The organism is Halomonas sp. DN3 (genome assembly GCF_024137905.1).
GTDB classification, from domain to species: domain Bacteria; phylum Pseudomonadota; class Gammaproteobacteria; order Pseudomonadales; family Halomonadaceae; genus Halomonas; species Halomonas litopenaei.
This window is the reverse complement of the sequence record NZ_CP099965.1, coordinates 977,775-1,035,445: the sequence shown is the minus strand read 5'-3', so window position 1 is coordinate 1,035,445 and position 57,671 is coordinate 977,775. Positions and strand designations below refer to the sequence as shown.

General features: G+C 65.2%; 47 protein-coding genes and 1 tRNA gene (1 of these 48 only partly in view). 16 read left to right on the top strand and 32 right to left on the bottom strand.

Annotation, left to right across the window (positions count from 1 at the left end):
- From NKF27_RS04670 to NKF27_RS04615, 12 genes are all read left to right on the top strand, one after another.
- A protein-coding gene (locus NKF27_RS04670) for a carboxymuconolactone decarboxylase family protein (RefSeq protein WP_253555520.1) crosses the window boundary here: on the top strand, nucleotides 1-258 show its final stretch. 297 nt of this gene lie to the left of the window's left edge; only the last 258 of its 555 coding nucleotides appear in the window; its start codon lies off the left edge, out of view; it ends in the stop codon at nucleotides 256-258.
- 130 nt (nucleotides 259-388) lie between these two features.
- Nucleotides 389-1,075 carry a haloacid dehalogenase type II gene (locus tag NKF27_RS04665; protein ID WP_253555519.1) on the top strand — a complete coding sequence of 229 codons (687 nt, stop codon included), beginning with the start codon at nucleotides 389-391 and terminating at the stop codon, nucleotides 1,073-1,075.
- Between the two features lie 139 nt (nucleotides 1,076-1,214).
- Nucleotides 1,215-1,291 (top strand) — tRNA-Arg (locus NKF27_RS04660).
- A gap of 474 nt (nucleotides 1,292-1,765) precedes the next feature.
- Nucleotides 1,766-3,319 (top strand): arylsulfatase, encoded by a 1,554-nt coding sequence (locus NKF27_RS04655; RefSeq protein ID WP_108131420.1) that lies wholly within the window; start codon nucleotides 1,766-1,768, stop codon nucleotides 3,317-3,319.
- Nucleotides 3,320-3,418: 99 nt separating this feature from the next.
- The gene (locus tag NKF27_RS04650; RefSeq protein ID WP_253555518.1) at nucleotides 3,419-4,423 is read left to right on the top strand and encodes an HAD family phosphatase; all 1,005 of its coding nucleotides are present in this window, start codon (nucleotides 3,419-3,421) and stop codon (nucleotides 4,421-4,423) included.
- On the top strand, nucleotides 4,420-5,418 hold the full coding sequence (locus NKF27_RS04645; RefSeq protein ID WP_253555517.1) for a MoxR family ATPase: 999 nt from the start codon (nucleotides 4,420-4,422) through the stop codon (nucleotides 5,416-5,418). The genes NKF27_RS04650 and NKF27_RS04645 overlap by 4 nt, the downstream gene beginning before the upstream one ends.
- A 108-nt stretch (nucleotides 5,419-5,526) precedes the next feature.
- Nucleotides 5,527-6,564: a DUF58 domain-containing protein gene (locus NKF27_RS04640; protein WP_253555516.1), complete on the top strand. Its 1,038-nt coding sequence runs from the start codon at nucleotides 5,527-5,529 to the stop codon at nucleotides 6,562-6,564.
- Nucleotides 6,557-7,084, top strand: a complete 528-nt coding sequence (locus NKF27_RS04635) for a DUF4381 domain-containing protein (protein WP_253555515.1) — start codon at nucleotides 6,557-6,559, stop codon at nucleotides 7,082-7,084. The genes NKF27_RS04640 and NKF27_RS04635 overlap by 8 nt, the downstream gene beginning before the upstream one ends.
- The gene (locus tag NKF27_RS04630; protein ID WP_253555514.1) at nucleotides 7,081-8,148 is read left to right on the top strand and encodes a VWA domain-containing protein; all 1,068 of its coding nucleotides are present in this window, start codon (nucleotides 7,081-7,083) and stop codon (nucleotides 8,146-8,148) included. Before NKF27_RS04635 ends, NKF27_RS04630 begins: the two co-directional genes overlap by 4 nt.
- Nucleotides 8,145-9,794 (top strand): VWA domain-containing protein, encoded by a 1,650-nt coding sequence (locus NKF27_RS04625; protein ID WP_253555513.1) that lies wholly within the window; start codon nucleotides 8,145-8,147, stop codon nucleotides 9,792-9,794. Before NKF27_RS04630 ends, NKF27_RS04625 begins: the two co-directional genes overlap by 4 nt.
- Nucleotides 9,791-11,404: a hypothetical protein gene (locus NKF27_RS04620; protein WP_253555512.1), complete on the top strand. Its 1,614-nt coding sequence runs from the start codon at nucleotides 9,791-9,793 to the stop codon at nucleotides 11,402-11,404. The genes NKF27_RS04625 and NKF27_RS04620 overlap by 4 nt, the downstream gene beginning before the upstream one ends.
- A 118-nt stretch (nucleotides 11,405-11,522) precedes the next feature.
- Nucleotides 11,523-13,877 (top strand): tetratricopeptide repeat protein, encoded by a 2,355-nt coding sequence (locus NKF27_RS04615; protein ID WP_253555510.1) that lies wholly within the window; start codon nucleotides 11,523-11,525, stop codon nucleotides 13,875-13,877.
- Between the two features lie 148 nt (nucleotides 13,878-14,025).
- On the opposite strand, the gene NKF27_RS04610 is transcribed toward NKF27_RS04615, so the two are convergent.
- Nucleotides 14,026-16,005, bottom strand: coding sequence for a diguanylate cyclase (locus NKF27_RS04610; protein ID WP_367399250.1), 1,980 nt, complete (start codon nucleotides 16,003-16,005; stop codon nucleotides 14,026-14,028).
- A 186-nt stretch (nucleotides 16,006-16,191) separates the two neighbouring features.
- On the opposite strand from NKF27_RS04610, the gene NKF27_RS04605 reads away from it, so the two are divergent.
- On the top strand, nucleotides 16,192-17,637 hold the full coding sequence (locus NKF27_RS04605) for a catalase (RefSeq protein ID WP_253555509.1): 1,446 nt from the start codon (nucleotides 16,192-16,194) through the stop codon (nucleotides 17,635-17,637).
- A gap of 213 nt (nucleotides 17,638-17,850) precedes the next feature.
- Here NKF27_RS04605 and NKF27_RS04600 read toward each other — a convergent pair whose 3' ends face one another.
- From NKF27_RS04600 to NKF27_RS04565, 8 genes are all read right to left on the bottom strand, one after another.
- A complete protein-coding gene (locus NKF27_RS04600; RefSeq protein WP_253555508.1) occupies nucleotides 17,851-19,020 on the bottom strand; it encodes a hypothetical protein in 1,170 nt (389 codons plus the stop codon).
- A 102-nt stretch (nucleotides 19,021-19,122) separates the two neighbouring features.
- Nucleotides 19,123-20,277, bottom strand: coding sequence for a porin (locus tag NKF27_RS04595; protein WP_253555507.1), 1,155 nt, complete (start codon nucleotides 20,275-20,277; stop codon nucleotides 19,123-19,125).
- A 518-nt stretch (nucleotides 20,278-20,795) separates the two neighbouring features.
- Nucleotides 20,796-22,340: a ProQ/FINO family protein gene (locus NKF27_RS04590; protein ID WP_253555506.1), complete on the bottom strand. Its 1,545-nt coding sequence runs from the start codon at nucleotides 22,338-22,340 to the stop codon at nucleotides 20,796-20,798.
- 206 nt (nucleotides 22,341-22,546) lie between these two features.
- Nucleotides 22,547-23,119: a dihydrofolate reductase gene (locus tag NKF27_RS04585; RefSeq protein ID WP_253555505.1), complete on the bottom strand. Its 573-nt coding sequence runs from the start codon at nucleotides 23,117-23,119 to the stop codon at nucleotides 22,547-22,549.
- Nucleotides 23,116-23,955, bottom strand: coding sequence for a thymidylate synthase (locus NKF27_RS04580; RefSeq protein ID WP_253555504.1), 840 nt, complete (start codon nucleotides 23,953-23,955; stop codon nucleotides 23,116-23,118). The genes NKF27_RS04585 and NKF27_RS04580 overlap by 4 nt, the downstream gene beginning before the upstream one ends.
- A gap of 208 nt (nucleotides 23,956-24,163) precedes the next feature.
- Nucleotides 24,164-24,967 carry a prolipoprotein diacylglyceryl transferase gene (gene lgt / locus NKF27_RS04575; protein ID WP_253555503.1) on the bottom strand — a complete coding sequence of 268 codons (804 nt, stop codon included), beginning with the start codon at nucleotides 24,965-24,967 and terminating at the stop codon, nucleotides 24,164-24,166.
- Between the two features lie 121 nt (nucleotides 24,968-25,088).
- The gene (locus tag NKF27_RS04570; protein ID WP_045994147.1) at nucleotides 25,089-25,877 is read right to left on the bottom strand and encodes a sulfite exporter TauE/SafE family protein; all 789 of its coding nucleotides are present in this window, start codon (nucleotides 25,875-25,877) and stop codon (nucleotides 25,089-25,091) included.
- The gene (locus NKF27_RS04565; RefSeq protein ID WP_253555502.1) at nucleotides 25,877-27,082 is read right to left on the bottom strand and encodes a response regulator; all 1,206 of its coding nucleotides are present in this window, start codon (nucleotides 27,080-27,082) and stop codon (nucleotides 25,877-25,879) included. Before NKF27_RS04565 ends, NKF27_RS04570 begins: the two co-directional genes overlap by 1 nt.
- 121 nt (nucleotides 27,083-27,203) lie before the next feature.
- Between NKF27_RS04565 and NKF27_RS04560 the strand changes: the two genes are divergently transcribed.
- On the top strand, nucleotides 27,204-27,998 hold the full coding sequence (locus tag NKF27_RS04560; RefSeq protein ID WP_253555501.1) for an NRDE family protein: 795 nt from the start codon (nucleotides 27,204-27,206) through the stop codon (nucleotides 27,996-27,998).
- 64 nt (nucleotides 27,999-28,062) lie between these two features.
- Here the strand turns inward: NKF27_RS04560 and ptsP are convergent, their stop codons facing one another.
- Nucleotides 28,063-30,324, bottom strand: coding sequence for a phosphoenolpyruvate--protein phosphotransferase (gene ptsP / locus NKF27_RS04555; protein ID WP_253555500.1), 2,262 nt, complete (start codon nucleotides 30,322-30,324; stop codon nucleotides 28,063-28,065).
- 122 nt (nucleotides 30,325-30,446) lie between these two features.
- Entirely contained in the window at nucleotides 30,447-30,938 is a 492-nt protein-coding gene (locus tag NKF27_RS04550) for an RNA pyrophosphohydrolase (RefSeq protein WP_045994143.1), read from the bottom strand.
- Between the two features lie 221 nt (nucleotides 30,939-31,159).
- On the opposite strand from NKF27_RS04550, the gene NKF27_RS04545 reads away from it, so the two are divergent.
- Nucleotides 31,160-31,816, top strand: coding sequence for an HAD family phosphatase (locus tag NKF27_RS04545; RefSeq protein WP_045994142.1), 657 nt, complete (start codon nucleotides 31,160-31,162; stop codon nucleotides 31,814-31,816).
- A 156-nt stretch (nucleotides 31,817-31,972) separates the two neighbouring features.
- Here NKF27_RS04545 and NKF27_RS04540 read toward each other — a convergent pair whose 3' ends face one another.
- The 10 genes from NKF27_RS04540 to yrfG all read right to left on the bottom strand — a co-directional run bounded on the left by NKF27_RS04540 (nucleotide 31,973) and on the right by yrfG (nucleotide 43,485).
- The gene (locus NKF27_RS04540) at nucleotides 31,973-32,947 is read right to left on the bottom strand and encodes a malate dehydrogenase (RefSeq protein WP_253555499.1); all 975 of its coding nucleotides are present in this window, start codon (nucleotides 32,945-32,947) and stop codon (nucleotides 31,973-31,975) included.
- A gap of 450 nt (nucleotides 32,948-33,397) precedes the next feature.
- Entirely contained in the window at nucleotides 33,398-33,880 is a 483-nt protein-coding gene (gene rsd, locus NKF27_RS04535) for a sigma D regulator (protein WP_253555498.1), read from the bottom strand.
- A 152-nt stretch (nucleotides 33,881-34,032) separates the two neighbouring features.
- Entirely contained in the window at nucleotides 34,033-34,557 is a 525-nt protein-coding gene (locus NKF27_RS04530; RefSeq protein ID WP_045994139.1) for a disulfide bond formation protein B, read from the bottom strand.
- Nucleotides 34,554-36,191, bottom strand: a complete 1,638-nt coding sequence (gene gshA / locus NKF27_RS04525; protein WP_253555497.1) for a glutamate--cysteine ligase — start codon at nucleotides 36,189-36,191, stop codon at nucleotides 34,554-34,556. Before gshA ends, NKF27_RS04530 begins: the two co-directional genes overlap by 4 nt.
- 170 nt (nucleotides 36,192-36,361) lie before the next feature.
- Nucleotides 36,362-38,731 (bottom strand): Tex family protein, encoded by a 2,370-nt coding sequence (locus NKF27_RS04520; protein WP_253555496.1) that lies wholly within the window; start codon nucleotides 38,729-38,731, stop codon nucleotides 36,362-36,364.
- Between the two features lie 107 nt (nucleotides 38,732-38,838).
- Nucleotides 38,839-39,336 (bottom strand): peptide-methionine (R)-S-oxide reductase MsrB, encoded by a 498-nt coding sequence (gene msrB, locus NKF27_RS04515; RefSeq protein WP_045994136.1) that lies wholly within the window; start codon nucleotides 39,334-39,336, stop codon nucleotides 38,839-38,841.
- Nucleotides 39,337-39,564: 228 nt separating this feature from the next.
- Complete coding sequence (locus NKF27_RS04510) at nucleotides 39,565-41,121, bottom strand: phosphoenolpyruvate carboxykinase (protein WP_253555494.1); 1,557 nt, start codon at nucleotides 41,119-41,121, stop codon at nucleotides 39,565-39,567.
- Between the two features lie 329 nt (nucleotides 41,122-41,450).
- A complete protein-coding gene (hslO, locus tag NKF27_RS04505) occupies nucleotides 41,451-42,329 on the bottom strand; it encodes an Hsp33 family molecular chaperone HslO (protein ID WP_253555493.1) in 879 nt (292 codons plus the stop codon).
- A 96-nt stretch (nucleotides 42,330-42,425) separates the two neighbouring features.
- Nucleotides 42,426-42,812 carry an RNA-binding S4 domain-containing protein gene (locus NKF27_RS04500; RefSeq protein ID WP_108131399.1) on the bottom strand — a complete coding sequence of 129 codons (387 nt, stop codon included), beginning with the start codon at nucleotides 42,810-42,812 and terminating at the stop codon, nucleotides 42,426-42,428.
- On the bottom strand, nucleotides 42,805-43,485 hold the full coding sequence (yrfG, locus tag NKF27_RS04495) for a GMP/IMP nucleotidase (protein ID WP_108131398.1): 681 nt from the start codon (nucleotides 43,483-43,485) through the stop codon (nucleotides 42,805-42,807). The genes NKF27_RS04500 and yrfG overlap by 8 nt, the downstream gene beginning before the upstream one ends.
- Nucleotides 43,486-43,742: 257 nt before the next feature.
- On the opposite strand from yrfG, the gene nudE reads away from it, so the two are divergent.
- A complete protein-coding gene (nudE, locus tag NKF27_RS04490; protein WP_045993076.1) occupies nucleotides 43,743-44,327 on the top strand; it encodes an ADP compounds hydrolase NudE in 585 nt (194 codons plus the stop codon).
- 122 nt (nucleotides 44,328-44,449) lie between these two features.
- Here the strand turns inward: nudE and NKF27_RS04485 are convergent, their stop codons facing one another.
- From NKF27_RS04485 to nrdR, 11 genes are all read right to left on the bottom strand, one after another.
- Nucleotides 44,450-45,541, bottom strand: a complete 1,092-nt coding sequence (locus tag NKF27_RS04485; RefSeq protein WP_045993077.1) for an oxidoreductase — start codon at nucleotides 45,539-45,541, stop codon at nucleotides 44,450-44,452.
- Nucleotides 45,542-45,787: 246 nt separating this feature from the next.
- Nucleotides 45,788-47,635 carry a dihydroxy-acid dehydratase gene (gene ilvD / locus NKF27_RS04480; RefSeq protein ID WP_045993078.1) on the bottom strand — a complete coding sequence of 616 codons (1,848 nt, stop codon included), beginning with the start codon at nucleotides 47,633-47,635 and terminating at the stop codon, nucleotides 45,788-45,790.
- 290 nt (nucleotides 47,636-47,925) lie between these two features.
- Nucleotides 47,926-50,373 carry an endopeptidase La gene (lon, locus tag NKF27_RS04475; RefSeq protein WP_045993079.1) on the bottom strand — a complete coding sequence of 816 codons (2,448 nt, stop codon included), beginning with the start codon at nucleotides 50,371-50,373 and terminating at the stop codon, nucleotides 47,926-47,928.
- Nucleotides 50,374-50,574: 201 nt separating this feature from the next.
- Nucleotides 50,575-51,831 (bottom strand): DUF945 family protein, encoded by a 1,257-nt coding sequence (locus NKF27_RS04470; RefSeq protein WP_108448154.1) that lies wholly within the window; start codon nucleotides 51,829-51,831, stop codon nucleotides 50,575-50,577.
- Nucleotides 51,832-51,890: 59 nt separating this feature from the next.
- Complete coding sequence (locus NKF27_RS04465; RefSeq protein WP_045993081.1) at nucleotides 51,891-52,364, bottom strand: phosphatidylglycerophosphatase A; 474 nt, start codon at nucleotides 52,362-52,364, stop codon at nucleotides 51,891-51,893.
- Complete coding sequence (gene thiL, locus NKF27_RS04460) at nucleotides 52,361-53,320, bottom strand: thiamine-phosphate kinase (RefSeq protein ID WP_045993082.1); 960 nt, start codon at nucleotides 53,318-53,320, stop codon at nucleotides 52,361-52,363. The genes NKF27_RS04465 and thiL overlap by 4 nt, the downstream gene beginning before the upstream one ends.
- 12 nt (nucleotides 53,321-53,332) lie before the next feature.
- Entirely contained in the window at nucleotides 53,333-53,833 is a 501-nt protein-coding gene (gene nusB / locus NKF27_RS04455; RefSeq protein ID WP_045993083.1) for a transcription antitermination factor NusB, read from the bottom strand.
- Nucleotides 53,830-54,327, bottom strand: coding sequence for a 6,7-dimethyl-8-ribityllumazine synthase (gene ribE, locus NKF27_RS04450; RefSeq protein WP_045993084.1), 498 nt, complete (start codon nucleotides 54,325-54,327; stop codon nucleotides 53,830-53,832). Before ribE ends, nusB begins: the two co-directional genes overlap by 4 nt.
- Before the next feature lie 121 nt (nucleotides 54,328-54,448).
- Nucleotides 54,449-55,594, bottom strand: coding sequence for a bifunctional 3,4-dihydroxy-2-butanone-4-phosphate synthase/GTP cyclohydrolase II (ribBA, locus tag NKF27_RS04445; RefSeq protein WP_253029119.1), 1,146 nt, complete (start codon nucleotides 55,592-55,594; stop codon nucleotides 54,449-54,451).
- A gap of 255 nt (nucleotides 55,595-55,849) precedes the next feature.
- Nucleotides 55,850-57,010, bottom strand: a complete 1,161-nt coding sequence (gene ribD, locus NKF27_RS04440; RefSeq protein ID WP_253555492.1) for a bifunctional diaminohydroxyphosphoribosylaminopyrimidine deaminase/5-amino-6-(5-phosphoribosylamino)uracil reductase RibD — start codon at nucleotides 57,008-57,010, stop codon at nucleotides 55,850-55,852.
- Nucleotides 57,007-57,492, bottom strand: a complete 486-nt coding sequence (nrdR, locus tag NKF27_RS04435; protein ID WP_045993087.1) for a transcriptional regulator NrdR — start codon at nucleotides 57,490-57,492, stop codon at nucleotides 57,007-57,009. The genes ribD and nrdR overlap by 4 nt, the downstream gene beginning before the upstream one ends.
- Between the last annotated feature and the right edge of the window lie 179 nt (nucleotides 57,493-57,671).

Genomic DNA, 57,671 nt, shown 5'->3' with positions numbered 1-57,671 from the left:
GCCCTGCGCAACGAAGACCCGCTGCCCAACGAGCGCCTCGAAGCGTTGCGTACCTTCACCCTGTCGGTCGTGCGCGAACGTGGCAACGTCGATGACGACGCCGTGCAGGCCTTCCTCGACGCCGGCTACACTAAGCGCCAGGTGCTCGAAGTGATCCTGGCCCTGTCCCAGAAGGTCATGAGCAACTACACCAATCACCTGGCCAACACCCCGGTGGACGAACCCTTCGCCAAGTTCGACTGGAAGAAGGCCGAGTAACGACCACCCTATCGACAGGACGCCTCTGTGGCGTCCTGTCGAGGTGACTGGTCGTGGTGACTGGTCGTGGTGACTGGCCCAGGCCACCGAAGGCCCCGTCGATCGCGACGGACTCAATCAAGGAGGCGCCATGACTGCCCCAGAACGCCCCGAAGTGCTGGTCTTCGACGTCAACGAGACGTTGCTCGACCTGACCCACCTTGAGCCGCTGTTCGATCGGCTGTTCGGCGACCCGGCGATGCTGCGCGAATGGTTCGCCCAACTGATCCTCTACTCCCAGTCGATGACCCTGTCGGGACTCTATACGCCCTTCGGTCAGCTCGGCGCAGGCGCCCTGCGCATGACCGCCGAGATTCACGGGGTCACCCTCGAGCAGAACGATCTCGACGAACTGGGTGAGCGCATCGGCTCCATGCCGGCGCACCCCGACGTGGCCCCGGCACTCGAGCGGCTTCGCCAGGCCGGCTTTCGCCTGGTCACCCTGACCAACTCGGCACCGGGCGCTGGCCCCACGCCGCTGGAAAAGGCAGGACTGGCCGAGTATTTCGAACGCTCATTCAGCGTCGACCAGGTCAAAAAGTTCAAGCCCGCGCCGGACACCTACGCCCAGGTCGCCGAGGCCATGCAGACACCGCCATCTAGACTGTGCCTGATTGCCTGTCACCTGTGGGATACCATCGGCGCCCAGGCCGCCGGCTGGCAGGGTGCACTGGTGCTCCGACCTTACAACGCCATGTTGCCGGCGGACGGCGTCCCGGTACCGGACTACAGTGTCGACGATATCGGCAAGTTGGCGGATCGGTTGATTGGTTCCTGATCAAGCAGCTCCGCTACTTGATTCGGCGGCCAGTCCCGCAGGCCGGGCCTGGTACTGCCTCCCGAAGACACCTTGCGAAATCACATTCTTTGCTCTACCATGCGCAGCCTCTCGACGCCGCATCCCCTGCGGCATCTGCGCGCCCGTAGCTCAGCTGGATAGAGTACCTGACTACGAATCAGGTGGTCGGAGGTTCGAATCCTCCCGGGCGCGCCATCGATTGTCTTTCCTGAATCTTGCCTGCCTGTCTTTTCTTTCTGGCCTTTCTGTCTGGCTTTTCTGTCTAGCCTTTCTGCCTGACCTTTCTAACTGACCTTTCGTTCGACGCCCTTCCAATTTCTGTACCGACGTCGACCGCGTCATCAAAACACTTTTTTACAAAAATACGACAATCCAGCAACTCCTTGTATTTGGCGCGAAACGTCCGCCAACATCGGACTTTCTCGCCGCAATGAGACGCTTTCTCTCCTTACCCTGATTATCCTCCCCCGCCTTACCTCTTCTGTTGCACTGAATCGTCAACGACTCCTCCTATACTCGAGCGATCGGGCTCCCTCGGAGCCTCTCATCGCGTCAAATCACTGGTCACCGCAGCACGTGACCGGGTCAGGGAGACAGAAGGTGTTCGCATTCAATCCTTATCGCAACAGAGCGCAACGCTGGAGCGGTTATCTAGCGGCCAGCCTTATCATGACGATGTCCACGTCGGTGCTTGCCCAGGAGAATGACTCCCAGCAGCAGGACAACGGAAACTCGTCCAAACCCAACATCCTGGTGCTGTGGGGCGACGATATCGGGCAGTCCAATATTTCGGCCTTCACCCACGGTCTGGTGGGCTACCAGACCCCCAATATCGACCGCATCGCCGACGAAGGCATGATGTTCACCGACTACTATGGTGAACAGTCCTGCACCGCCGGCCGCTCGTCCTTCATCACCGGCCAGAGCGTGTTTCGCACAGGGTTGTCCAAGGTGGGCCTGCCGGGCGCCGCTCAGGGCATCAGCGAGAAGGACCCGACCATCGCCGCCCTGCTCAAGGCCGAAGGCTACGCCACCGGCCAGTTCGGCAAGAACCACCTGGGCGATCGCGACGAACACCTGCCGACCAATCACGGTTTCGACGAATTCTTCGGTAACCTCTATCACCTCAACGCCGAGGAAGAACCCGAGCACCCGGACTACCCCGCCGATATGGAAATGCCGGACGGGCGTACCTTCCGCGAGGCCTTCGGCCCCCGTGGGGTGATCAAGTCCAGCGCCGACGGGCAGATCGAGGACACCGGACCGCTGACAAGCCAGCGAATGGAGACCATCGACGAGGAATCCTCCGCCGCGGCGCTGGACTTCATCGAGCGCAAGACCGCCGAGGGCACCCCCTGGTTCGTCTGGTGGAACGCCACCCGCATGCACTTCCGTACCCACGTCAAGGACGAGCTGCGCGGTATCTCCGGTCAGAACGAATACGCCGATGGTATGGTCGAGCACGACATGCACGTGGGCCAGTTCCTCGACAAGCTTGACGAGCTGGGCATCGCCGACAACACCATCGTGTTCTACTCCACCGACAACGGGCCGCACATGAATACCTGGCCCGACGCTGGCATGACGCCATTCCGCGGTGAAAAGAACACCAACTGGGAAGGCGGCTGGCGGGTACCCGCCATGGTCCGCTGGCCAGGTCAGATCGAGGAAGGCTCCATCTCCAACGAGGTCATGCACCACATGGACTGGATGCCGACCTTCATGGCAGCCGTCGGCAACGATTCCATCAAGCAGGACCTGCTGGAGGGTGGCGTTCAGGCCATCGGTCGCGAGTACAACGTACATCTGGACGGCTACAACTTCCTGCCCCTGCTCACCGGGGAAAGTGAGGAAGGCCCCCGTCATGAGGTGTTCTACTTCTCCGATGACGGTGACCTGACCGCGCTGCGCTACGATGACTGGAAGCTGGTGTTCATGGAGCAGCGCATCGAGGGTACCTTCGAAGTGTGGGCTAACCCCTTCACCCCGCTGCGTGTCCCGTTGATGTTCAACCTGCGCCGCGATCCCTACGAGCGTGCTCAGCTGACCTCCAACACCTACTATGACTGGTTGCTGGATCACTCCTTCCTGGCCCTGCCCGCCCAGTCCTATGTGGCAAACTTCCTGGAGACCTTCAAGGAGTTTCCGCCACGCATGAAGGCAGCAAGTTTCAGTCTGGATCAGGTAATGGAAGCCCTGGAACAGCCCGCCAGCGTTCACTGACGCCGGCTTGAACGCCACGAGCCGCTCCCCCGGGGGCGGCTCGTCGGTGAAAAAAGACGGGTCGAAGAGCCCCTTCCATTCTCTCAAGGAACCGAGTGCATGAATCCCCCTAATCCGAGCATCCTTCAACGACAGTCACTGGCAACGCTGCTGCCCGCGGTACTGTTGTCTCTGCTTCCTGCGATGACACTGGCCGACCCGCTGCCTTCCTGGAATGCCGGTCACAGCAAGAGCACCATCGTCGACTTTGTCGAGACCACCAGCGATCCCGACAGCGAAGACTTCGTGCCACAGGAGCGACGCATCGCGGTGTTCGACAACGATGGCACCCTGTGGAGTGAACAGCCCGCCTACACCCAGTTGCTCTACGCCCTGGACCGCGCCAGCGAGGCCGACCCCGAGGCGCTCGACACGCCGCTCAAGAAGGCCGCCGCCGAAGGTGACATCGACACCCTGCTGGAGGCCGGCGAGGAAGGCATCCAGGCGCTGCTGTCGCTGTCCCACCAGGACCTGTCGCTGAGTGACTTCCAGCAGGACGTGAGCGACTGGCTGGCCAACGCCACCCACCCCGCGACCGGCCGCTTCTACACCGACATGGTCTACCAGCCGATGCTCGAACTGCTCGGCTATCTGCGCGACCACGGCTTCTCGACCTACATCGTCTCCGGTGGCGGGCTCGAGTTCATGCGCGTCTTCGCCAGCGACGTCTATGGCGTGCCGCCCCAGAACATCATCGGCAGTACCGGCGAGATGGAACTGGTCGATCTCGAAGACGATCCGCAGCTCTACAAGCGCGGCGGCGACATCTGGCTCGATGACGGCCCCGGCAAGGTGATATCGATCAACCGCCATCTGGGCCAGCGCCCGATTCTCGCCGTGGGCAACTCAGACGGCGACGTGCCGATGCTGATCTGGACCACCGAGGGCGAAGGCCCGCGCCTTGGCGTGCTGGTTCACCACACCGATGGCGAGCGCGAGGTCGCCTACGACAGCGACAGCCATATCGGACGCCTGGCCGATGGCCTGGAACAGGCTGAAGCGCGCGACTGGCAGTTGATCGACATGGCCCGCGACTGGCAACGCCTCTACCCGGAGAAACCATGAGCCTCAACGACGACATCAAGGGACTCGAGGCCGCCATCGGCGAGTCGATCATCGGCCAGCGTGACGTCATTCGGCGGCTGGTGATCGGCCTGCTGGCCGGCGGCAACCTGCTGATCGAAGGCCTGCCGGGACTGGCCAAGACCCGCGCGGTCAAGGCCATGGCGCGCCACCTGGAGGCCGACTTCAGTCGTATCCAGTTCACGCCCGACCTGCTGCCTTCCGACGTGACCGGCAGCGAGGTCTACCATCAGGGCGAGGAAGGCGCGGTATTCCGCTTTCACCCGGGCCCGCTGTTCGCCAATCTGGTGCTGGCCGACGAGATCAACCGCGCCCCGGCCAAGGTGCAGTCGGCCCTGCTCGAGGCCATGGAGGAGCGCCAGGTCACGGTGGGCGGCACGACCCACAAGATGCCGGAGCTGTTCATGGTGCTGGCCACCCAGAACCCGATCGAGCAGGAAGGCACCTACCCGCTGCCCGAGGCGCAGATGGACCGCTTCATGATGCATGTGCGGGTCGACTACCCCAGCCGCGAGGAAGAGGTCCAGGTGATTCGCCTGGTGCGTCAGGAAGAGCAGGCCAACAATCGCGAGGCAAGCCCGGCCGCCGGCGACGCTCCTGCTCAGGTCCCCGTGGCCCTGGCCCAGGAGGCGATCTTCGCCGCCCGCCGCGAGATCGCCGCCCTGCACGTGGCCGAGTCGATGGAGCAGTACATGGCCACGCTGGTGGACGCCACCCGTCACCCGGCGGACTTCAGCGACGACCTGGCCCGCTACATCGAACTCGGCGCCAGCCCGCGCGCCTCGCTGGCGCTCGACCGTTGCGCCCGCGCCCACGCCTGGCTCGAAGGCCGCGACTACGTGGATCCGGTGGACGTCCAGCAGGTGGCACCGGAGGTGCTGCGCCACCGCATCGGGCTGAGCTTCGAGGCCCAGGGCCAGGGCTTCAGCGCCGACGACGCGGTCGCCACCCTGCTTGGCTGCGTGGCGCTCCCCTGAGGTCTGGTCTCGTGCAAACCCGGTCCGTACACGCCTTCTAGCCGCCAGACTTCGCCACGGCTTTTGCCTCGCCCCGGCAAGGGACGGATCCCTGGACAAGAGGTATCGATGCGCCTGCCATTCGCCAGACACCCGGCTTCCCGGACGGAGCCCGGCTCCACGGAGCGAACCGCGCTGGATCCGCGCGTGCACCTGGACCTGGCCCACCTGACGGCGCTGGAACCCCAGGGCCGCCGCCTGCGACTGCTGCCGCGCCAGCCGGCTCGCAGCGTGCTCAATGGCCGCCATGGCTCGCACCTCCGGGGGCGCGGCCTGGACTTCCTTGAACTACGCGACTATCAGCCATCGGACGACGTGCGCAACATCGACTGGCGGGTCACCGCGCGCACCGGCACTCCCCATGTACGGGTGTTCACCGAAGAGCGCGATCGCCCCGCCCTGTTGGTGGTCGACCAGCGCATGTCGATGTTCTTCGGCAGCCGCCACGCCATGAAGTCGGTCACCGCCGCCGAAGCCGCCGCGTTGCTGGGCTTCGCGGTGCTGGAGCAGGGCGACCGGGTCGGCGGCATCGTGGTCAGCGACGAGGCCGTCGAAGAGTTCCGGCCGCGTCGCTCCCGGGCCCAGCTGATGCGCTACCTGAGCGCCCTGGCCCAGGCCAACCAGGCCTTGCATCCACAGCGCAAGGCACCCGCGCCGACCTCGCTGGATCGGGTACTGACGTCGGTGGCACGCCTGGCCAGCCGTGACCACCTGATCATCCTGCTCAGCGATTTCGATGTTCCGGGCCCGCGCACCGAAGCGCTGCTCGGCGCCATCCGCCGCCACAATGACCTGATGCTGGTGGCGGTCAGCGACCCATTGTCCGAGCGCTTGCCTGACGACCTCGCCTGCGTGGCCACCGACGGTCAGCGCCACGCCCGCTTTGATACCTCCGACGCCGATCAGCGCCGGGCGTTGGAAAGCGTGGCCAGGGAGCGCCGCCAGCAGCTCGAGCGCTGGTCACGTCAGCTTGGCGTGGGCCTGGCGTCACTGTCTGCTGGCTCCCCCACCCTGCCCCAGCTGCGTACCTTGCTTGGGCTGCCGTCCGAGGGTGCTGCTGGTTCAGACGCAGGCAATGACCGGGCGACAGGGGGCCGCGATGAGTAGCGCTGCGAGCAACGACGATATCGTGATGTTGCCCGACCTGATCGATCAGCTGTCCGAGGCACCGGTTCCCCCCGCGATCCCCTGGACGCCCCAGACCTGGGGCTGGTCACTGCTGGCCGTCGTGATAGTGGCGCTACTGGCGCTCTGGGGCATTCGTCGGTATCTGCGCTGGCGCGCCGACGCCTATCGCCGCGCGGCCCTGGTCGAGCTCGACCAGCGCCTGGATGACGAAGGAGCGATCGCCCTGGCGGAGATCCTCAGGCGGACCGCCCTCTCTGCCTATCCGCGAGAGCGTGTCGCCGGCCTGACCGGCCAGCGCTGGTGGCGTTTTCTCGATGCAAGCCTGGGCGACAGACGCCCCCCGCATTTCGACGGCCCACTGGGCCAGGAGCTGTCCACGGCGCCCTATCGGGCCACCCCGGCAGACGGCACCACGCCCCCATCGGCGGAACTTGTGGCACTGAGCCGGCGCTGGATCCGCCACCACCGTCGCGATATTCCCCAGGAGTCGGCGTCATGATCGAACTGGCGACGCCCTGGGCGCTGGCCCTGCTGCCGCTGCCTTTACTGGCCTACTGGCTGCTGCCGGCCCATCGCCAACAGCTGGCCGCGCTACGCCTGCCGTTCTTTCAGCGACTGGTGGAGGCCGCCGGGGTCTCGGTTCCGCGCGGCCGCCAGCGCTCGCCGCTGGCTCGCCTGTCACAGGCACTGGTGTGGGGACTGATCGTGCTGGCCCTGGCCCGTCCGGAGAAACTCAGCGAACCCATCGTCTGGCAGAGCGCCGCCCGCGACCTGATCCTGGCGGTGGACATCTCCGGCAGCATGGATGAGTCCGACCTGATCGATGCCGAGGGTGAGCCCCGCCAGCGCCTGGCGGCGGTCAAGGAGGTCATCGCCGACTTCGTCGCCGATCGCGAGGGCGAGCGTCTGGCGCTGATCGTGTTTGGCTCGCGGGCCTACGTCCAGGCGCCGCTGACCGAGGACCTCAAGACGCTGACCACGCTGCTCGACCAGACCGAGGTCGGCATGGCCGGCCCGCATACCGCGCTTGGTGACGCCATGGGTCTGGCCATCCGCCAGTTCGAGGCAAGCGACGTGGAACAGCGGCTGTTGATCCTGCTGTCCGACGGCGCCGACACCGGCAGCCGCATGAGCCCCATCAACGCCGCCTCCATCGCCGCCGAGCGCGACGTGCGGGTGATCACCATCGCCATGGGTGATCCTCAGGGCAGCGGCGAAAACCGCGTCGATAGCGAAACCCTCGAGGCCATCGCCGAGACCACCGACGGCGCCTTCTTCACCGCCACCGACCAGCAGGCGCTTGCCGCCATCTACGCGCGGATCGATGAACTGGCACCGCGTGAGGTCGCCACCCACAGCTACCGCGAGCATCGCTCGCTGAGTCACTGGCCACTCGCGTTGGCGGTGGCGCTGGTGCTGCTGACGCTGGCGTTCGATCGCCGGCAGATGGTCCGCTCGCGGACGGCTATCGCTCCCCCTGGCGGGAAGGCAGATGCCCGGACCGACGTCGCCGAGAAGCGTAGCGCCAGTCGCGCTGACAACGCACAGGAGGGCGCGCCATGAGCGAGTGGCTCGACGGACTCTCCGCGCTGCACCTGCTGCGCCCACTGTGGTGCCTGCTGCTGCCGCTGGTGGTGGTGCTGTGGTGGTGGCGTCGACGGATCCCCTCGGCGGACATCGGCGGCGACCATTTTGCCCCCCACCTGGCATCTGCCCTGCGTGCCGATGGGCACGACCGCCGCCGACTGCGGCCGCTGGATACCCTGGCGCCGCTCGCCATCCTGCTGATTCTGGGCGTTGCCGGTCCCGCCTGGACGCGCATGCCCAACCCGCTGATCGCCCAGAGTGCCCCCCTGGTGGTGGTGCTGGAGGTCAGCGCCAGCATGGACCAGAGCGACGTGCCACCAAGCCGCCTGGAGCGCGCCAAGCACAAGATCCAGACCCTGCTCGAGCGTCGCGACGGCGCCCGCACCGCCTTGATCGCCTACGCCGGCAGCGCCCACCAGGTGGTGCCGCTGACCGACGACCCGGCGCTGGTCACGCCCTACCTCGAGGGGCTTTCCAGCGACGTCATGCCGGAAGACGGCGACGCCGCCGGGCAAGCGCTGGCGCTTGCCGCCAGCGTGCTCGACGGGGCTCGACGCGACAACGCAGGGCTTCCCGGCGCGGTACTGCTGGTGAGCGACGGCGTCACCGCCCAGGGTTCCGTCACGGCCAGCCTTGGCGAGGATGACACCCTGCTGGTGCTGGACGTGAACGCTCCCGGCAGCTCCGGAACAAGCGCGGCGTCGGTGGCAGGCGCGACCCGTGTGGGGCTGAGCGTTGACGATGCCGACGTGGACGAAATCACCCGCCGCCTGGCCGCCACCTACCAGCAGGCGCTTCGCGATGATGACCGCCTGGCCTGGGAGGATCGCGGCGTATGGCTGGCCTGGCCGGCGGCGCTGCTCGCTCTGCTGGGCTTTCGCCGCGGCTGGCAACTGGGCCTGTCCGGCCTGGCACTGTTGCCGGTGCTGTGGGCCGGGCCCGTCACGCCGGCCCTGGCCCAGGAGGCGTCCCGGGCCACCGAGTCCATCGACACCAGCCTGACGGGAAGACTGACCCAGGGCCTCGCGGACGCCTTTCTGACGCCGGATCAGCAGGGTCGCTGGTGGGGTGAACGCAACGACTACGGGCGGGCGGCCCGCCACTTCGAGGATCCGGCCTGGCTCGGCTATGCGCTCTATCGCGATGGCCAGTACCAGGCGGCGGTCGAGGTGCTCGACCGGCTCGACAGCGCCGATGCCGCCTTCACCCAGGGGCTGGCGCTGATCAAGAATCGTCAGTACCGCCCCGCCATCGACGCCTTCGAGACGGTGCTCGAGCGCGACCCCGACTATCCCGAAGGTCAACGCAACCTGGAACTGGCCAGGGACATCCTCGCCTACGTCGAGGACGCCCGTGAGCAGTCCGATACCGGCGAGGAGCTCGGCATCGGCGCCGACGACGTGGTATTCGACAATGAAGAGGCCCGGGGTGAGGACACCGAGCAGCCGGTGGATGAGCCCGGTCAGCAGATCACCGCCGAGCAATGGATCGAGACCTTGGACACCGATACCAGCGACTTCCTGCGCCAGCGCTTCGCCATTGAGGCGCAGGCTCCCGCTAGCTCCGTGAGTGGGACCGATAGTGATCGTGATAGCGACAATGACAGGGAGACGGCGCCATGAACCCACGTCGAGTCAGCCGCGCCTCGCGCCCTGGCAAGAGTGCGCCGCGTCTTGCGGGGCTCATGCTGCTGTCGTTGCTGCTGTCGTCGCTGGCGCTGATGTCGACGCTTTGCTCGGCCGCAGCGACAGCGGCGGATACCCGCTCGTCCCCGGTCCGGCTCACGGTCGAACTCGAGCCACAGGAGCTGGCGCCCGGCGACAGCGCCGAGCTGCGTGTCCAGGTGCTGGTACCCACCTGGATGCCTGAGCCTGTCACCTTTCCGAGCCTGGACCAGCCGGGGCTCAGGGTGACCCTGGGCGATCGCGCCACCACCCCGATCAGCCAGCGCGTCGATGGAAAGACCTGGTCCGGCGTCTCGCGCCGCTATCGCCTGACGCCACTGTCCGCCGGACGCTTCGAGCTGGGCAGCGGCAGCCTCGAGGTCACCTATGCCTCTCCCGAGGACAATTCCCCGACCCAACAACGCCTCACCCTGCCACCGGTGACCCTGACGGCCCGGCTGCCCGAGGCCGCCGAGGGACTCGCCCCCTATCTGTCAGCCCGCGACATCGAGCTGACCCAGACGCTCGAGATCGTGCGAGCGGGCAAGAGCGGAGAGAACGGTGAGCAGGCGCAGGGCCAGAAGGGAGACGATGGTGATGCTGACGACACAGAAAACGCGGGCGACGACCGACAGTCACCGGAGCAAGACGATGCCGACGGCGACAGCGGCCCCATCGAGCTCGAGGCCGGCGACAGCGTCACCCGCACGGTCACCGCGCGACTGAGCGGCGGCAGCGCCCTGCTGCTGCCCGACCTGCTGTCTGCAACGGCCAAGGAGGCAGGCGACGAGACAGCGATGGCCCCGCTCGGGGTCTATCCCGAGACACCACGCCTTGAAGAGTCCAGCGATGGCGGCACCCGTACCGACCGCGTGACCTATGTGGCCGAAACCGGTGGCAAGAGTTCTCTGCCCGGTGTCTCGCTGCGCTGGTACGATCCCGAGAGCGACAGCCTGGCGCAGGCAGAGCTTGCGCCGATCGAGGTCAGCGTCTCGGCGCCCCGCGCCGCTCGCAGCGCAGAGGACTGGTCGCGCCTCGTTCTCGGCGTCTTGCCCTGGCTGCTGGGACTGGTGCTGCTGGTGTCGCTCACCGCCTGGCTGTGGCGGCGCCTTGCCATCGGTGCCAAGGTACGTGCGCATTGGCAATATCACCAGCAACAACAGCGCCAGCGTCGCGAGGCCAGCGGCGTGGCCGGGCTTCATCGCCTGAAGCGATCCCTCGATGCCCGCGACCTGGTCGCGGTGCGCCGACACTGGGAGGCCCTGGAACCCCATCTGGACAGCAATAGCGAGGCGCGCGCCCGCTTTGCCAACCGACTCGACGCCCTGTGTCGCGCCCGCCTCGGTCCCGATCGCGAGATCGCCAAGCCAGCGGCAGGTTTTCGCGATACTGGTGGCGATGGCGGCGGCGATGGCATAGACAATAAAGAATCCCTCTGGCAACGCCTGGCACAGGCCCTGCCAAGTGCACGAGAGCTTGCATCATCGCGCCCTGCAAACCGACAGCTTGCCCACGACCGCCTGACGGCGTTGAACCCGACTGCACAAGTGACCCGACGTAATGCGTGAACCTGGCCGTTTATCCTTTCTTCGATGCCTGCGTGCTCGACTTGCGACGCTCCTTCCGAGCGTCGAGTCCACAGGGCCCGCACCAGCGCTTTCGTCGACGCTGACACCAGCGCTTTCGATGGTATCGGCACCAGCGCTTGCCATGGCCCTGATGGCGGGGTTGCTGGCCGCACCGGAGAGCATTGCCCAGACGCCTCAGGGAACGCCCCAGGGAACGCCCCCGACGACGGCCACCGAAGCCAAGGGCTACGCCCCCGAAGGAAGCTGCGCCTCCTGTCACGAGGCCGAGACCCAGGCATGGCAGGATTCCGACCACGCCTGGGCGCTGCGCGACGCCACCCCCGACAACGTACTGGGCGACTTCGACGAAGCCAGCTTCGAGGATGGCGAGGTCAAGGCACGCTTTCACCGCCGAGGCGATACCGTCCTGGCGACCCTGGAAGGCCCCCAGGACCCCGCCGAGACCTTCGAGATCCGCCACACCTTCGGCGTACGCCCGCTGCAGCAGTATCTGGTGGAGCAGCCAGGGGGACGACTGCAGAGTTTGACCATCGCCTGGGACTCGCGCCCCGCCGACGAAGGTGGACAGCGCTGGTTCTCGCTCTACCCGGGCCAGGCGTTTACCCCCGATGACCCCCTGCACTGGCGCGGGCGCTACCAGAACTGGAACGCCATGTGCGCCGACTGCCACTCGACCAACCTCGAGAAGCACTACGATCTTGAAAGCGACAGCTTCGCCACCACTTGGCACGAGCAGAGTGTCGGCTGCCAGAGTTGCCACGGCCCCGCCCAGGATCACCTGGACTGGGCGGCCCAGTGGCAGGCCGACGAAGACGCTCCCGAATCCTCTCCCGCCTCAAGCGGCGATATGGGCCTTGCCCTGGATCTCGCCGACATGGACGCCCCCGAGCTGGTCGAGCAGTGCGCTCGCTGCCACAGTCGTCGCCAGATGCTGGGCGCGGGCCCGGTGCATGGTGCTCCGCTGACCGATGCCGCCCTGCCGAGCCTGTTGGGCGAGGGCATGTACCACGCCGACGGCCAGATACAGGGCGAGGTCTACGTCTATGGCTCGTTCACCCAGAGCCGCATGTACCAGCAGGGTGTCGGCTGCGTGGACTGTCATGACCCGCATACCAGCGAGGTAAAGATCGAGGGCAACGGCCTGTGCCTGCAGTGCCACAACCCGGCGCCTCCGCCGCGTTTCCCGACCATGCAGCGCAACAACTACGACAGTCCCGAGCACCATCACCATACCCCCGGCAGCGAAGGCGCCCAGTGCGTGAGCTGCCATATGCCCGAGACCACCTACATGGTGGTGGACCCGCGTCGCGACCACAGCTTCCGGGTGCCCCGCCCGGATCTCGCCGAGGCCACCGGTAGCCCCGACGCCTGCACCGGCTGCCACCAGGACCTGTCGCCCGCCGACGCCGCGGCGCAGATTCGTGAGTGGTTCGGTGACGACAGCCGCAGCGCCAGTCGTTCCCACTACGGTGTGGCGCTTCAGTCTGCCCGCCTGGGCCGCCCTGAAGCGCCGGACTATCTGAAGGCGCTGATCGAGGATGACGATACTCCGGACATCGTGCGCGCCACCGCGGTGGACGAGCTCACCCCCTTTGCCGGCGACGCCCTGCCGACGCTTGAGCAGGCGCTGCAAGACGAGTCCCCACTGGTCCGTGCCGCCGCAGCGCCAGTATTCGCCCAGGCCCCCGAAGGCGCCAGGGTCGAGCTGCTGCTGCCATTGATCGATGACGAACGCCTGGCGGTCCGCGACGAGGCGGTCAAGGCGCTGGCCGGCACCTCGTTGATGGTCATGCCACAAGAGCGTCGTGCAGCCTTTCTCGAGGCACGTCGCGACTACGAGCGGCGCCTGGAGCAGAACGCCGACCTGCCCGGCAACCGCCTCAACCTGGCGGTACTGCTGGCGCGCACCGGACGCGAGGACGAAGCCGAGCAACAGTATCGTGCGGCGCTGGCGATGGACCCCTACTTCCTGCCCGCCCGCGCCAACCTGGTCACCCAGCTCAGCGCCGAAGGCCGCCAACAGGACGCCCGAGAACTGCTGAAGGACGGCATCGCCCTCGATGGCATGCCCGCGCCGGATCGAGGCCACCTGGCCTACCTGCTGGCACTGTCGCTGGCAGAGGATGGAGGGATACAAGAAGAGGGTGGGATGGAAGAGGCCCTGTCCTGGCTTGAGAAGGCCGCCGAATGGCGCCCGGACCACGCCCGCACCCACTACAACCGCGGACTGATGCTGGACCGCCTGGGACGCAAGGACGAGGCCCTGGCGGCACTCGAACAGGGACGCCGGCAGGCACCCGGAGATCCCGACCTGCTCTACGCCCTGGTCTACGTCAACGCCACCAGCGGGCGCATCCCCCAGGCGCTGTCGGCCCTGGCCGAGCTGCGCCGACTGCGCCCCGACGACCCGCGTCTGGGGCAGCTGGAGCGCCAGCTACGCGGCAATCAATAGCATCCCTGAAGATGCCCTGCCCCCTTCGGCCTGGAGGAAAAGTGCCTGGGCACGTCAACCGACGACGCCCAGGCGCTGATACCACAGACAGAGAGTCGTCGGGTGGATGGCGGTGGGGACGTCGGTGGCGTCGTCGGTGCGGCCGGCCTTACGCCTCGCTCTCGTCCACCACCAGGCGATTGCGCCCCTGGCGCTTGGCCGCGTAGCTGGCCGCATCGGCACGTTCGATGGGGGCGTGGATATCGGCATCGCCTTCACGAAACTCGGTGATGCCGAGGCTCGTGGTGACATGGTATTCACGCCCCTCGTGGACCACACAGGTGTCGTTGATCACCGTCAAGATGGCCTCGCCGATGCGTTGCGCCTGGGCCAGTGTGCAACTTGGCAGCAGCACCGCGAATTCATCGCCGCCCTGGCGTGCCACGTGATCGCTGCTGCGAACACAGCGGCCGACTTCCCGAGCGATGCGACGCAGCATCTCGTCACCGAGCGGATGGCCACCCTCATCGTTGATCGGCTTGAAGCGATCCAGGTCGAACAGCATCAGAACGGAGGGCTTGGCCAACTTGCGCCAGTCCGCCATGGCCTCCTCGAGGCGACGCTCGAAGCCTCGACGGTTCAAGAGGCCGGTAAGGGGATCGTGTTCGGCCTCCCACTGACGTATCGCCTCCTGCTGACGACGGGCGGTGATGTCCTTCACGGTACCAACGAAGCCGATCACCTCGGTATCGATGGCGACCTGGCTGGCGTGAACCTCCAGCCACAGAAGCTCGCCATCGGCCCGCCAGTAGCGGTATTGACGCAGAAAGTCCTTCCCTGAGGCCATGCTGTAGCGCCACAGCTCGATCGCCGCATCGCGATCCTCGGCATGGATCGCCTGGACCCAGCCATAGCGGTCCTGCCCTTTCATGGTACGACCGGTCAACTGGGCCAGCGCTTCGTTCATGTAGGTGATGCGCCCCTGGGTGTCGGTCACGAACATGCCCACCGGCGAGGACGCCAGCACGCTGTCGAGGAACGCCTGACGTCCGCGCAAATCATTCAGCGCCCGTTCTCGCTCGACCTCCACGGCATTGAATGCCTCGGCGACCTGGGTCAATTCCTTCATCTCGGTACCCAGCGAGACGCGACCACGCAGCCCCTTGCCTACCTGGGCGATCTGCGACTGCAACTGGTAAAGCGGCCGCAGCAGCAGCCACACCATCCAGCCAAGAAGCGGCAGCAGCAATAGCGCGATACCCACCCCGACCCAACTGAGGCGTTTCAGCAAGCCCCACAAGGGCGCCAATACCTGGCCTTCCGGCAAGAACACGCCGACGATCCAGTCCGCCGGCCACACCTGCCGGTAAGCCTGAAAGGTCATTTCGCCATTTACCGTAGGTCCAAAACGCTCGCCCTCCCAGCCATCGAGGGCCAGGTCCAGGGCCGGGTTGTGGGAAAGGTCTCCCAGCGTCCCCATCACGCGCCGGCGGTCAGGGTGGTAGAGCACCTGCCCTGAAGCGCTGAACACCGCTGCGTAGCCTTCGACACCCAGCCGGACCCGGCTCAAGCGTCGGAAGATACCGCCCGAGTGAACTTCGACTACGCCTCCCAGAGCCCCCATGAAACGACCGTCGTCGCCCTTCAGCGGCACCAGCAACAGCACCAGCGGAAGCCCGGTAATACGTCCATAGATGGGGTCACTCACGTAGGGCCGCCCGACCTCGCGCAAAAAACTGAAGTACTCACGATCGCTGATATCGAGCCCTTCGCGCCCAGGTGTCACCGGCCAATCGGTGACCACCCTGCCGTCGCCGTCGAATACCACCAGGCCGTCGAACAGCTCGAGCAGTACGCTGTTGTCCTTCAACACCCCACCGCCGGGGTCGAGCAACGCGCCACTCGAGTGTCTGGACGCCACCCGCTCAAGCATCGCCAGGCGGGTCTCGATCTCTTCGGTCACCTCATCGGCGATCAGATGCGTCTCGTAACGCAGGTGAGAAAAGTTCACCTCACGCACCAGGTCCTTGCCGGTGTACCAGCCCCATGCCAGCAGGATCGTCACCACGACAACCCAGGTCATCGCCAGGCCAGTCATCATTCTCAGTTGCAGCGAGAGCGAAGCGACAAATTTGCACAGCTTGGGCACGAAGGCTTTCCTTCAGGGTCGAACCGCCGGCGGCGGTGGTGCGAACTACGTTACATGCATCGTGAATAGCATAAATAGTAACGCTAAACATCCATTTCCTATAAACGAAATAGAAAGGTTCGATTGTTCTTCGTCGACAGCGGTCTATACCTTATACCGGACCAGACCAAGAGCAGGAGACGCCACATGACCCGCAAGACAATGACCACCAGCGCCGGTGCCCCCATCGGTGACAACCAGAACAGCCTGAGTGCGGGCCCCCGTGGACCTCTGCTGCTCGAGGACTACCAGCTTCTCGAGAAACTCGCTCACCAGAACCGCGAGCGCATCCCCGAGCGCACCGTTCACGCCAAGGGCTGGGGAGCCCACGGCACCCTGACCATCACCCAGGACATCACCCGCTACTCCAGGGCCAAGGTCTTCACCCCGGGCAGCCAGACGCCGATGCTGGCCCGCTTCTCCACCGTGGCCGGCGAACAGGGTGCGGCTGACGCCGAGCGTGACGTGCGCGGCTTCGCCCTGAAGTTCTACACCGAGGAAGGCAACTGGGATGTGGTCGGCAACAATACGCCGGTATTCTTTATCCGTGATCCGTCCAAGTTCCCGGACTTCATCCACACCCAGAAGCGCCACCCGCGCACCAACATGCGCTCGGCCACCGCGGCCTGGGACTTCTGGTCGCTGTCACCAGAGTCACTGCATCAGGTAACCATGCTGATGTCGGACCGTGGCCTGCCCACCGACGTTCGTCACATCAATGGCTACGGCTCCCACACCTACTCATTGATCAACGCCGACAACCAGCGGGTATGGTGCAAGTTCCACTTCCGCACCGCCCAGGGTCACAAGCACTTTACCGATGCCGAGGCCGAACAGGTGGTGGGCAAGAGCCGCGAGACCACCCAGGAAGACCTCTACAACGCCCTGGAAAACGGCGACTACCCGCGCTGGAACTTCTTTATCCAGGTGATGACCGAGGAGCAGGCCAGGCAGGCGCCGTTCAATCCCTTCGACCTGACCAAGGTCTGGCCCCATGGCGACTACCCGCTGATCGAGGTCGGCTACTTCGAGCTCAACCGCAACGCCGACAACTACTTTGCCGAAATCGAGCAGGCTGCCTTCTCACCGTCCAACAAGGTGCCGGGCATCGGCTTCTCGCCGGACAAGATGCTGCAGGCACGGGTGTTCTCTTACGCCGACGCCCACCGCTACCGCCTCGGCACCCACTACGAGGCGCTGCCGGTCAACCAGCCGAAGTGTCCGGTCCACCACTACCACAAGGACGGCCCGATGCGCTTCTTCGCCAACGGAGAGCAAAACGGCGACGCCTACTACGAGCCCAACTCCTTCGATGGACCGACCGAGGACCCGAGCGTAGTGGAACCGCCGCTGCCGCTGGAAGGCGACGCCTGGCGCTACGACCACCGCGAAGGCAATGACGACTACTCGCAGCCTCGCGCCCTGTTCGAATTGATGAGCCCGGAGCAGCGGGAGCGACTGTTCGGCAATATCGCCCGGCATATGCAGGGTGTCCCGGACTTTATCAAGGAGCGTCAGCTCGGCCACTTCGAGAAGTGCCACCCGGAGTATGCTGCCGGTGTCCGTGAGGCCATCGCCAGAATCGGCGACTGAGCCTGAGCCAGATGGCAAGAAGTGCCACCCGCTGACTAATCCCGTCACAGCACGTCCCCATGCCCCCGCCTAAAGGCGGGGGTATTTTTTTGTGTCCACTGTGGTGGCATCGTTCGGCTTGTCGGGCGACCGCACCCAACGTCTTGCACAAAAAACGGGCCCCGAAGGGCCCGTCCTGTTGTCACCACTCGCGACGATACGTCGCTCGCGATATCAGTTGTCGAGCACGACCTTGAGCTCGTAGTTGTTGGGGCCGTCCTGGGCGTTGCCGAACTTCTGACCGGTGACCCGAATGCGGTACATGCCCGGATCCAGCTGGGTGGTCAGATCGACGTTGCCGTTGAAGCCCTGACCTTCACCCTCGGCGACGATACGCCCAGAGGAGTCGGCCACCTCCATGGTCAGGCGATAGGTGTCTTCATCGCCCGGCGGGAAGGTCGAGGTGGTGATACGCACGCTGCTCGGCTCGGCCACGTTGAAGCTCAGCACCTCACCACGGGCACGGATCTTGACGTCGGTCTTGACGCTCTGCACCTGCTGCTCGTCCGGGTTGTCGCTGCGGGCTGCGCTACCGCTGACGCTGGCCGCCGCACCTGCGCCGGCGGCTGCACCTGCTGTGGCAGCGGCTGCCGAGGAGGAACCCGCCACCCCGGCCGTGGACGCCGTGGTAGCAGCCGAGGCGCCTGCGCTGGAGGCCACTTCGCCTGCTGCCGCTGCGGAGGAGGCAGACGCAGACGTCGCTGCTGCGCTGGAGGACTGGGCTGCGGCAGACTGAGTCGCGGCGGCCCCGGAGGCACCGGATTGACTACCCAGGGTAACCACGGCGTCACGACTGGTGACAAAGGCGCTCTGGCTCCCGTCACGATCCGAGCCCACGAACTGCAAGCCGGTGCCATCATCCACCTCGATACGATTACCACGATCATCGAGACCCACCACGGCGATGCTGTAGCCGTCGCCGGCGCGACCGCGTCGACCAAAGCGGGTGCCCTTGACCTGCAACTCGTACTTGCCAGGTGTCAGGCGACTCTCCAACTGGAGACCACCATCCTGGCCGTAGCCCTCGCCCCGAGCGATCACGTTGCCGGCATCGTCCATCAGCACCGCATCGATCTGGTAGCTGTCTTCATAGCCTGCGCTGACACGGCTCTCGAAACGATAGACCCCTTCTTCCTCTACCTCGAAGTCATGGGCATGGGGGGACCCGAACATGAAGCTCTGGCTGCGGGCGTCACTCTCCGGCTTGAAGAAGCCGGTCAGATCGAGCTGGCGGTTCTCCTCACGGAAGCGCTCGGTCATGGCACTGTCAGAAGCCTGTACGGTGGTACCTGCAAGGGCAACACCAAGCGCCAGCAGCGCCGCGGGTAGGGTGACGTCTTTCATGGATCCTCACATGCTTGCCGATTGAGAGCAGAAAAAAAGCCGATCCCGGAGGATCGGCTTTCGTTTATAGCGTTCCAACGCTAGGGGGTCAAACCTGTCGGATTAGAACAGGTAGGTCAGACCCACGGCGTAGCCGTCACCCTGGTCGTTGTCACGGTCACGCACGGCGCCTTCCACGTAGGTGTACATGGCGTCGGAGATGTTGTAGGTCACGCCGGCAACAAACTCGTTGTGGTTGTCGTCGTCGTTCTCGTCATCGTTGGCGCTGTCGAAGTCGCTGAAGCCGCTGCCACCGAAGTCGATGTACTGGTAGGAGCCGTAGACGTCACCCATGCCGTTCAGGTAGCCGTAACGGGCACCGATGGCGTAGTAGTCAGCGTCTTTCAGCAGGTCGTTGTCGGACTCGAAGCGCTCGTACTTGACGGCGACGCGCAGGCTGTCCCACTGGTACTGCATGGTGACACCGTACTGGTCGCCCAGGTCGCTATCGATGTCCAGCGTTTCTTCGGTAGAAACGACGTTGTTGTTACCATCAACATCGGTAGAGATGTAGGTGAATGACTGATCTTCGATGTCGTAGATGCCCAGATCGTCGTAGACACCGGCGATGGAGAAGCCGCCGTAGGTGTACTTCAGACCACCGAAGATGGAAGCCTCACCGGAATCGGTCAGGTTCTCGGACTCGCCGTCACCCTTGTACTGGGTACCCAGAGCGAACTGGAAGCCGCCCCAGACCGGAGAGGTATAGGTGATCTTGTCGCCTTCGGGATCACCGACGATAACGTCAGCGTCGCCAGCTTCGTCACCCGGAGCACCCTTGAAGGTGTTGGAGTCGGAAACGTCGAAGTATTCGTTGTTGGAGATCGGATCCTGGATCCAGTCGTCCAGCAGGGAATCGTAGGAACCGACGCGGGCGTCACCGAAGTTGCCCTTCAGGCCGATGTAGGCGGTGTCGCCTGCATCACGACCGGCGACCTTCATTTCGTCGGCCTTGAAGTCGTCGATTTCGATCTTGGCGTAGCCGATCAGACCGTTGTAGATGACGTGCTCGGCGGCGAAGCCGAAGGTAGAACCGTTGTCGGCGATCTCGTCACGAGTTTCGCCATCGTCATCCTTGACTCCGGCGTAGACCAGCTGGACGTTGCCGTAGATGTCGAGTTTGGTGCCGTCCTGGTTGTAGACGGTGGCGGCCTGGGCACTGACGGCGGTAAAGGCGGCAGCACCGGCGATGGCAGTCGCTAACAGTGTCTTTTTCATTGCTGAGTTCCTTTTGACTAGCTTGCTGTTTCGATCGTTGCTGCGCTTGGCAGCCTTGGCTTGCCGGTCGTTGCCGGCTCGTTTTTCTGGCCTTGTGGTTCCTGGCAGGGAACCGAGGCAGCGAGCCTGACAGCGGCGAAGCCTTGTTATAGTCCAATGCTCGCAAGGGCAACCATATACCGGGATTCTCAGGAGCGCAACAAGAAAAAAACACTGTTTTCGTTCCCGCTGCCCCTCGATTCGACACCGATCCCTGCGAAGGCGCCGCCAGCGCTGGAACCGGAAAACCGACTTAACGAACATTGTTCGCTAACCTCGTACCGATTCTGCATAGAATGCTGCGCCGGGCATAGCGACTACATCATGCCCCGCTGATGTGACGCTTTCAAGTCAGCTGGGTTGAACACTGTCGACAGTCGTCAACGGCGGCGGCCGCCCATAAGGACCATACAATTGATGACCGCATATGAGGACCAGGCATAGAGCGCCCAGACAACGACCACACCCAAGGAGCGCGGTCAGTGACTACCATTGTGACGAGCCATCAGGGCGTCGAGCTTGCGCTGAAGCCGCGACTCCTCGCTGTCGTGGCCATGAGGCTGGTACCTGGACTCGTTCTGCGGCTGGTGGAGATGCGGGGCGCGCCCCTGTGACATCGCCGTGCGGCTGCTCTGTTCACTCTCGGCGTCCCGATGGGGCTGCGGGTCGGTATTTGATGCCCCCTGGGGTTGTTTGCCCTTGCCTGCGCCAGCGCGCCGCCGGCCCTGGCCGCTGCGCCGCTGCGACACCTTGCCGCGCCCTTGCTGCTCCGCCTGCAGGCGGTCCAGCTTGCGCTTGGCGTGTTCGGCGGCCTGGGCATCGACCGCCCCGACCAGCGCGCCCTGGAGGTCGATGCGCTCGGCGCCTTCCCTGACCGACTTGAGATACCGCGGCAGGTTGACGTAGCAGGCCAGGGCCCGCCGCACCAGCTTCTCGGGCCAGGGCTCACTGGCCGCCAGGTCCTCGTGGATGCCCACCTTCAAGGGACGGGTGTGGCCCTTGAAGAAGGTCTTGTCATAGCGCCGGTACCACTCACCCAACAGCGCCTGGGGAGACGGCGCCTTGTCGATGGCCAGATCCCCCTGGCGGCCAGCCTCGTTGGAGGCTGTCGCTGCGGATTTATCGTCCTGGGGGTCAGCGACCCTGGAAGGCGCATCTTGGCTTTGCTGGATGGGCTGCGCCCGAGAGCCGTCGGATGACACCGCCGCGTCACTGGACGGGTCCGGGGACGCCTCGCTCGCCATAGTTGCCGGAGCGACTTCGCCGGCCGGCTCGCCATCTCGCTCAGCATCCTGGTCAGCGGCTTGCTCAGGGGCTTGGTCAGGGGCTTGCTCTGGGGCTTGGACAGGAGCTTGCTCACCGCTGTGCTCAGCGGAGGTCTTGTCGGCTTGCTCGATTTGTTCGGTTTGCTCAACGGCTGTGGAAGCCGCTGTCTGGTCAGACGCCTGGTCGGCTGCTTGTTCAGTCGTCCGATCGTCTGTCTCGCCGGCTGACTGATCACCACTGGTATGACGCGGGCGATGTTGCATCAGAGCGGCCAGGCCCTGGGCACGTCGCTTGGGGCGAATAAAGGCGGGGGATTGAGGCTCGGCCTCGGGATGCTCGACGCGCTCACGCAGCCTGGCGTTGTGGGCCTCGAGTTCACGATTCTGTTCGTCGAGTTCGCGATTTTCCTCGGTCAGTTCGCTGTTTTCTTCAAACAGCGCCTGGCGCTCGGCGCGCAGTGCCTCAAGCTGCGTCTCGAGCTGCCCGCTGAGTTCAACGGCGCTGCCAAGCTGCGACTCGAGCTCACGCTGACGCTCTCGGGCGGCGGTCAATTCGGCGTTCAGCTCAGCGCTCAACCGCTCTCGTTCGGACGCCAGCCGTTCGCACTCATCCATCAAGCGCTGGCGCTCGTCGGCCATACGCTGGTGCTCGCTGGACAGCTGCCGTTCGCGCCGACGCCCCTCACGCAGTCCGTCCAATAGCGTCGCCGTGCGTTGCTCGAGCGCCTCCAACGGGTGTTCTGCGTGTGTCTCGATCACGTCGACTCCTCCAGGCTCAGCAAAATGCCGCGTTGCAGGGGTGACTCCGGTCACGCCCCGCTGTTGTCAGGGTTGTCGCCACAGTCTGTGCCAGGGCTTGCGATGTCGCAATTGTCGCCGCTCGGCGACGCTCGTTGTGTCACCAGCAAGACGCCAATTTCGTCCCGTGGCGACTACCGCAAATCCGCAACCACGCAATAGGCGCTTCAGCTCTCGGCTGAACGCTCGTAGCGAACGAAGCGGTAGGCGGGCTGGCCTTCGCTCGGCGAGCCGGCTTCGCTGGCGACTTCCTGCCAATCGCCCTCAAGCGCTGGGAAGTGGGCGTCACCTTCGATATCGACATCCACCTCGGTGAGATAGAGCCGCGATGCGATCGGCATGGCCTGGGCGTAGATCTGAGCCCCGCCCATGACCATGATCTCTTCGGCGGCCTCGATGGTGGCCTGACGGTCGGCCAGTTCGATGGCGCTTGCCAGGTCGTGACAGACCCTGACGCCGTCGTGATGAAAGGAGGTGTCACGGGTGACCACGATATTCAGCCTATTGGGCAGCGGACGGCCGATCGACTCGAAGGTCTTACGTCCCATCACCAGGGGCTTGGCCTGGGTCATGCGCTTGAAGAACTTGAGGTCCTCCGGCAGGTACCAGGGCAGCTGGTTGTCGACCCCGATGACCCGGTTACGCGACATGGCGGCGATCATCGCCACCGGCACGAAGGTGTCGAGCCTCGCCAGATCCTGGCCTTCGCTCGAGTGGTGGGCATTGTCGGCGCTGCTCATACCGCTACCTCGGCCTTGATATGGGGATGGGGTTCATAGTCGTGGATGCTGATGTGCTCGAAACGGAAGTCGAACAGGTTATCCACCGACGGCTCCAGCTCCAGGCGAGGCGCCCGGGTGGGCGTTCGACTCAGCTGCAGCTCGGCCTGCTCGAGATGGTTCAGATAAAGGTGGGCATCCCCCAGGGTGTGAACGAAATCACCGGGGGCAAGACCCGCCACCTGGGCGATCATCCGAGTGAGCAGCGCGTAGCTTGCGATATTGAACGGGACGCCAAGGAAGATGTCGGCACTGCGCTGATAGAGCTGGCAGGACAGCTTGCCGTCGGCCACGTAGAACTGGAACAGGCAATGACAGGGAGGCAGTGCCATCTCGTCTACCAGCGCCGGGTTCCAGGCGGACACGATCAGCCGCCGTGAGCGCGGGTTGGTGGCAAGCTGGTCGAGCAGTGCCTCGATCTGATCGACGCTGCCACCGCGAGGATCCGGCCAGCTACGCCACTGATAGCCATAGACAGGGCCGAGGTCGCCGTTCTCGTCGGCCCACTCGTCCCAGATACGCACGCCGTTTTCCTTGAGGTAGGCGATATTGGTATCGCCCTTCAGAAACCACAGAAGCTCATGGATGATCGAACGCAGATGCAGCTTCTTGGTGGTCACCAGCGGAAAGCCGCGGGACAGATCAAAGCGCATCTGATGACCAAAGATCGAGCGTGTGCCCACGCCGGTGCGGTCGTCACGCTCGATACCTTCGTCCAGCACCTTGCGCATCAAATCCAGATACGGCTGCTCCAGGGCGGGAAGGTCGGTGGCTTCGGCAGCGCTATCAACAGGCATCGGGATTCACTCGCTTGGTCGTGACGGATTCGGGACGGTTTCTCGAAACCAGAAAAACCGGCAATTGTACTGCTCGGCATGCTTCGATGCCAGACGCGGCCAGCTTGGCGCGGCCACCGGGGCCCGGTCTGCGTGACGCAGCCTCTCGGGCGTGACCAACCGGGCCCGGCCAAGGCGGCTGCATCATGCATCGGCGGATCGTCAGCGCCTAGCCGGCCGCCGGCGCCTTACTGGCATCCACCGGCTGACGGCGAGACCAGGCCACCAGCAGCACGCCAAACAGGATCATCGGCAGGCTAAGCAGCATGCCCATGGTGACCCAGCCCAGGGCAATGAAGCCAAGCTGCGGGTCCGGCTGACGCACGAACTCCACGGCGAAACGGCTCAAGCCGTAGATCAACAGGAACAGACCAGAGACCAGGCCGCGACGTCGCGGGGTGCTCGACACCCACCACAGCACCACGAACAGTACCAGGCCTTCGAGCAGCGCCTCGTACAGCGAGGAAGGATGACGCGGTTCGGGGCCGTAGCCAGGGAACGGCATGCCCCAGGGAAGGTCAGTGACGCGGCCTGGCAGCTCGTGATTGATGAAGTTGCCGATGCGCCCAGCCCCCAGGCCGATCGGCACCAGCGGCGCGACGAAGTCGGTCAGGGTGAAGAACGCCAGGTTCTTGCGCCGGGCGAACAGCAAGGCCGCCAGCAACACCCCGAGCAGGCCGCCATGGAAGCTCATGCCGCCGTCCCACACCTTGACGATCCACAGCGGGTCCGCGAGCCACTGATCCAGCCCGTAGAACAGCGCGTAGCCAAGGCGTCCACCGAGCACCACGCCGAGGGCGGCGTAGAACAGCAGATCGCCCACGTCGTCCCGGGTCAGGCCGATGCGGTGGGCGCGTCGACAGCCCAACCACCAGGCAGCGACAAAGCCCACCACGTACATCAGTCCATACCAGTGGACCTGGAGCGGGCCCAGCGAGATGGCAACGGGATCGATCTGGGGATAAGACAGCATAGTCGGTAGATTTCCTGAAAGTGACCGAGGTGACCAGAGAGTAACGTAGCGCTATACAAGCGGATGACCGCCAGAAAAACGCCACAGCGGCAATAGGACAGCAAGCGGCGGCGACGGTTCGCTACAGCAGGAAGCCGAGCCCCACCACCGTCAGCAACAGCGCGAACGACAGCTTGAGCACCCGAGCAGGCAACCGATGCGCCAGTCGCACACCAAGCCGCGCACAGGGAACGCTGGTCAGGGCAATCCCCAACAGCGCCGGCAGCATGACAAAACCGAAGGCGCCATCGGGCAGCCGCGGATCACCAAGGCCCACGGCGATGAAGGTCACGGCGCCGACCAGGGCGATGGGCAGTCCGCAGGCCGCCGAGGTACCGACCGCCTGGGTCATGCTGGCACCGCAGCGAATCAGCCAGGGAACGCTCAGTGTCCCCCCACCGATACCGAACAGGGCAGAGACACCTCCGATGACACCGCCGGCGACGACCATGCTGCCACGCCCGGGGGCCTGACGCCCCGCCTTGGGCGAGCGCCCCAGCACCAGCTTGGCGGCGACCAGCAGCAGAAAGACGCCGAACAGCGTGCCGAGCAGGCCGCCCGACAGGGCGCCGGCAACGAACACCCCTAGCACGGCGCCCATCACCAGCCCCGGCAGCAGCGCTACCAACCAGTCGCGCCGAATGCTGCCCCGGCGAAAGTGGCCCCAGGCGGACGAGGCGCCGGTGATCACGATGGTCGCAAGCGAGGTCCCCACCGCCAGGTGCATGGCCACCTCGCCGGACACCTGTTGCAGCGCGAATACCGTCATCAGGCTGGGCACGATGATCAGCCCGCCACCCACGCCGTAGAGACCGGCCAGGAAGCCCGCCGCGGTACCGAGCGCCAGATAGGAGACCAGGGACGCCAGCATCAGACCGACCTCGTCGGCAGCGGCAACCAGTGATCGAGCAGTTCGAGCAGCGCCTGGGGACGATAGGGCTTGGCCAGCCAGGCGTCCATGCCGGCCTGCTGAAAGCGCGCCTGGTCCTGGTCGCTGGCATTGGCGGTCAGGGCGATCACCACCGCACGCGGGCGGCCCGAATCCGCCGCCTCCATCGCGCGTAGACGACGGCAGGTCTCGACGCCGTCGATATCCGGCAGCACGATATCCATCAGCACCAGATCGACGGCAACCGCCGCCAGCCGCTCCAGCGCTTCCTCTCCGCGGGTCGCGGTCACCACCTCGACGCCTCGGCGCTCGAGAACCTCCCGCGCCAGCATCAGGTTGACCGGACCATCGTCGACGATCAGCACCTTGGGTGTCGCTTCGTCGGCCGATGCCTCGGAAGGCTCTGCCACAGGCGCCGTGTCGGCGCCGTCCTCGAGGTTGTCGAGCAACAACCGTATATCGCTCAGTCGGCGTAACGCCTCGGGCTCGGCGCCGTCTCCGGCCCGGTTGATCAGCTGATCGAGCTCGGCGATCAAGGGCGCCAATGCCTTGCCAACGTGGCTCAGGTAGCTCGACTTCAGACGCGACTCTTCTCTGGCGCGGGACAGCGCCGCGGCCAGGCGCCGGCTTTCGTGCTCCCAGTCGCTGGGCTCGCCCAGCGAATCCGGCGTGTTCTCTGCTCGGCTATCTACTCGGCTATCTACTCCGATATCTGCTCTGACTTCCCCCTGGCTTTCGAGCCAAACCGCATCACTGCTCTCGACGCCAGGCGGACTGCCACGCCGTCTTTGGCCTGCCTTCGGTCGAGCGTCCATGGCCTCGAGCAGCCACCTGACTCGCTCCATCAGCGAGTCTTCCGGCGAGGGGGCTTCGTGCCGGCCATCGAGTTGTGGCGACAACTGGCTCTCGACCCGTTCGAGCAGGCTGTCGAAGTCACGCTGAGCGCGGGATAGGCGATGCTTGAGCAGCACCAGGAAGACGAGGATGTTGAGCGTGGTGCCCACCAGCAGACCCATGACGATCCACAGGGTGGTGCTCCAGCCGGCGGCGGCGGGCATCAGCCAGTGCAGCGAGGCGCCCAGCACCAGACACAGCGCCAGCAGCACCCCCTGGGCGGCTACCACCGGCCACAGGATGGGAATCACCAGCCTGCGCCAAAAGCGATCCCTGCTATCGTCGCCTTCCATCTTCCATCCTGTTGAATGAAGAAGCCAAGAGTGTACGTTGCCGGCCGCAGCCTGTCATGGTGGCACAGTTGCAGGCTCGCCCCGGATTCCCCTGGGCAGAAAATCCGGCTACGCTGCGCCCATGTGCCTGATTGCCTTTCACTTCGACCCGGACAGTGCGCGGCCGATCACCTTGATCGCCAACCGCGACGAGGTCCACTCGCGCCCCACCGCGCCCCTGGCCGCCTGGCCGGATGCCCCGGGACTGGTCGCCGGTCGCGACCTGGAGGCCGGCGGGACCTGGCTCGGCGTCCATCGTCGCGGCCGCTTCGCCGCCATCACCAATGTTCGCGACCCGGAACTGATACCACCGCAACCGAGCGAAAGCCGCGGCCTGCTGGTGCGCCGTGGCCTTGAAACCGATGACCTCGAGGCCTGGCTCGAATGTCAGAGTGCGGGCGAGGCATTGCGCTACGGCGGCTTCAATCTGCTGATCGGCGACGGCAAGCGGCTGTGGCACCTCGAGCGGCATCGCCACGGCTGCGCGCTGCAGGCGGTCGAGGCCGGAGTACACGGCCTGTCCAACGCCTCTCTGGATACCCCCTGGCCCAAGCTGGTCCAGGTGCGCAACGCCCTGGCCGAAGACATCGCCGAGGCCAGACACGCCTCCCTGGCAAACGCCCGCCAGGGCTTCCTCGACCGCCACCCGGCGCCGGACGCTAGCCTGCCGGACACCGGCGTGGGGCTGGAGCTCGAACGCTTCCTGTCACCGGCCTTTATCGTCGGCGACGACTACGGCACCCGCGCCACCAGCGAGTTGACGCTGCACCGCGACGTGAACGGCGAGCGTTTCGACATCTCGGAACGGCGCTTTGGCCCGGGCGGGCGGCCTCAGGGCGAGACCCGGCTGGCGCTGACCATCGAACGAGACGGCTGAAGCGTCGCTAGCCACGCTGCGAGATGCCAAGGCGCGCGGCCATCCTTGACGGCCGCTGCCTCGCTCAATCCCTGGGCGGCAGCAGATGGGCCAGCTGCCAGGCCTGCATGCGGTTCGCCAGGTGGGCGCGCACCTCGGCTGGCGTATCCAGCGCAAGGGTCTGCTCCACCAGCTCGGCTGCCGCCTCCCGCGATACCCGGCGAATGGCCGCCCGCACACGCGGCAGGTTGGGGCCATTCATCGACAGCACCCGGAAGCCCATGCCCATCAGCAGCAGCGCACCAGCCGGGTCGCCGGCGAGTTCGCCACACACCGAGGTCGGCACATTCAGCTCGCTGCTCTCGGCGGCCAGGCGATGCAGCGCCGACAGCACCGCCGGGTGACAGGAATCGTAGAGGTCGGCGACCCGCGGGTTGTTGCGATCCACCGCCAGCAGGTACTGGGTCAGGTCGTTGCTGCCCACGGAGAAAAAGTCGACCCGCGCCGCCAGTGCCCTGAGCTGGTAGAGCGTCGCCGGCACCTCGAGCATCACCCCGAGGCGCGGCCGGCGCACGTCCACCTCCTCTTCGCCCAGCTCGATGATCGCTCGCTCGATCAGCTTCAGGGTGTCATCGACTTCATCGACGTTGGTCACCATGGGCAGCAGCAGCTCGAGGTTGTCGAGCCCCTGGGAGGCCCGGAGCATGGCGCGCAGCTGTACCATCAGCACTTCGGGGTGATCCAGGGTGACGCGAATACCGCGCCAGCCGAGGAAGGGGTTGGCCTCCTCGATGGGGAAGTACGGCAGGTCCTTGTCGCCACCGATATCCAGGGTCCGCATCACCACCGGAAGCGGGGCAAAGCTCTCGAGCTGCTCCCTGTACAGCCGGGTCTGCTCCTGCTCGCCGGGGAAACGTTCGGTGATCATGAACGGCACTTCGGTGCGATACAGCCCTACCCCGCCGATACGCGTCTTGAGCGATGCGACCGTATCGACGGTCAGTCCGGTATTGACCATCAGCGTCATGGCGTGACCGTCCGGGGTCACGCTGGGCAGGTCCTGCTCGTGTTCGAGCAGCGCCGCCAGGGCCTTCTCCTCGTCGATCTGGCTCTGGTAATGGGCCACCAGCTCCGGGCCAGGACGCACGAACACGCGCCCTCGGTGACCATCCAGCACCAGCGGGGCGCCGTCGAGGCGTGGCAACGGCAGGTCGATCATCCCCGACACCAGCGGAATGCCCATGGCCCGGGCGATGATGGCCACGTGGGAGTTGCTCGACCCTCGTACCGAGATCAGTCCGCCAAGACGATCCCGTGGCACCTCGCCAAGCAGCGCGACGCTGATCTCGTCGCCGATCAGGATGGCCCCCTGGGGGTAGTGTTCGGGCAGCCGCGGCGACTCTTCCTGCAGATGGGCCAGCACTCGGCGTCCGAGATCGCGCACGTCGGCGGCACGCTCTCTCAGGTAATCGTCGTCCACCCGCTCCAGATACTGCACATGGCGGCGCACCACGTCGGCCAGGGCGCCGGGCGCCCACTGGCCCTCGCGGATGCGCTTTTCGACTTCCTGGGACAGCGCCGCCTCGCCGAGCATCTGCTGATAGACGTCGAACAGCGCCAGCTCCTGGGCCGAGATACGATTGGCCAGCCGCTCGCCGGCGGCACGAATCTCTTCGCGCACCCGAGCGATGGCGTCCTTGAGCCGTGCGATCTCGAACTCGACGTCGGTGGGCACCAGATCCGGCACGCTGTCGAGATCGGCCGGCGGTGACAGCACCACCGCCTCGCCGATGGCCATGCCGGGTGAGGCGGCGACCCCGATGAAGGTCGCCTGGACACCGGGAAAGGCCGGGCAGGTCAGCCCACCTGTAGCCAGCGCATGGGCCAGCACGCCGGCAAGCTGGGCGCCCATGGTGACCAGGAAGGCCTCGTCGGATTCATCGTAGCGACGACGCTCTGCCTGTTGCACCACCAGTACACCGAGCATGCGGCGCTGATGGATGATGGGCACACCGAGAAAGCTCGAGTAGCGCTCTTCACCGGTGGCCTCGAAGTAACGGAAACTGGGGTGAGCCTGGGCGTCCTCCAGGTTGAGCGGTTCCTCGCGGCGGGCCACGGTGCCAACCAGCCCCTCCCCTACCGGCAGCGCCACCTGGCCCACCGCCTGGGTTCTCAGGCCAATGGTCTCCATCAGCACCAGCGCATCGCGTTCGCCGTCAAACAGGTAGAACGAACAGACATCGGTCTGCATCGCCTTGCGTGTCCGGCGCACCAGGGTCGCCAGCGCCGCGTCCAGGCTGCGCGCGCTGTTGACCTCCTGAATGATTCGTTGCAGGACCTTGAGCATGGAAAGGTCTCACCCCTGTTCTTGTACTGGTCCGGCCATGGGGCGACCGAACGATAAGTGGGAGGCAGCAACGCCACCGGCCTCTCGCCGACGTGGCTGATGTGCTGCCGCGGGCGCTGGATTCATCCCTTCTCCAGCGCCAGGCTCTGGGCGCGAGGCAATAGCTCACGTAGTGCTCGGCGGTAGACCTCCCTCTTGAACGGTACCACCTGCCCCAGCGGATACCAGTAACTGACCCAACGCCAGCCATCGAACTCGGGCTTGGGGGTGCCATCCACACAGATGCGGCTTTCCTGGCAGCGGATCCGCAGCAGGAACCACTTCTGTTTCTGTCCTATGCACACTGGGCGCGAATGTGTGCGAACCATGCGTCGCGGCAGGCGGTAGCGTAGCCACCCCCTGGTGCAGGCCAGCACCTCCACATCCTCGGCGGTCAGGCCGATTTCTTCGTGGAGCTCTCTGAACAAAGCCTGCTGGGGCGTCTCATCTGACTTGATGCCTCCCTGGGGAAATTGCCACGCGTTCTGCCCTACCCGACGCGCCCATAGCAGCTGCCCCTGGTCGTTGACGATGATGATGCCAACGTTGGGGCGAAAGCCGTCTGCGTCGATCACGGGCTTCACCTTTCCAATCGGTATTGACTGCATTCTTCCACAATGGCTCGAAGCGCATCAATACGACATCTCGAACCCCTGCCGAGGTTCTGACATAATCGCCCCCTTTGTGGCCTTCCCGGGCCAGGGGCTCATGGGCATGACGTACGCCTGTTGCTGGCCACTCCGACACAGATCGCCGGGCCGGGAGGTCGCCTCACCCAAGCGCCGGGAGACACACCTTGAGTCTGGCCATCTTCGATTTGGACAATACCCTGCTGTCGATCGACAGCGACCATGCCTGGGGCGAATTCCTGCTCGAGCAGGGCGCCGTGGACGCGGTGGCCTATCGCGAGGCCAATGACCGTTTCAAGGCCGACTACGACGCCGGTCGTCTCGACATGATGGCCTTCCTGGAGGTGGCCCTGAAGCCACTGGCGGACAATTCCATGGAACAGCTCGCCGCCTGGCACCAGCAGTTCATGGCCAGCAAGATCGAGCCCGCCATCCTGCCCCAGGCCGAGGAACTGATCGCCCGCCACCGCGCGCGAGGCGATACCCTGCTGATCATCACCGCTACCAATCGCTTCATCACTGGCCCCATCGCCGAACGCCTGGGCATCGATGACCTGATCGCCGTGGAACCGGAGCTCGTCGATGGCCGCTACACCGGCCGGGTCAGCGGCGTGCCGAGCTTTCAGCAGGGCAAGGTGACCCGCCTCGAACAGTGGCTTTCTGAGCGCGACGACACCCTCGACGGCGCCTGGTTCTACAGCGACTCCCACAACGACCTGCCGCTGCTCGAGCAGGTCGATCATCCGGTCGCGGTGGACCCGGACCCGGCCCTGCGCGAAGTCGCCGAGGCCAAGGGCTGGAAGATCATCTCCCTGCGCGGTTGAGCCAAGCGCGGTTGAGACAAGCCCCTCGCACGACGCCGACGCCATCCACAAAAGAACCCCGCCACTATGTGGCGGGGTTCTTCGTTGGCACGATGACCACTGGCCGACGTGCCGGCGATGCTGTGCAAGGCCCTGTCGGGCCTTGCGAGACCGATATCAGCCCAGCAGGTGCTCGACCGCAGCGCGCTCTTCGCGCAGCTCGTCTTCGGTCGCCTTCATCTTGGTGCGGCTGAACTCGTCGACCTCGAGACCCTGGACGATCTCGTACTTGCCGTCCTTGCACACCACCGGGTAGGAATACATGATGCCCGGCTCGACGCCGTAGCTGCCGTCGGCGGGAATGCCCATGCTGACGATGCCGTCGCTACCCAGCGCCCAATCACGCATGTGATCGATGGCGGCGGATGCGGCGGAGGCAGCGGAGGATGCACCACGTGCCTTGATGATGGCGGCGCCACGCTGCTGCACGGCCGGGATGAAGTCGTTTTCGTACCAGTCGCGCTCGACCAGGTCGAAGGCCGGCTTGCCGTCCACCTTGCAGTGGGACAGATCCGGGTACTGGGTCGCACTGTGGTTACCCCAGACGATCATGCTGTCGACGTCGGTGACGTGCTTGCCGGCCTTCTGCGCCAGCTGGGTCTTGGCCCGGTTGTGGTCCAGACGCATCATCGCGGTGAACTGACCGGCGTCGAGGTCCGGCGCGTTGCAGGAGGCGATCAGGGCGTTGGTGTTGGCCGGGTTGCCCACCACCAGCACGCGAACGTCACGGCTGGCGTTGTCGTTGATGGCCTTGCCCTGGGCGGAGAAGATGGCGGCGTTGGCCTCGAGCAGGTCCTTGCGCTCCATGCCCGGACCGCGCGGACGGGCACCCACCAGCAGGGCGAAGTCGGCGTCCTTGAAGGCCACGTTGGCATCGTCGGTGGCGACGATGTCCTGAACCAGCGGGAAGGCGCAGTCGTTGAGCTCCATCACCACGCCATTCAGCGCTTCCATGGCCGGAGTGATCTCGAGCAGCTGCAGGATGACCGGCTGGTCCGGGCCCAGCATGTCGCCGGCGGCGATACGGAAGGCGAGAGAGTAGCTGATCTGACCGGCGGCACCGGTGATGGCAATACGTACGGGGTCTTTCATCATGGCTCCTTGGGATTGTCGCCGTGAAGGGGCCCGGGCGGCATCATGCAGACGTCGGCCGACACCTTGGCTGCCTCGGGCGGCGTTCAGGACGCGGAAAATCTTATGCTTGCAGTGCACAAAACTCAATTGGCCCGACGCAATTGACCTGGCTTCGCACCGCCGACCTGGGCTGTCGCCAGACACGTCCGCCTGGACGACCTGACGTGGCGGCCCCTCAAGAGCCAGATCCGGAAGTGTCGGATCCTCGAGTATCGGGAGCGGGCGAAATCGGCGGCCTGGTGCGAACGACGCCGCCAAAGCCTTCGGTGTTATCGAAGGCGATCAAGGCGCCGCGCTGGACTTGCGCGCTCACTCACCCTCTCACTAACCCTCTCACTCACTGTCCGCCCTCACGGTCCGCCCTCACGGTCCGCCCTCACTGCCCTCCTTCACCGCCGGCACTCCCTGTCAGGAGATGCCTTCGGCGGGAGCGTGCTCGTCGTGGAGCCGTGCAATCAGCTGATCTTCCAGGCCGAAGCGCTCCGACAGACCCTTCTTCAGACGCTCGAGCCAGGCCGGCAAACGCGGCAGATAGCGTTGGCAGCGCACCGGACTAGAGTAGTCCTCGTCGAAGGACAGCACCAGTTCGGTGGACATCTCGAGGCGTTCCAGCAGACGATCGGCGATATTCAGTGCCGACGTGTCATCGAAGGCACGCGCCTCTTCCCTCAGTTGCGGATAGACCTCGAAATGGCCGGCGCTGATGTAGTCCATCAGCGTCTCGCTGAAGGTGTCGATGCGTTCCTTGGTGATAGTTTCCAGATCCGCATCGCATGACTGTTCGAGCTCATTCAAGACAACGAGCAGACCCTCGCGCTGCTCGAGCCAGCGGTCGATCAGTCGATGGACGCCTCCCCAGCGTTCGCGAGCGGTCTTGCAATCTTCCAACATGGCGGCCTCCCTAGCACTGCCTCACCCCGAATCCAGGCGGATGAACAGACTCCCTCGTGCCGCCGCCCCTGTCAACGAATGCATGCCAAGTACCTGATTGGCCGTCATCACCGACAGCAAAACGGCGCAGAGAACGCCTCTACCGCCAAGCTTCAGCCGTTCCAGCGATAGCCGCTGGTCGTTGCCCGCAGCGTCGTGAGCATGCCCACCGGCACCGCCAGCAGTACCACAAAGCCGATCAGCGTCCAGCCTGGCAGCGACAGCCCGAGCAGGGTAGCGCCGACCTCGGCGCACTCGCCGGAGCCGGACAACACCGAGGCGATGACCTTCTGCAGCGGCAGCACATCGATCATGTAATCAAGACCGGGGCCACAGCTCGGCACCTGATCCGCCGGCAGCGACTGCAGCCACAGATGACGCCCGGCGACAGCGATCCCGGAGAACACCGCCAGGGCCGCCAGACCGCTGTAGGCCACTGTGGCGAATGCACCACGGGGTCCATGCAGCGCAGCCACGGCAAACACCAGCCCTGCCGCGATCACCGCCACCCGCTGAAACACACAAAGCGGACAGGGCTCGAGCCCGACCAGGTGCTCAAGCCCCAGGGCCACGGCCATCATTGCCACGCAAAAGCCCAGTCCCGCCAGGCTCCACTGCCGCAGACTCCACTCGCTCATTTCAGGCTCTCTCCGCTATGGGTCGGTTGATCCGTGGGTGCCAACGCCCGGGTCTCCCGGGCTCGGCTGAAATAGTCGCTCAGGAATTGAGCAAAATCGCTGGTGTCGGATGCCTCGATCTCCCGCTGCTGCTGATGAGAGGTCTCGACCAGGTCTTCCAGCATGGACGCACGACACCGATTGAGCGGCTCGTCAGCCAGCGCAGCGGCCTGCTCACGGGCGATGGCGACCATGGCCTCGACAAACTCCTCACCGTTGCCCTCGAGGCGCGCCAGCACGCGAGCAGAAGGCGTCAGCGACGGATCATCGATGCGCGGCGCGATCGCGTCCACCGCCTGCTGGTGGGGACTGCCATCCTCGAGCTGGTCGAGCAGCGCGGCGACCTCGCGCATCTCGGCGACGATGGCACGACTCCAGTCGACCAGACCGCGGCGGTTGCCTCGGTCATTGAGCTCGAGCCCGGGCTCGCGACCACGTTCCACCACCAGGCGACGATTGTCGTCCAGGTGGTCACACTCCTCGTCAGAGATCCAGGGACTGTCGGACAGCAGACACCACACCAGGAAGGTGTCGAGAAAGCGTGTCTGGGCGGCATCGATCCCCAGGGTAGCGAAGGGATCGATATCCAGACAGCGGACCTCGATGTACTCGACGCCGCGGGCCTCGAGGGCCTGGCTCGGTGTCTCGTCGTGACGGGTGACTCGCTTGGGACGGATATCGCTGTAGTACTCGTTCTCGATCTGCAGGATGTTGGCGTTGAGCTGACGCCAGCTATCGCCATCACGCACACCCAACGCCTCGTAGTCCGGCCAGCCGGTGGCGATGGCATGGCGCAGGGTGTTGACGTAATTCGACAACGAATTGAAGCAGATCTTGAGCTGATCCTGCACCTTGTTCTGGTAGCCCAGATCGGACATCCGCAAGCTCGTCGCATAGCGAGATACCAGGGTGCGCTCGCCGAGGCGTTCCAGACCCTCGGGGATCTCGCCGTCATCCAGGAAGCTGTCGTCGATGGCGGGCGATGCACCGAACAGATACAGCAGTAGCCAGCTATGGCGCCGGAAGTTGCGGATCAGTCCGAAGTAGCGCGACGAGCGGTACTCGCCCATGGACACCTGCTCCTGCTCGTCCAGGGTCTGCAGCAGCGTCCACAGGTCGTCTGGCAGCGACACGTTGTAGTGGATGCCGGCGATCGACTGCATGATCCGCCCGTAGCGAGCGTCCAGGCCGCGACGATAGACATGCTTCATGGTGCCGACGTTGGAGCTCCCGTAGTCGGCAATGGGCACGCTGTCGTTGCCATTGAGCCGGGAAGGCATGCTGGCCGGCCAGATCCACTCTCCGTCCAGATGGCGATAGGTGTAGCGATGGAGATCGGCCAGAAATTCCAGCGCCTCGTCGGGACGGCTGTAGACCGGCGTGATGTACTCCAGCAGCGCCTCGGAGTAGTCCGTGGTGATATGGGGGTGGGTCAGTTTGGAGCCCAGCGCCCGGGGATGGAAGGTCGCCGCGATCACGCCGCGGTCGTCGACCCGAAGCCCCTCCTTTTCAATGCCGCGGCGCAGGCGGCCGAAGCGTCGTGCGGCCGCCGGGCCGCGCAGGCGTTCGAGGAGCGAAGAAAGCTGAGTGGACAAGGTGAACACCCCGTGTCGTGGAAGGGCCCGGGGGCCTGCTTCGAATGGCGGCGACGGCAACGGGCGCTCAGGCGCCCGTTGTTTCAGTCGACAGATACGGTCGACAGCGAAGGTCGACAGTCGAGATCGCTGGATAAGGTCGACAGATTATGGCGTTCCATTGGCAGGTTTCAAGAACGACCCTGCTTCGCCTTGAGCAGAGCGGCACCCAGGGCGCCCATGGGAGCGGCCTCGTCGCGCCCTCCCTTGCCTGCCTGACCGCGACCCTGCTGGCTCCGAGGGCCCTTGCCCTTGCCACCGCCTTCGCGACGTCTGGGGGCCTGGCGAGCGTCACCTCCGTCGGCGCTGTCGGGGGTATCGTCCATGCGCATGGACAGCCCGATACGCGAGCGCTGCAGATCCACGTTCATCACCTTGACCTTGACGATGTCGCCCGCCTTGACCACGGTGCGTGGATCCTCGACGAAGCGGTCCGACAGCGCTGAAATGTGCACAAGACCGTCCTGATGCACACCGATATCGACGAAGGCACCGAAGTGGGTGACGTTGGTCACGGTACCTTCCAGCACCATGCCCGGCTCGAGGTCCTTGAGCGTCTCTACGCCCTCGCGGAACTGCGCTGCACGGAACTCGGGACGAGGGTCGCGGCCAGGCTTGTCGAGCTCGGCGATGATATCGCTGACGGTGGGCACCCCGAAGCGCTCGTCGGCAAACTCGCCGGGCTTGAGCGCCTTCAGCGTGGCGCTGTCGCCGATCAGCCCGGACAGCTCGCGCCCGCTGCGCTCGGCGATGCGCTCGACCAGCGGATAGGCCTCCGGGTGCACGGCGCTGGCGTCCAGCGGATTGGCGCCGTTCATGATGCGCAGGAAGCCGGCGCACTGCTCGAACGTCTTGGGCCCCAGCCGGGACACCTCGAGCAGATCACGGCGATCACGGAAGGCGCCCTTGGCGTTGCGCTGGGTGACGATGTTCTCGGCCAGCCCCGGATTGAGCCCCGCCACCCGCGACAGCAGCGCCGAGGAGGCGGTATTGAGGTCGACCCCCACCGCGTTGACGCAGTCCTCGATGACCACCTCGAGGCTGCGTGACAGCTGGACCTGGGAGACATCGTGCTGGTACTGGCCGACGCCGATGGACTTGGGTTCGATCTTGACCAACTCGGCCAGGGGGTCCTGCAGGCGGCGCGCGATCGACACCGCGCCACGAATGGTCACGTCGAGATCAGGCAGCTCACGGGAGGCATACTCTGAGGCGGAGTACACCGAGGCCCCCGCCTCCGAGACCATGACCTTCGACAACCGGGGATCCTTCATCGCCTTGAGCAGATCCCCGGCCAGCCGATCGGTCTCCCGGCTGGCGGTGCCGTTGCCCACGGCGATCAGCTCGACGCCGTGTTTCCTGACCAGTTTCGCCAGTTCGGCAAGCGACGCATCCCACTGATTACGCGGGGCGTGGGGAAAGATGGTGGCCTGCTCGAGGAACTGCCCGGTGGCATCGACCACCGCCACCTTGCAGCCGGTGCGCAGGCCGGGATCGATGGCCAGCGTGGTCTTGGGGCCGGCCGGCGCCGCCAGCAGCAGATCCTTGAGGTTGGCGGCGAAGACGTCGATGGCCTCGCCTTCTGCCCGCTCCCTCAGACGCCCCATCAGTTCGGTCTCGAGATGGGTGTAGAGCTTGACCCGCCAGGTCCAGCGCACCACCTCGGCCAGCCAGCGGTCGGCCTTGCGCCCCTCGTCGCGAATCTCGAAGTGACGCGCGATGGCGACCTGGGCTGGGTGAACCGGCGCCTCGTCTTCGCCAGGCAGGCGCAACGCCAGCGCCAGCACACCCTCGTTACGGCCACGGAACATCGCCAGGGCGCGGTGAGAAGGCACCTTGGCAAGCCGTTCGTCGTGTTCGAAGTAGTCGGAGAACTTGGCGCCTTCCTGCTCCTTGCCGGCGATCACGCGGCTGGACAGCTCGCCCTCGCTCCACAGTCTCTCGCGCAGGCGCCCGACCAGCTCGGGGTCCTCGGCGAAGCGCTCCATCAGGATCTGCTTGGCACCATCGAGCGCCGCCTTGGCGTCTTCGATCGCCGGCGTCTCGCCTTCGGCAGGCCGCAGGTAGCCCGCGGCTTCGGTCTCGGGGTCGAGGGTCGGATCGGCCAGCAGCGCGTCGGCCAGCGGCTCGAGACCCGCTTCCCGGGCGATCTGTGCCTTGGTCCGGCGCTTCTTGCGATAGGGCAGGTAGAGGTCTTCCAGGCGCTGCTTGGTATCGGCGGCCTGGATGCTGGCGGCCAGCGAGTCGCTGAGCTTGCCCTGCTCGTCGATGGCCGCAAGCACTGTGGTGCGGCGCTCTTCCAGTTCACGCAGATAGCCCAGGCGCTCTTCCAGGTTGCGCAGCTGGGTATCGTCGAGTCCTCCGGTCACTTCCTTGCGATAGCGCGCAATGAACGGCACCGTCGCGCCGCCATCCAGCAGCTCGACAGTCGCGGAGATCTGAGGGGCCTTGACCGCCAGTTCTTCGGCCAGGCGGGCAATGATCTTGGCTGTAGCGTCCATGAAATCCTTGGCAATACGACGTCTGTGATCCGGCCAAGGTATCACAAAGCGCCCTTTTGCGCCGCCGCCACCCGCTGCCCGGCGTCATCCCCCGGGCAGCTTTTCGTTCAGGCCGGGACGAACTTGAGCGCGACCCCGTTGTTGCACCAGCGCAGACCGGTGGGATCGGGCCCGTCCTCGAACACATGCCCCTGATGACCACCACAGCGAGCGCAGTGGTACTCGGTACGCGGCCACAGGATCTTGTAGTCCACACTGGTCAGCAGGTGGCCCTCTACGTGCTCGTAGAAGCTCGGCCAGCCGGTGCCGGAGTCGTACTTCATGGCGCTGGTGAATAACAACAGATCACAACCGGCACAGCGAAATTCACCTTCACGCTTCTCGCCGTCGAGCGGACTGGAGCCTGCCGGCTCGGTCCCTGCCTCACGCAGCACATCGTACTGGGCCGGGCTCAGGCGCTCACGCCACTCGCTCTCGCTCAATTCCAGCGGCTCGATATCGGGACTTGGCGAAAGCTCCAGCTCCGGGCGGGCATTGGCCACCGCCGGCACCATGCTGGCGAGGCCGCCGAGCCCGAGCAGCGCGAGGAAGTTGCGTCGTTTCATTGTAGAGTCTCCTGCGTCAAGGATTATACTGGGTCGGTCTGCCCCTCCCCTTCCTTACACTCAATCGTCGCTGTCCGTCCGGACCTTCGCCAACTATCGACGGCAAGACGCTGGAACACGCGCAGTGCAAATGCAGAACAAGCGCAAAAAAAGAGGAGAAGGCCATCGCCTTCTCCTCTTCTCGACCCCTGCCTCGCGGCAAGGTTCATCGCACCTTCAATCTAGTTCCTAGACCAGGCTCGGGCCTGCCTTGACGATGGCGTCGCTGACGCCGTCGAACTTCTTGAAGTTCTCTACAAACTTGCCTGCCAGTTCGCTGCGCTTGCGATCGTAGGACGCCTGGTCTTCCCAGGTCTGACGCGGGTCCAGCAGGCTGGAGTCGACGCCGGGCACGGACACCGGCACCGACAGGTTCAGGCCGTCGATGTGGCGGGTTTCCACGTCACGCAGCACGCCGGTCTGGATCGCGTGGATGATGGCGCGGGTGGTCGGGATGGAGAAGCGTGAGCCGCCCTCGCCGTAAGCACCGCCGGTCCAGCCGGTGTTGACCAGGTAGACCTGGGCGTCCTTCTCGGCCACGCGCTTGATCAGCAGATCCGCGTACTCGCGGGCCGGGCGCGGGAAGAACGGCGCACCGAAGCAGGTGGAGAAGGTCGCTTCCAGTCCGCTGGAAGAGCCCATCTCGGTGGAGCCCACCTTGGCGGTGTAGCCGGACAGGAAGTGATAGGCGGCGGCTTCCTTGGACAGCACCGACACCGGCGGCAGCACGCCACTCATGTCACAGGTCAGAAAGACGATGGCGTTGGGCTCGCCGGCGCGGTTCTCGGCCACACGCTTGTCGACGTGCTCGAGCGGATAGGCGGCGCGGGAATTCTGGGTCAGGCTGTCGTCGGCGTAGTTCGGCTCACGACGATCGTTGAGCACCACGTTCTCGAGCACGGTACCGAACTTGATGGCGTTCCAGATGACCGGCTCGTTCTTTTCCGACAGGTCGATGCACTTGGCGTAGCAGCCACCCTCGAAGTTGAACACGGTACCGACGCCCCAGCCGTGCTCGTCGTCGCCGATCAGGTAGCGACCCGGGTCCGCTGACAGGGTGGTCTTGCCGGTGCCGGACAGGCCGAAGAACAGGGTGGTCTCGCCGTCTTCGCCGACGTTGGCGCTGCAGTGCATGGGCAGCACGTCGGCCTCGGGCAGCAGGAAGTTCTGCACCGAGAACATAGCCTTCTTCATCTCGCCGGCGTAACGCATGCCGGCGATCAGTACCCGGCGCTTGGCGAAGTTGATGATCACGCAGCCATCGGAGTTGGTGCCGTCACGGCTCGGCTCACACACGAAGTGCGGGGCATTCTGGATTTCCCACTCGTCCTTGCGTGACGCATTGTAGGCCTCTGGACGCACGAACATGGTGCGGCCAAAGAGGTTGTGCCAGGCGGTCTCGGTGGTCACACGAACCGGCAGGTAGTGGGTCGGATCGCTGCCCACGTGAAGCTCGCTGACATAGCTGTCCTTCTCGCCCAGGTAGCCTTCCACTCGCTCCCACAGTGCATCGAAACGCTCGGCGTCGAAGGGACGGTTGACGCTGCCCCAGTCGATCTGGGCGCTGGTGGACGGTTCGTCGACGATGAACCGGTCCTTGGGGGAGCGCCCGGTACGTTCACCCGTCTTGACCACGAGGGCGCCGTGGGAGGCCAGTCGGCCCTCGCCCTGGGCCACCGCACGCTCGATGAGTTCGGCAGTGCTGAGGTTGACGTGAACGGTAGAAGACTGCGTGGTGGTGGTCATAGGATTCCTGGGCCTTCGGCTTCTCTCTCGTGGACTGGCGCCATCCGACAGGGCGAACGGCGCAAGGGATCCGGCGAGTCGACTACGCGGTTCGACCGTCTTCTTCGACTGACGACGCGTCCGGGATCGGCGGGGATTATGGCAAAAAACCCCGAGACAGGAAATGCCCATTTTTCAAGACGTTATTGTAGTTTAATTACAACATTTCGGCCTTTTTGGTGCATTTCCTGTCATTCCACTACAAACCTGCAACCACCACCGCAGCCCCGATAACCTCGAGCCTGCCATTCATGCCAGCGAGACGGCTCGGGCCTGGACGCTGCAACCGCTCAATGCACCGTTGGGCTGCCGCCGTCGCTGGGGTCCTCGATCAAGGCTTCGACATCGGCCGCGGTGAAGGCGTAGCGGGTGTTGCAGAAGTGACACTGGGTCTCGATCGTACCTTGCTCCGCGACGATCTGACGCAATTCCTCGTGCCCCAGCGACATCAGTCCCCCGGCGATGCGCGAACGAGAACAAGTACAACCAAAACGCAACGCCTTGGATTCGAAGGTACGCAATGGCTCCTCATGGAACAGCCGCACCAGCAAAGTTGCCGCATCCAGTTCCAGCAATTCCTGTTCGCTGAGGGTGGCAGCCAAGTGATAGGCGCGATCCCAGGCGTCGTCATCCTGATTGAGCGACTCGTCGGGCAGTCGCTGCAGCAGCAGGCCACCGGCGCTGACACCGTCCGCCGCCAGCCACAGCCGCGTGGGCAGCTGCTCGGACTGGGTGAAGTAGGCTTCCAGGCAGCCGGCCAGGCGATCGTGCTCGATGCCGACGATACCCTGATAGCGCCGCCCTTCCTTGGGGTCGAGGGTGATCACGATCTGGCCTTCTCCCACCAGCTCGCGAAAGCCGGCCTCATCGCCGGGCAGTGCCGCATCTTCGGCGAGGCGGGCGATGGCGCGAAGCTCACCGCCAGGATTGGACTCCGCCATCATCAGGGAGACGTCACCACTGCCGCGCACCTCGAGGGTCATGGTGCCGTCAAGCTTCACGGTGTCGGTCAACAGAGCCACCGCCGCCAGCAGTTCACCGAGCTGACGATTGACGGCGGCCGGATACTCGTGACGCTTGAGCACCTCGTCGTAGGCCTCGGACAGGCGGGTGACTTCGCCGCGGACGTTGGTGTCATCGATAATGAATCGCTGTATCTGATCAGCCATGAAAAACGATCTCTGCTGGGCGCGCCCCGGCGGGCGCGCGTCTGACGAAAAGAAGGGTGTTCGACGAGGGCGCTGGGATGAGCGCGACGCGCGCCGTCAGGAGCCGCCCTCGCGCTGGAAGCGCTTGATATCGCGGCGCGCCCGCTTGTCGGGGCGCTTGAGCGGATGCTTGAAGACCTCGTTGGCCTGGCGGCGCTGATCGGCCTCGCGCTCGCGACGTTCGCGACTCTGCTCGGTCTCCTGGTACAGCCGCCGCGCCTCCGGCGCCCCACGACGCTGCTCGCTGACCTCGAGCACCTCGACCTCCCACACATCCCAGCCCTGAGGCGCACGAATCAACATGCCGGGGCTCACCGACTTGCTGGTCTTCGCCCTGGCCCCGTCGACCTCGACCTTGCCACCCTCGATGGCCTTCTTGGCCAGGGCGCGGGTCTTGAAGAATCGTGCCGCCCACAGCCACTTGTCGAGTCTGACGCTATCCACGGGGGGCCTCCGGAGTCTGTGGCGCCGAGGGCATGATATCGGCGAAACGGTCCAGCGCGATAAAGTCCTTGAGCGACTTCTCCGGCCGCCGGCTGTCCGGCTGGCGGATCCCCAGCAGATGGCGAATACCGTACTCGCGGGCGCTTTCGAGCACCGCCGCGTTGTCGTCGATGAACAGGGTCCGCTCGCGGTCGAAGGGTTCGATCTCGTTGAGCGCATGCCAGAACGCCTGTTCTTCCTTGGGCTCGCCGATATCGGCAGACGACACGATGGCGTCCAGGTAGTCGTCGAGGCCCGTCAGCGGCAGCTTCAGCGCCAGACTCTCGCGATCGGCGTTGGTCGCCAGCACCACTCGCGGATGGGCGCTCTTGAGCCAGCCCAGAAAGTCCAGAGCATCGCCGCGCAGGCCGATCAGATGCTGGACCTCGCGCTTGAGCGCGACGATATCCACGTCGAGCTCGCGGCTCCAGTAGGCCAGGCTGTACCAGTTGAGGGTGCCCTGCTCCCGGATGATCCGCGCGCGCACCACTTCCTGGGTGGCCTCATCCAGCTTATGCAGTTCTACGTAGCGGCGAGGCAGATGCTCCAGCCAGAAATGACTGTCGAAGTGCAAGTCCAGCAAGGTGCCGTCCATGTCCAGCAGCACGGTATCGATGGTGTCCCAATCGAGCATTACCTCATCTCCAGCCATCACCAGCTCAATGCTTGTTCCACTGCGCCGGCGAACGTCCGCCGACACCTGAGTAACGTGTTAGTGTACCTCAAAGGCATTCGGGCTCGCAGCCCGGGCGCTTGCGCCTGGCCTCGGCCCGGTGCGGACGGCGGATGTCCCGCGACGCCGCCAACCCCGCCCGCCCCCTGTTTATTACGCTAGTCATTGCGCGATTCATTACACGATCCACCAGCCCATCCCACCGCCCAGGAGCTCCCATGGACGACAGTTCCCCGGAAAAACCCCGCATCCTCTCACGCAAGACCGTCGCCGAGAGCCGTCTGTTCCGGGTCGAGGAACTCGAACTGCGCTTTTCCAACGGCGCCGAGCGTCACTTCGAACGGCTGCTTGGCAACGGCAAGGGCATCGGCGCGGTCATGATCGTCGCCATGCCCGACCCCGACCATGTGCTGCTCATCCGAGAGTACGCCGCCGGATTCGAGGACTATGTACTGACCCTGCCCAAGGGCGTCGTGGACCCCGGCGAGGATATCGTCACCGCCGCCAACCGCGAGCTGATGGAAGAGTGTGGTGTGGGCGCCCGGCGTATCGAACCGCTGGTCGAGCTATCCCTGTCGCCCAACTATATGCGCCAGCGTATGCAGGTCATGCTGGCGAGCGACCTCTACCCCAAGCGCCTGGAGGGCGATGAGCCGGAGCCGCTGGTGGTGGAGACCCATGCGCTGGACAGCATAACCGCGCTGCTCGCCCGGGAGGACTTCCACGAGGCCCGCGCCATCGCCGCGCTGTACATCGCCCGGGACAAGCTCAAGGGCGAGCAGGCCGATACCTCGCTTTGGTAAGACCCACCCTACCAATACGACCAGGGGGCCCTGACGGCCCCCTGGTCAACGTGCCTTGGTCGAATTTGCCTTGGCCAAGCTTCCTTGGCCAAGGCCCTCTTGTCGTGCCTGGCTGATTCGCCTCAGCGACGGGCGTGCAGCCGGCGGAGGTTGCTGTTGCCTTCCTTCAGGCGCACCCAGCGCCCCTGGCGGTAGCTGTCGAGCCCCGCTTCCAGCAAGGTCATCACGTCCACCGCCTGCTCGCCGGACACCGGCGGCGGGTCGCCATGCAGCAGGGTCTGAGCGACGGCAGTGTAAAAGGCGGGATAATTGCCCGGTTCCGACAGCCACTCTTCGGTGACCAGGTCCGGCTCCTCGGCGCTGCCCCGGTTGAGGGTCAGTTGTCCCGGCGCATCGTCGACGCCCCAGTCTTCACTCGGCATCAGTCCCTGCTTGAGCCAGCCTTCCTGGGGGTCGAGCCCGTAGATCGAATAGCTGCCCTCGGTGCCGTGCACCACGAAGCGCGGGCTGGGCTCGGCTACCAGCGAACTGGCCTGCAGGGTCACCCTGAGGCGGTCGTACTCGAGCAGCGCCAGAAAGTCGTCATCCACCTCGGCGCCGTCTCTGGCGGAGGCCAGTTCCAGCAGAATTGCCCGAGGCATGCCGAACAGCTCTATGGCCTGATCGAGCAGATGCGGGCCGAGGTCGTACCAGATGCCGCCACCGGGCTTGTGCTGCTCTCGCCAGCGGTTGTTTACCGCCGGTCGATAGCGATCGAAACGCGAGGTGAAGGACGTCACCCGCCCCAGCCGGCCCTGCTCCAGAAGCTTGCGCACCGTCAGGAAGTCGCAGTCCCAGCGACGATTGTGAAAGACGCTGAGCAGCAATTCCGAGCGGTCCGCCTGGGCGCGGAGCTGACGCGCCTCCGAGGCCGACACCGTGATCGGCTTGTCCACCACCACGTGCTTGCCTGCCGCAAGGGCCGCCTTGGCCATGGCATAGTGCTGCTCGTTGGGTGTAGCAATCACGATCAGGTCAACGTGGCGCACCTCGAGCAGCTCGTTGAGCTTGGCGTGCACCGTCACGTCCGGAAGGTCACGCAAGACCTTGTCGGCGTCGGAGCTGACCACCGAGGTCAGCTCGAGCCCTGGCGCGGCCTGGATCAAGGGGGCATGGAAGGTCTTGGCAGCCATGCCGTAACCCACCAGGCCCACATTGAGAGTCTGTGTTTTCATAGCGGTCCCCGTGCCTGCATCTCGCCCATCTTGTCGAGGGCTTCTTTGATCTGTCGATCCCCTGTCACGTCAGAATGACCAAATCCCCGGAAATTATCGAGTTCCGGCGTACACGCAAGCTGTTTCATTTCGCTGATCGGTCGCTCATTTCTTCAAGCGAGCCGCCTGAGCGCTGGACGCCATCAACGATGAAGGCCGGCGTATGCCGGCCTTCATCGAGCTACTCTGTGCTAAAAAGCGCAGATATTAGTCGTCAAGCTTTTCCAGATCGCGCACCGCGCCCATGTCTGCCGAGGTGGCCAACAAGGCATAGGCCTTCAGCGCAGGAGTCACCTTGCGCAGACGCTGAATGCTCGGCTTCCAGGCATCCTTGCCGCGCTCCTGCTGGCGCTGGCGGCGCTCGGCAAGCTCGGCGTCGTCCAGCAGGACATTGATGCTCCGAGCGGGGATGTCGATGCGGATACGGTCGCCGTTTTCCACCAGAGCGATGGCGCCGCCGGCGGCGGCCTCCGGCGAGACGTGGCCGATCGACAGCCCTGAGGTGCCGCCGGAAAAGCGTCCGTCGGTGAGCAGGGCGCAGCCCTTGCCCAGCCCCTTGGACTTGAGATAGGACGTCGGGTAGAGCATCTCCTGCATGCCCGGGCCGCCCTTGGGGCCTTCGTAGCGGATCACCACCACGTCGCCTTCCTTCACCTTGTCGCCAAGGATATGTTCCACCGCCTGATCCTGAGACTCGACCACGTGGGCCGGCCCTTCGAACACCAGGATGCTGTCGTCGACGCCGGCGGTCTTCACCACACAGCCGTTCTCAGCGATGTTGCCCTTCAGCACGGCGAGCCCGCCCTCCTTGGAGAAGGCGTGTTCGTAGTCGCGGATACAACCGGTGGCGCGGTCACCGTCCAGGCTCGGCCAGCGGGCGCTCTGGGAAAACGCCGTCTGGGTCGGGATACCACCGGGGCCGGCCTTGAAGAAGTTGACCACCTCCGCCGACGGATTGCGCATGATGTCCCACTCGTCGAGGGCCAGCTTGAGGCTGTCGCCGTAGACCGTGGGCACCGAGGTATCCAGCACTCCGGCGCGATCCAGCTCGCCGAGGATCGCCATGATGCCGCCGGCCCGGTGCACGTCCTCGATGTGATACTTCTGGGTATTGGGCGCCACCTTGCACAGCTGAGGGACTTCGCGGCTCAGCCGGTCGATGTCCATCATGTTGAAGTCGACGCCTGCCTCCTGGGCGGCGGCCAGCAGGTGCAGGATGGTGTTGGTGGAGCCGCCCATGGCGATATCCAGGGTCATGGCGTTCTTGAACGCCGCCTTGGAGCCGATGGCACGGGGCAGCAGGTGCGCTTCGTCACCTTCGTAGTAGCGCCTGGCCAGCTCGACGATGCGCTCGCCCGCCGTCTCGAACAGGCGGCGGCGATCGGCGTGGGTGGCCAGCACCGTGCCGTTGCCCGGCAACGCCAGACCCAGCGCCTCGGTCAGGCAGTTCATGGAGTTGGCGGTGAACATGCCGGAGCAGCTGCCACAGGTGGGGCAGGCGCTGCGCTCGACCTCGTTCAGGGTTTCCTCGTCCACCGAATCGTCGGCGGCCATGACCATGGCGTCCACCAGGTCCAGGCCGTGATCCAGCAGCTTGGTCTTGCCGGCTTCCATGGGGCCGCCGGAGACGAAGATCACCGGCACGTTGAGGCGCATGGCGGCCATCAACATTCCAGGCGTGATCTTGTCGCAGTTGGAGATGCACACCAGAGCGTCGGCGCAGTGGGCGTTGACCATGTACTCCACGCTGTCGGCGATCAGATCGCGGCTCGGCAGCGAATAGAGCATACCGTCGTGGCCCATGGCGATACCGTCGTCCACGGCGATGGTGTTGAATTCCTTGGCCACACCGCCGGCCTTTTCGATTTCACGGGCGACCAGCTGGCCCATGTCCTTCAGGTGAACGTGGCCCGGCACGAACTGGGTGAAGGAGTTCGCCACCGCGATGATCGGCTTCTGGAAGTCGCCATCCTTCATGCCGGTGGCGCGCCACAGGGCGCGAGCGCCGGCCATGTTGCGACCGGCGGTGGTGGTACGGGAGCGATACTCAGGCATGGAATCCTCGTCATTTTTCGTCCACCCGTGATGCAGAAGGCAACCGGGCGGTGTCGCGTGTCCAGACTGTCGATTCTGTCACGCACAGACGGCACTGACTAGCCTTGCACAGGCCATCACGCCACGGGCCCGAGAACCGCGTCATGCGGCCTCGGGCCCGATCCGGAACGGCTTGACGGCTCACTGTCGGCGAAATGCACCGTCATATTGCCGTTAGGCGAACACCACCTTGGCGACATCCCTACAGTGGCCGACGAGAGCGGTCGGCGAAATGCGCCGAAGTGCCGTCGTTAGCCAAATACCACCTTGGCGACGTCCTTGTAGCGATTGGCGAAATGCACGGTCATGCCGTCCTTGAGGTACTCCGGCAGTTCGTCATAATCGCGCCGATTGGCCTCGGGCAGGATCACCTCGAAGATATCGCTGCGGCGCGCGGCGATGACCTTCTCGCGGATCCCGCCCACCGGCAGCACCTGTCCGGTCAGCGTCAGCTCCCCGGTCATCGCCAGGTTGCGCTCGATGGACTGATGACGCGCCAGTGACAGCAGCGCCGTGGTCATGGTCACCCCCGCCGAGGGGCCATCCTTGGGGGTGGCGCCTTCCGGCACGTGCAGGTGAACAAAGGAGGCATCGAAGAAGCCGGCATCGGCGCCGTACTCGGTCAGGTGCCCCTGAACATAGCTGTAGGCGATGTTGGCCGACTCCTTCATCACGTCGCCCAATTGGCCTGTTAGCTTGAAGCCGCGATCCAGCCCGTGTACCTTGCCGGCCTCGATGGACAGGGTGGCACCGCCCATGGAGGTCCAGGCCAGGCCGGTGACCACGCCCTGCCCTTTCATCACCTTTTCCTTGCGGAACAGCGGGGCACCGAGGAATTCCTCGAGGTTCTTGAGCGAGACCTTGACCGTCGCCTGGTCGTTTTCCAGAAGCTTGACGGCGGCCTTGCGCACGATCCGGTGCAGCTGTTTCTCCAGTTGCCTGACACCGGCCTCCCTGGCGTAGCCCTCGACCACCTGGCGCAGGGCTGCGGCGGTCAGATTGATACGCTTTTTGGGGATATTGTCGCGCTTGAGCAGCTTGGGCCAGAGGTGGTTCCTGGCGATGGCCTGCTTCTCTTCGGCGATATAGCCCGACAGGCGAATCTGCTCCATACGGTCGAGCAACGCCGGCGGGATGGAATCCAGGGTATTGGCGGTGCACACGAACAGCACCTTGGACAGATCCAGACGCACGTCCAGGTAGTGGTCGAGGAAGTCGACGTTCTGCTCCGGGTCCAGCACCTCGAGCAAGGCCGAGGCCGGATCACCCTGGAAGGACTGGCCCATCTTGTCGATCTCGTCGAGCATGATCACCGGGTTCTCGACCTCGACCTCCTTGAGCGCCTGGACCAGCTTACCGGGCATGGCGCCGACGTAGGTGCGCCGGTGGCCCTTGATCTCGGCCTCGTCGCGCATGCCACCCACCGAGAAGCGATAGAACTCACGGCCGAGCGCCTCGGCGATGGAGCGACCGATGGAGGTCTTGCCGACACCTGGTGGTCCCACCAGCAGCACGATGGAGCCCCCCACGTCACCCTTGAAGGTGCCCTCTGCGAGGAACTCGACGATCCGCTCCTTGACGTCGGTGAGTCCGTCATGGTCGCGGTCGAGTACCTGTCTGGCATGGCCCAGGTCCAGCTGGTCCTGGCTGCGCTGGCCCCAGGGCATGGCCGTCAGCCAGTCCAGATAGTTGCGGGTGGTGCCATATTCGGGCGAACCGGTCTCGAGCACCGACAGCTTGGCCAGCTCGTCGTCGATGCGTTCCTGCACCCGCTCGGGCACCTCGCGGCCCTCGAGGCGCGCGCGGAAGGTGTCGACGTCGTTTTCACGGTCGTCCTTGGAGATGCCCAGCTCACGCTGGATCACCTTGAGCTGCTCGCGCAGGAAGAATTCGCGCTGACGCTCCTGCATCTGGGCGTTGACCTGCTCGCTGATCTCGCTCTGCAGCTGCGCCACCTCGATCTCCTTGCGCAGCAGCGGCAGCACCTTCTGCATCCGCGGCACCACCGGCAGCGTGGCGAGCACGTCCTGCAGCTCCTGCCCCTGGGCGGAGGTGATGGCGGCGGCGAAGTCGGTCAACGGGCCCGGCTCGTGGGGACTGAAGCGATTGAGGTAGTGCTTGAGTTCCTCGCCGTACAGCGGATTGATCGGCAACAGTTCCTTGATGCCGTTGATCAGCGCCATGGCGTAGGCGCGGGTCTCGTCTTCCTCCGCGTCCACCGGCTCGCGAGGGTAGGACACCTCGACCAGAAACGGCGGGGTGCGCGACAGCCAGCGCTCGATCTTGAAGCGTCGCACGCCCTGGGCGATGAACTGGATCTGGTTGTCCTCGCCCTGCAGCTTGTGGGCCTTGACCGCGGTGCCGATGGTCGGAAAGTCCTCGTGGGACAGCTCCTCGACACCGGCCTCTCCGACGAAGGCGAGACCGACGGTGTCATGGGGCGTATTGGCGACCCGCTCGATGGTCTCGGACCAGCGTTCGCGGTTGATCACCAGCGGCTGCACCTGGGCGGGAAAGAAGGGACGATTGTGAATCGGCAACAGGTAAAGCCGTTCCGGCAGCGAGGCGCTGGCAGGAATCACCGCATGGCCCTGGACCTGCTCGCCATCGGCCAGGCCGTCCGCGGTTCCGTCTTCGGCGTCGCCACTCATGGGAATCCAGTCCAGATCGTCGGACCGGGGATCGCGATCATCGCTCATGGTGTCCTCATCCTGAAGTAGGGGGCGTCTTGCCCGTCTGGGTATCAGCAATGCGGGCGACCACGACCAAGTTCAAGGCGTGACAGGAGGATAGCAGCAGAGTGACGCCATCGGGGACGCTGTCGGGCCCAGCCGGGAGGGACTTCAGGGGACAGGAATCTGGTGGCTCTTCTGACGTCTGACGGTGTGAGCGGAGTCCGCTCAACCACCCAGCAGCGGTGGTACCGGACGTCCGTTGACCCGCAGTCGCCCCTTGACCACGTCGATGCCCAGCATCGAGGTATCCAGCGGCAACCCCAGCCACAGCGCGACCACGGCCGGCGGCTCACGCCATTCGAAGTCTCCGTCCAGGCGCTGGCGAAAGCGCTCGCGCATCTCGGGGCGATCCAGCGACAGCAGGCTCAGCGACGCAAGGTCTCGGGGGTCCAGCACCAGCACGCCCTCGCCCTTTAGACTCAGTCCCAGCATGGGGCTGTCGAGATCCACGTCCTTCAGATCCAGACGCGGAGAGTCCTTGAGCAACTGGGCCAGGGCGCGATCCATCGCCGAGTAGGCCTCGGCGTCCTCGAGCGAGACGGTGCCTAGCGCGGTCTTGTGACGCGCCAGGGCCACCACCGAACGCAGCGCCTCGGCGTTGATGCGAGACAGCTCCAGACTGACCTCGCCGTCCACCAGCATGTCGTCGCCGGAGCGCACCTCACCGATGGTCAAGGTGCTCTGCAGCCTCAGCTCGCTGTCATCCAGCAGGGTGCGGGCCTCGAGCACCAGTTCGGTGCCATCCAGGTTGACCTGAGGGTGACGCAGACTGACGGCGTCCAGGGTCAGCTTGTCCTGCTGGGTGAAGTGCAGGGCCCCGGGGGTATAGGCGTAACGGCTTTCGTGATGGAGCGGGCCGATTTCCAGCACCGCGTCTCCATCGCGCAACTCGATCGCCTCCAGCAGCACCTGGGTGCGCCAGTCGCCATAGACTCCGTCAAAGGCGATACGTCCACCGGAGAATTGCAGCGAGCGAGGCGCTTCACCGGACGGAGACTGACTGATGAGAAATGGTGCCAGCCGCAACTCCCCCTGCAGGGTGCCCCCCAGGGTGCGGTAGTGAGCTTCCCAGCGGGGCGGGCTTGCCGGCATGGCATCACCGAACAGGCGCCGGTCGGCGTCGCCGACGTGTACGTCGAGCCGGCCAAAGACGCTGGTATCGAGTACGCCGTGGCGTGCCTCATAGGGAATCGCAAGATGCCAGGCGTGACCGATCAGGGGAGCTACATGCAACACGCCGGAGGAACGCAGCCAGCCCTGCTCCACGTCGTCGCGCGAGATTCGCAGGTCACCGCGCGCCTCGAGATCGGCAAGCGCCCTCTCCAGTTCGCGCTCGAACAGCAGACTGGCGAGATATTGGGCCACCGCCCAGGCCAGCGCCAGCACCACCACCACCGGTACGATCCATCGTTCCTTGCGCATTCCTTGCCCTCTCTGCCGAGAGGAGCCTCCCTGCCCCCGTCGGCGTGACGATACGCTGTTCAGTGTAGCCAGAACCACAGGTGCATGGTGCACCAGGAGTAAACGCCGGCCATGACATCATCGACCATGATGCCGAAGCCGCCGGCGACGCGACGATCGGCCCAGCGAATGGGCCAGGGCTTGATCACGTCGAATACACGAAAGACAACGAAGCCCCACAGCGCCGCTTCCCACGAAAAGGGCACCGCCGCCATGGTCAGCCAGTAGCCGACAAACTCGTCCCAGACGATACCGGAGTGGTCGTGCACGCCGAGGTCCCGGGACGTCTTGTCGCACAGCCAGACACCCCAGACGAAGGTGATGGCGATCATCACCAGGTACCAGCCCAGGGTCAGCTCGGACAACAGCCAGTAGAAGGGAATGGCCGCCAGGGTCCCGAAGGTCCCCGGGGCAAAGGGCGCCGCCCCGCTGCCCAGCCCGAAGGCAAGAAAATGGGTCGGTCGACGCCACACGCTAGCCGGTGCTTTGTTCACGATGTCCCTCCGTGGAAATGTTGCCACCCCGGCAGCGAAGAGGCATTCACCCCTTGTATCCCCGGCGACGCGGTGACCTGGCCGATGGCAACGAAGGCGAGCCCCAGTTCCGCCAGTGCCAGGCGGGCCCGATCGAACGCCGCCGACGGCAGCGCCACGACCAGCTCGTAGTCGTCGCCGCCGGTCAGGGCGGCCTCTCGGGCCGCCTCGGTGCCGAGGGCCTCTACGAGCCCTTCGGCCAGAGGCAGCGCTTCGGCGTCAAGACGCGCCCCGACACCGCTGGCTTTCAGCAGGTGACCAAGGTCGGCAAGCAAGCCGTCGGAGACGTCGATGGCCGCGCTGGCCAGTCCCCGCAGCGCCAGACCTGCCTGCCAGCGCGCCTGGGGCAACAGGTAGCGGGCAAGCAGCGGTGACTCAAGATCTCGCTGACCCTCGTACCAGGCCGCCAGTCCCCCGGCGCCGCCACCCAGCGCACCGGTGACCGCCAGCACGTCGCCGGCGCGGGCACCGTCGCGACGCAGCGCCTCGCCCGTGGGTACCTCACCCATCACGGTGACGCTGACGGCGCGTTGGCCCCGGGTGACGTCGCCCCCGACCAGGGTCATGTCCGCCTCGTCGCACACAGCATGGAAGCCCTGGGCGAACTTTGCCACCCACTGCTCTTCCACCTCGGGCAACGTCAGCGCCATCAGACACCAGCGCGGCTGCGCGCCCATGGCGGCCAGATCACTCAGGCTCACCGCCAGGGCGCGATGCCCCAGCGCCTGCGGCGGTGCGTCTTCGGGAAAATGCTGCCCTTCCACCGACGTGTCGACGCTGACCACCAGTTCGTGCCCTGGCGCAGGGCGCATCAGGCAGGCGTCGTCACCCACCCCGAGCGAGACGCCGGAGGCCTTGCCGGGCTCGCCCGTCGTGGGCGCCAGCCAGCGCTCGATGAGTTCGAATTCTCCGTACATCAGGCGCGACCTTCAGCGGCGACGGGCACTGACCTCGGCGCTTCTGAGCTTGATGGCCAGCTTGTCGAGAATGCTGTTGATGTACTTGTGGCCATCGGTGGCGCCAAAGGACTTGGCCAGCTCGACCCCTTCGTTGATCACCGCCCGATAAGGGACCTCCAGACGCTTGGACAGCTCGTAGGCCCCAAGGCGAAGGATCGCCAGCTCGATCGGGTCGATGTCCTCGAGGCGGCGGTCCAGCAGCGGCGAGATGGAGGCGTCGAGCTCCTTGCGGTAGCGTGCGACGTTGTGCAGTAGCTCATGGAACAGCGCCAGATCGGCGATTTCCATGACCTTGAGCCAGTTCTCGTGCACCTCCAGGTCGTCATCGGGCACCTGGCTGCGAAATTCGGCCTCGACCGCGGTGATGGACTTGTCGGTCATCTGCCACTGATAAAGTCCCTGCACCGCCAGCTCGCGAGCCGCACGGCGAGACTGCTGGGCCTTGCTGGGCGCACGCTGTTCGCGGCTCATGCGGGGGTCTCCTCGGCATCGTCACCAAAATGACGCAGCAGCGACACCATCTCCATGGCGGCCATGGCGGCTTCGACGCCCTTGTTGCCGGCCTTGGTGCCGGCCCGCTCGATGGCCTGCTCGATGGAGTTGACCGTCAGCACACCGTTGGCCACCGGGGTGTCGAACTCCAGCTGCAGCCGCGACAGCGCGGAATTGCACTCGCCGGCCACGTGCTCGAAGTGCGGGGTACCGCCGCGAATGACCGCGCCGAGCGCGACCACGGCGTCGGGACGCGCCACCGCGAGCACACGCTTGACCGCCAGCGGCAGTTCCCAGGCACCCGGGACGTGGACGATGTCGATCATCTCCATGTCCACCCCGTGGCGCACCAGGCTGTCCACCGCGCCCTCGACCAGGCTATCTACCACATGGTGATTGAAGCGGCCCACGACGATCACGTAGCGGCCCTGGACGTCGACGAAGCTGCCTTCGACTTGGGAAATAGGTTGCATCTTGAATCTTCCTGAATGTACCGGCCTGGGGCCGGTAGTCGGGGTGACCCTGTCAAAGGGCCTGTCCCCTGGTAAAAACCGAAACACCGGACGCCAGCATTACTGCCTCGCCCGGCGTGAATCAACCGCTGATATCAGCTGGCGAGACGATGTCCACCACCTCGAGATCAAAACCCGACAGCGCGGAGAACTTCCACGGTGAGCTCAGCAGACGCATCCTGCCGACACCGAGCTCGCGCAGGATCTGGGAGCCGGTGCCGATGGTCAGGTAGTTGCCGGCGCCGTCGGACTCGCTGCCGCGAGCGGTGCGGCGGCGCTCCAGGAACACCTGCAGCATATCGTTGAGGTCCTGATGCGGACGCATGTCATCGAGCAGCACGAAGACACCCTGCTCGGCCCGCGCCACCTCTTCCAGCGCCTGGTGGGCGCGCCAGGAGGCGTCCTCGCCCTTGACCAGGCACATCAGGTCACGCATCTCGTTGGCCAGATGCACCCGCACCGTGGTCACGCTGTCCGGACTCGGCGAGCCCTTCACCAGCGCCAGGTGGTGCACCTTGTGGGTGCGGTCGAGAAAGACGTGGGCGGTCAGCTCACCGTAGGCGGTGGTCACCGGCAGTCGCTCGACCTCTTCTACCGTCTGCTCGTTGTGGATCCGGTAGTGGATCAGGTCGGCGATGGTGCCCATCTTGATCCCGTGGGTCTCGGCGAAGCGCTCGAGCTCAGGACGTCGGGCCATGCTGCCATCGTCGTTCATGATCTCGCAGATCACACCGCTGGGATCACAACCGGCCAGGGCGGCCAGATCGCAGGCCGCCTCGGTGTGGCCGGCGCGCCTGAGCACGCCGCCGGGCTCGGCCATCAGCGGAAAGATGTGGCCGGGCTGGACGATGTCTTCTGCCTTGGCATTGCGCGCGCTGGCGGCCTGCACCGTGCGTGCGCGGTCAGCAGCGGAGATGCCGGTGCTGACCCCTTCGGCGGCCTCGATGGACAGGGTGAACTTGGTACCGAAACCGGAGCCGTTGTCCTGCACCATCAGCGGCAGCTTGAGCTGTTCGCAGCGCTCCCGGGTCATCGGCATGCAGATCAGACCACGGGCGTGAACCGCCATGAAGTTGATGTGCCAGGCCTCGACCTTCTCGGCGGCCATGATGATGTCACCTTCGTTTTCCCGATCCTCGTCGTCCATCAGGATCACCATGCGGCCCTGGCGGATATCCTCGACGAGTTCGGCAATAGGGGCCAGGCCCCCGCTGGAAGACTGCGACATGTATGCTCCCTGGATCTAAAATGGCCACTCGCGACGGCGGCCAGAAACCGCGTCAGGGTACCGTGGCGCGGCGTCGGGCGCCAGTCAAAGACAAAGACCAGACAGGGCGTCGGGCGCCGCTTTTTTTAAGACCGGCCACTGCGACTCCGCGTTGGGCGCCGCTTATATCAAGACAGGCCACTGCGACTCCGCGTCGGGCGCCGCTTATATGAAGCCCCGCTACTGCGATCCCGGGCCCCGGCGACTTTCGTCGGGTCAGTGCTCGGCGCAGGCGGCCAGCGCCGGGCGCGCCAGAATACGCCAGTCCTTGCCGAGGGCGCGGATATCGAGAATTTCCAGAGGCCGTTGCTCGGCCATGCGTTCGATACCCGACAACGCCATCAGCCCGCGCGCGTCGGAGCCGAGCAGGGTCGGCGCCATGTAAAGACGCAACTCGTCCACCTGACAGGCATCCATCAAGGCACCTGCCAGGGTCGCGCCGGTCTCCACCAAAAGCTCGTTGCAGCCGCCCTCGTCACCGAGCCACTTGAGCAGCGCGCCAAGATCGACGCGGCCGTCGTCGCCTGCAGGCATCTCCAGCACCCGCGCGCCGGAGCGCATCAGCGCGTCTCTGCGAGGGGATTCGCTGCCCTCGACGCAGACCACCAGCGTCTCCCCTGGCTCGCTCAGGCAGGCCGCGGCCAGCGGCATGCGCAGGCGCGAGTCCACCACGACCCTAAGCGGCTGGCGTCGGGCGATGACTTCGGCGTCATCGAGCCCGAGCTGATCGGCACGCACCGTCAGCCGCGAGTTGTCGAAGATGATCGAATCCACCCCGGTGAGGATGGCGCAGCTCTGAGCCCGCAGCCGCTGGACGTCACGCCGAGCCTCGGCACCGGTGATCCACTGGGACTCGCCGGAGGCCATGGCGGTACGGCCGTCGAGGCTCATGGCGAGCTTGAGGCTGACCCGTGGACGCCCCCGGGTCATGCGCGACACGAAGCCGGCGTTCAATACCTGGGCGTCCGCCTCGAGGCAACCCAGCCTTACCTCGACCCCGGCGTCACGCAGGCGTGCGATACCGCGTCCCGCCACCTGAGGATTGGGATCCTGCATGGCTACCACCACCCTGGCGACACCGGCCTTGATCAAGGCATCGCAGCAAGGCCCTGTGCGCCCCTGGTGGGAGCAGGGTTCCAGCGTCACGTAAGCGGTGGCGCCTCGGGCGTGCTCACCGGCAGCCTCGAGTGCATGGACCTCGGCGTGGGGCTCCCCGGCGCGCTGATGGTAGCCGTCGGCCAGATGCTTGCCGTGCTTGACCAGTACGCAGCCGACCCTCGGATTGGGCATGGTGGTGTAGCGACCGCGTTCGGCCAGCTTCAATGCCCTGGCCATCCAGGCTTCATCCTGGCCTGCCGTGATGTCCGTCGGATTCATGTGCTCTCCCCGGTGTCGGGCGAGAAACTCGGCTCCTGGGCCAGGCGGTCGATCTCGGCGCGAAATTCGTCGATATCCTGAAACCGTCGATAGACTGAAGCAAAGCGGATATAGGCCACCTGATCGAGGCGCTTCAAGGCATTCATCACCTCTTCACCGACCACCCGCGCCTGGACCTCGCGCTCGCCTCGTGCGCGCAGGTTCTGGCGGATACGTTCCACCGCCGCCTCGATCGACTCGGCGCTGACGGGGCGTTTTTCCAGCGCCCGCAGCATGCCGGCCCGCAGCTTGATCTCGTCGAACACTTCCCGCGAGCCATCGGCCTTGATGATCCGTGGCATGATAAGTTCAGCGGTCTCGTAGGTGGTGAAGCGCTCACCGCAGCCAGCACACTGCCGCCGTCGGCGCACCTGATCACCTTCGGCGACCAGCCGGGAGTCAGTCACTCGGGTCTCTTGGGCGCCACAGAAGGGGCAATGCATAGCGGACAGTCCGGCAGGAAAAATATGTCGCCATAGTGTAACGGCTGAGGCCTGCCCCGCCCAGCGCAATGGCCCAGGTCATCCGCGATTTCAGCTGAGTTGGCACGCCCTGTGCTTGATACTTTCTTTCTAGCCGTCAATGAAATGGCGAGCGCTCACGGGGCAAGGCGCCCCCACGC

Bases quoted from the DNA above. Each gene is read 5' to 3' on its own strand.
- ribE (WP_045993084.1), bottom strand. From the start codon at position 54,327: ATGCAACCTATTTCCCAAGTCGAAGGCAGCTTCGTCGACGTCCAGGGC.
- NKF27_RS04565 (WP_253555502.1), bottom strand. From the start codon at position 27,082: ATGGAAGGCGACGATAGCAGGGATCGCTTTTGGCGCAGGCTGGTGATT.
- NKF27_RS04600 (WP_253555508.1), bottom strand. From the start codon at position 19,020: ATGAAAGACGTCACCCTACCCGCGGCGCTGCTGGCGCTTGGTGTTGCC.
- ilvD (WP_045993078.1), bottom strand. From the start codon at position 47,635: ATGCCTGAGTATCGCTCCCGTACCACCACCGCCGGTCGCAACATGGCC.
- msrB (WP_045994136.1), bottom strand. From the start codon at position 39,336: ATGAAACGACGCAACTTCCTCGCGCTGCTCGGGCTCGGCGGCCTCGCC.
- NKF27_RS04520 (WP_253555496.1), bottom strand. From the start codon at position 38,731: ATGGACGCTACAGCCAAGATCATTGCCCGCCTGGCCGAAGAACTGGCG.
- NKF27_RS04570 (WP_045994147.1), bottom strand. From the start codon at position 25,877: ATGCTGGCGTCCCTGGTCTCCTATCTGGCGCTCGGTACCGCGGCGGGC.
- NKF27_RS04540 (WP_253555499.1), bottom strand. From the start codon at position 32,947: ATGAAAGACCCCGTACGTATTGCCATCACCGGTGCCGCCGGTCAGATC.
- NKF27_RS04650 (WP_253555518.1), top strand. From the start codon at position 3,419: ATGAATCCCCCTAATCCGAGCATCCTTCAACGACAGTCACTGGCAACG.
- NKF27_RS04605 (WP_253555509.1), top strand. From the start codon at position 16,192: ATGACCCGCAAGACAATGACCACCAGCGCCGGTGCCCCCATCGGTGAC.
- NKF27_RS04665 (WP_253555519.1), top strand. From the start codon at position 389: ATGACTGCCCCAGAACGCCCCGAAGTGCTGGTCTTCGACGTCAACGAG.
- NKF27_RS04635 (WP_253555515.1), top strand. From the start codon at position 6,557: ATGAGTAGCGCTGCGAGCAACGACGATATCGTGATGTTGCCCGACCTG.
- NKF27_RS04595 (WP_253555507.1), bottom strand. From the start codon at position 20,277: ATGAAAAAGACACTGTTAGCGACTGCCATCGCCGGTGCTGCCGCCTTT.
- lgt (WP_253555503.1), bottom strand. From the start codon at position 24,967: ATGCTGTCTTATCCCCAGATCGATCCCGTTGCCATCTCGCTGGGCCCG.
- nusB (WP_045993083.1), bottom strand. From the start codon at position 53,833: ATGAGCCGCGAACAGCGTGCGCCCAGCAAGGCCCAGCAGTCTCGCCGT.
- lon (WP_045993079.1), bottom strand. From the start codon at position 50,373: ATGAGCGATGATCGCGATCCCCGGTCCGACGATCTGGACTGGATTCCC.
- NKF27_RS04640 (WP_253555516.1), top strand. From the start codon at position 5,527: ATGCGCCTGCCATTCGCCAGACACCCGGCTTCCCGGACGGAGCCCGGC.
- NKF27_RS04485 (WP_045993077.1), bottom strand. From the start codon at position 45,541: ATGAAAACACAGACTCTCAATGTGGGCCTGGTGGGTTACGGCATGGCT.
- NKF27_RS04655 (WP_108131420.1), top strand. From the start codon at position 1,766: ATGACGATGTCCACGTCGGTGCTTGCCCAGGAGAATGACTCCCAGCAG.
- NKF27_RS04630 (WP_253555514.1), top strand. From the start codon at position 7,081: ATGATCGAACTGGCGACGCCCTGGGCGCTGGCCCTGCTGCCGCTGCCT.
- thiL (WP_045993082.1), bottom strand. From the start codon at position 53,320: ATGTACGGAGAATTCGAACTCATCGAGCGCTGGCTGGCGCCCACGACG.
- yrfG (WP_108131398.1), bottom strand. From the start codon at position 43,485: ATGCTCGATTGGGACACCATCGATACCGTGCTGCTGGACATGGACGGC.
- nudE (WP_045993076.1), top strand. From the start codon at position 43,743: ATGGACGACAGTTCCCCGGAAAAACCCCGCATCCTCTCACGCAAGACC.
- NKF27_RS04580 (WP_253555504.1), bottom strand. From the start codon at position 23,955: ATGCCTGTTGATAGCGCTGCCGAAGCCACCGACCTTCCCGCCCTGGAG.
- nrdR (WP_045993087.1), bottom strand. From the start codon at position 57,492: ATGCATTGCCCCTTCTGTGGCGCCCAAGAGACCCGAGTGACTGACTCC.
- NKF27_RS04470 (WP_108448154.1), bottom strand. From the start codon at position 51,831: ATGCGCAAGGAACGATGGATCGTACCGGTGGTGGTGGTGCTGGCGCTG.
- NKF27_RS04585 (WP_253555505.1), bottom strand. From the start codon at position 23,119: ATGAGCAGCGCCGACAATGCCCACCACTCGAGCGAAGGCCAGGATCTG.
- NKF27_RS04620 (WP_253555512.1), top strand. From the start codon at position 9,791: ATGAACCCACGTCGAGTCAGCCGCGCCTCGCGCCCTGGCAAGAGTGCG.
- hslO (WP_253555493.1), bottom strand. From the start codon at position 42,329: ATGGCTGATCAGATACAGCGATTCATTATCGATGACACCAACGTCCGC.
- ptsP (WP_253555500.1), bottom strand. From the start codon at position 30,324: ATGCTCAAGGTCCTGCAACGAATCATTCAGGAGGTCAACAGCGCGCGC.
- rsd (WP_253555498.1), bottom strand. From the start codon at position 33,880: ATGTTGGAAGATTGCAAGACCGCTCGCGAACGCTGGGGAGGCGTCCAT.
- NKF27_RS04615 (WP_253555510.1), top strand. From the start codon at position 11,523: ATGGTATCGGCACCAGCGCTTGCCATGGCCCTGATGGCGGGGTTGCTG.
- NKF27_RS04510 (WP_253555494.1), bottom strand. From the start codon at position 41,121: ATGACCACCACCACGCAGTCTTCTACCGTTCACGTCAACCTCAGCACT.
- NKF27_RS04625 (WP_253555513.1), top strand. From the start codon at position 8,145: ATGAGCGAGTGGCTCGACGGACTCTCCGCGCTGCACCTGCTGCGCCCA.
- ribBA (WP_253029119.1), bottom strand. From the start codon at position 55,594: ATGTCGCAGTCTTCCAGCGGGGGCCTGGCCCCTATTGCCGAACTCGTC.
- NKF27_RS04530 (WP_045994139.1), bottom strand. From the start codon at position 34,557: ATGAGCGAGTGGAGTCTGCGGCAGTGGAGCCTGGCGGGACTGGGCTTT.
- NKF27_RS04645 (WP_253555517.1), top strand. From the start codon at position 4,420: ATGAGCCTCAACGACGACATCAAGGGACTCGAGGCCGCCATCGGCGAG.
- ribD (WP_253555492.1), bottom strand. From the start codon at position 57,010: ATGAATCCGACGGACATCACGGCAGGCCAGGATGAAGCCTGGATGGCC.
- NKF27_RS04560 (WP_253555501.1), top strand. From the start codon at position 27,204: ATGTGCCTGATTGCCTTTCACTTCGACCCGGACAGTGCGCGGCCGATC.